Annotated in this window: 36 protein-coding genes and 4 pseudogenes; 15 read left to right on the top strand and 25 right to left on the bottom strand. The window is 52.4% G+C overall.

Annotated features, from left to right (window positions below; translation table 11 throughout):
• Positions 1-26: 26 nt before the first annotated feature.
• From UC14_RS27105 to UC14_RS13290, 9 genes are all read right to left on the bottom strand, one after another.
• A complete protein-coding gene (locus UC14_RS27105; protein WP_232829685.1) occupies positions 27-344 on the bottom strand; it encodes an alpha-L-rhamnosidase C-terminal domain-containing protein in 318 nt (105 codons plus the stop codon).
• On the bottom strand, positions 328-2685 hold the full coding sequence (locus UC14_RS13320; protein ID WP_232829684.1) for a family 78 glycoside hydrolase catalytic domain: 2358 nt from the start codon (positions 2683-2685) through the stop codon (positions 328-330). The genes UC14_RS27105 and UC14_RS13320 overlap by 17 nt, the downstream gene beginning before the upstream one ends.
• Positions 2686-2732: 47 nt before the next feature.
• Positions 2733-4031 (bottom strand): MFS transporter, encoded by a 1299-nt coding sequence (locus UC14_RS13315; protein WP_037033933.1) that lies wholly within the window; start codon positions 4029-4031, stop codon positions 2733-2735.
• A 108-nt stretch (positions 4032-4139) separates the two neighbouring features.
• Complete coding sequence (locus UC14_RS13310) at positions 4140-5006, bottom strand: helix-turn-helix domain-containing protein (RefSeq protein WP_112197868.1); 867 nt, start codon at positions 5004-5006, stop codon at positions 4140-4142.
• A gap of 252 nt (positions 5007-5258) precedes the next feature.
• A complete protein-coding gene (locus UC14_RS13305; protein ID WP_013575388.1) occupies positions 5259-5969 on the bottom strand; it encodes a FadR/GntR family transcriptional regulator in 711 nt (236 codons plus the stop codon).
• 94 nt (positions 5970-6063) lie between these two features.
• Complete coding sequence (locus tag UC14_RS13300; RefSeq protein WP_013575387.1) at positions 6064-6840, bottom strand: SDR family NAD(P)-dependent oxidoreductase; 777 nt, start codon at positions 6838-6840, stop codon at positions 6064-6066.
• A 10-nt stretch (positions 6841-6850) separates the two neighbouring features.
• Complete coding sequence (locus UC14_RS27100) at positions 6851-7480, bottom strand: hypothetical protein (protein ID WP_232829683.1); 630 nt, start codon at positions 7478-7480, stop codon at positions 6851-6853.
• Positions 7416-8990: a heparinase II/III family protein gene (locus UC14_RS13295; RefSeq protein ID WP_232829682.1), complete on the bottom strand. Its 1575-nt coding sequence runs from the start codon at positions 8988-8990 to the stop codon at positions 7416-7418. Before UC14_RS13295 ends, UC14_RS27100 begins: the two co-directional genes overlap by 65 nt.
• Positions 8987-10330, bottom strand: a complete 1344-nt coding sequence (locus tag UC14_RS13290) for an alginate lyase family protein (protein WP_112197867.1) — start codon at positions 10328-10330, stop codon at positions 8987-8989. Before UC14_RS13290 ends, UC14_RS13295 begins: the two co-directional genes overlap by 4 nt.
• 257 nt (positions 10331-10587) lie before the next feature.
• Here UC14_RS13290 and UC14_RS13285 point away from each other — a divergent pair, with 257 nt between their 5' ends.
• Positions 10588-12387: a transporter gene (locus UC14_RS13285; RefSeq protein ID WP_013575384.1), complete on the top strand. Its 1800-nt coding sequence runs from the start codon at positions 10588-10590 to the stop codon at positions 12385-12387.
• Positions 12388-12503: 116 nt separating this feature from the next.
• Here the strand turns inward: UC14_RS13285 and UC14_RS13280 are convergent, their stop codons facing one another.
• Together UC14_RS13280 and UC14_RS13275 are read right to left on the bottom strand one after the other, a co-directional pair.
• Complete coding sequence (locus UC14_RS13280) at positions 12504-12746, bottom strand: YgdI/YgdR family lipoprotein (RefSeq protein WP_013575383.1); 243 nt, start codon at positions 12744-12746, stop codon at positions 12504-12506.
• Positions 12747-12778: 32 nt separating this feature from the next.
• Positions 12779-13012, bottom strand: a complete 234-nt coding sequence (locus UC14_RS13275; RefSeq protein WP_015689902.1) for a YgdI/YgdR family lipoprotein — start codon at positions 13010-13012, stop codon at positions 12779-12781.
• A gap of 307 nt (positions 13013-13319) precedes the next feature.
• On the opposite strand from UC14_RS13275, the pseudogene UC14_RS27095 reads away from it, so the two are divergent.
• Positions 13320-13451: pseudogene (locus UC14_RS27095) on the top strand (site-specific integrase); the annotation flags it as partial.
• 105 nt (positions 13452-13556) lie between these two features.
• Positions 13557-14492: a tRNA 2-thiocytidine(32) synthetase TtcA gene (ttcA, locus tag UC14_RS13270; RefSeq protein ID WP_013575381.1), complete on the top strand. Its 936-nt coding sequence runs from the start codon at positions 13557-13559 to the stop codon at positions 14490-14492.
• A 59-nt stretch (positions 14493-14551) separates the two neighbouring features.
• Here the strand turns inward: ttcA and UC14_RS13265 are convergent, their stop codons facing one another.
• From UC14_RS13265 to UC14_RS13255, 3 genes are all read right to left on the bottom strand, one after another.
• Positions 14552-15229: a hypothetical protein gene (locus UC14_RS13265; protein ID WP_041673129.1), complete on the bottom strand. Its 678-nt coding sequence runs from the start codon at positions 15227-15229 to the stop codon at positions 14552-14554.
• A 283-nt stretch (positions 15230-15512) separates the two neighbouring features.
• The gene (gene zntB / locus UC14_RS13260; RefSeq protein WP_013575379.1) at positions 15513-16496 is read right to left on the bottom strand and encodes a zinc transporter ZntB; all 984 of its coding nucleotides are present in this window, start codon (positions 16494-16496) and stop codon (positions 15513-15515) included.
• 79 nt (positions 16497-16575) lie between these two features.
• The gene (locus tag UC14_RS13255; RefSeq protein WP_013575378.1) at positions 16576-17511 is read right to left on the bottom strand and encodes a LysR family transcriptional regulator; all 936 of its coding nucleotides are present in this window, start codon (positions 17509-17511) and stop codon (positions 16576-16578) included.
• Between the two features lie 113 nt (positions 17512-17624).
• On the opposite strand from UC14_RS13255, the gene UC14_RS13250 reads away from it, so the two are divergent.
• Positions 17625-18827 carry an MFS transporter gene (locus UC14_RS13250; RefSeq protein ID WP_112197866.1) on the top strand — a complete coding sequence of 401 codons (1203 nt, stop codon included), beginning with the start codon at positions 17625-17627 and terminating at the stop codon, positions 18825-18827.
• Positions 18828-18891: 64 nt separating this feature from the next.
• Here the strand turns inward: UC14_RS13250 and UC14_RS13245 are convergent, their stop codons facing one another.
• Positions 18892-20526 carry an ABC transporter substrate-binding protein gene (locus UC14_RS13245; RefSeq protein WP_112197865.1) on the bottom strand — a complete coding sequence of 545 codons (1635 nt, stop codon included), beginning with the start codon at positions 20524-20526 and terminating at the stop codon, positions 18892-18894.
• Positions 20527-20671: 145 nt separating this feature from the next.
• Complete coding sequence (gene ycjG, locus UC14_RS13240) at positions 20672-21649, bottom strand: L-Ala-D/L-Glu epimerase (RefSeq protein WP_015689899.1); 978 nt, start codon at positions 21647-21649, stop codon at positions 20672-20674.
• A 136-nt stretch (positions 21650-21785) separates the two neighbouring features.
• Between ycjG and tpx the strand changes: the two genes are divergently transcribed.
• Complete coding sequence (tpx, locus tag UC14_RS13235) at positions 21786-22289, top strand: thiol peroxidase (RefSeq protein WP_015689898.1); 504 nt, start codon at positions 21786-21788, stop codon at positions 22287-22289.
• A 76-nt stretch (positions 22290-22365) separates the two neighbouring features.
• Here the strand turns inward: tpx and tyrR are convergent, their stop codons facing one another.
• Positions 22366-23940: a transcriptional regulator TyrR gene (tyrR, locus tag UC14_RS13230; RefSeq protein ID WP_015689897.1), complete on the bottom strand. Its 1575-nt coding sequence runs from the start codon at positions 23938-23940 to the stop codon at positions 22366-22368.
• Between the two features lie 255 nt (positions 23941-24195).
• Here tyrR and xthA point away from each other — a divergent pair, with 255 nt between their 5' ends.
• Together xthA and UC14_RS13220 are read left to right on the top strand one after the other, a co-directional pair.
• Positions 24196-25005, top strand: a complete 810-nt coding sequence (gene xthA, locus UC14_RS13225; protein ID WP_013575372.1) for an exodeoxyribonuclease III — start codon at positions 24196-24198, stop codon at positions 25003-25005.
• Positions 25005-25405, top strand: a pseudogene (locus tag UC14_RS13220) (pyrimidine (deoxy)nucleoside triphosphate diphosphatase). The gene xthA and the pseudogene UC14_RS13220 overlap by 1 nt, the downstream one beginning before the upstream one ends.
• 74 nt (positions 25406-25479) lie before the next feature.
• Here UC14_RS13220 and UC14_RS13215 read toward each other — a convergent pair.
• From UC14_RS13215 to UC14_RS13205, 3 genes are all read right to left on the bottom strand, one after another.
• Positions 25480-25794 carry a DUF1496 domain-containing protein gene (locus tag UC14_RS13215; protein WP_013575370.1) on the bottom strand — a complete coding sequence of 105 codons (315 nt, stop codon included), beginning with the start codon at positions 25792-25794 and terminating at the stop codon, positions 25480-25482.
• Positions 25787-27736 (bottom strand): DNA topoisomerase III, encoded by a 1950-nt coding sequence (locus UC14_RS13210; protein ID WP_183065299.1) that lies wholly within the window; start codon positions 27734-27736, stop codon positions 25787-25789. Before UC14_RS13210 ends, UC14_RS13215 begins: the two co-directional genes overlap by 8 nt.
• A 223-nt stretch (positions 27737-27959) precedes the next feature.
• Positions 27960-28511 carry an NAD(P)H nitroreductase gene (locus tag UC14_RS13205; protein WP_013575368.1) on the bottom strand — a complete coding sequence of 184 codons (552 nt, stop codon included), beginning with the start codon at positions 28509-28511 and terminating at the stop codon, positions 27960-27962.
• A 179-nt stretch (positions 28512-28690) separates the two neighbouring features.
• On the opposite strand from UC14_RS13205, the gene sppA reads away from it, so the two are divergent.
• The 3 genes from sppA (at position 28691) to pncA (ending at position 32358) form a co-directional block, all read left to right on the top strand.
• Positions 28691-30544 carry a signal peptide peptidase SppA gene (gene sppA / locus UC14_RS13200; protein ID WP_013575367.1) on the top strand — a complete coding sequence of 618 codons (1854 nt, stop codon included), beginning with the start codon at positions 28691-28693 and terminating at the stop codon, positions 30542-30544.
• Between the two features lie 157 nt (positions 30545-30701).
• Positions 30702-31715 carry an asparaginase gene (ansA, locus tag UC14_RS13195; RefSeq protein ID WP_112197863.1) on the top strand — a complete coding sequence of 338 codons (1014 nt, stop codon included), beginning with the start codon at positions 30702-30704 and terminating at the stop codon, positions 31713-31715.
• 13 nt (positions 31716-31728) lie between these two features.
• Positions 31729-32358: a bifunctional nicotinamidase/pyrazinamidase gene (gene pncA, locus UC14_RS13190; protein WP_112197862.1), complete on the top strand. Its 630-nt coding sequence runs from the start codon at positions 31729-31731 to the stop codon at positions 32356-32358.
• 76 nt (positions 32359-32434) lie between these two features.
• Here pncA and UC14_RS13185 read toward each other — a convergent pair whose 3' ends face one another.
• Together UC14_RS13185 and msrB are read right to left on the bottom strand one after the other, a co-directional pair.
• Positions 32435-32707: a YeaC family protein gene (locus UC14_RS13185; RefSeq protein WP_015689892.1), complete on the bottom strand. Its 273-nt coding sequence runs from the start codon at positions 32705-32707 to the stop codon at positions 32435-32437.
• A 95-nt stretch (positions 32708-32802) separates the two neighbouring features.
• Positions 32803-33216 (bottom strand): peptide-methionine (R)-S-oxide reductase MsrB, encoded by a 414-nt coding sequence (gene msrB, locus UC14_RS13180; RefSeq protein ID WP_013575363.1) that lies wholly within the window; start codon positions 33214-33216, stop codon positions 32803-32805.
• A 349-nt stretch (positions 33217-33565) separates the two neighbouring features.
• Here msrB and gapA point away from each other — a divergent pair, with 349 nt between their 5' ends.
• Positions 33566-34564, top strand: a complete 999-nt coding sequence (gene gapA, locus UC14_RS13175) for a glyceraldehyde-3-phosphate dehydrogenase (protein WP_013575362.1) — start codon at positions 33566-33568, stop codon at positions 34562-34564.
• Between the two features lie 166 nt (positions 34565-34730).
• On the top strand, positions 34731-35600 hold the full coding sequence (locus UC14_RS13170; protein ID WP_112197861.1) for a D-hexose-6-phosphate mutarotase: 870 nt from the start codon (positions 34731-34733) through the stop codon (positions 35598-35600).
• 82 nt (positions 35601-35682) lie between these two features.
• Here UC14_RS13170 and UC14_RS13165 read toward each other — a convergent pair whose 3' ends face one another.
• Both UC14_RS13165 and UC14_RS13160 read right to left on the bottom strand, forming a co-directional pair.
• Complete coding sequence (locus UC14_RS13165) at positions 35683-36537, bottom strand: aldo/keto reductase (RefSeq protein ID WP_112197860.1); 855 nt, start codon at positions 36535-36537, stop codon at positions 35683-35685.
• Between the two features lie 130 nt (positions 36538-36667).
• On the bottom strand, positions 36668-37417 hold the full coding sequence (locus tag UC14_RS13160) for a MipA/OmpV family protein (protein ID WP_013575359.1): 750 nt from the start codon (positions 37415-37417) through the stop codon (positions 36668-36670).
• A gap of 605 nt (positions 37418-38022) precedes the next feature.
• Here UC14_RS13160 and yeaG point away from each other — a divergent pair.
• From yeaG to UC14_RS27090, 3 genes and pseudogenes are all read left to right on the top strand, one after another.
• Entirely contained in the window at positions 38023-39957 is a 1935-nt protein-coding gene (yeaG, locus tag UC14_RS13150) for a protein kinase YeaG (protein WP_013575358.1), read from the top strand.
• 34 nt (positions 39958-39991) lie between these two features.
• The gene (locus UC14_RS13145; RefSeq protein ID WP_013575357.1) at positions 39992-41266 is read left to right on the top strand and encodes a YeaH/YhbH family protein; all 1275 of its coding nucleotides are present in this window, start codon (positions 39992-39994) and stop codon (positions 41264-41266) included.
• Positions 41267-41551: 285 nt separating this feature from the next.
• A pseudogene (locus UC14_RS27090) lies at positions 41552-41762 on the top strand (transposase); the annotation flags it as partial.
• A gap of 210 nt (positions 41763-41972) precedes the next feature.
• On the opposite strand, the pseudogene UC14_RS13135 reads toward UC14_RS27090, so the two are convergent.
• A pseudogene (locus UC14_RS13135) lies at positions 41973-43139 on the bottom strand (IS3 family transposase).
• Positions 43140-43223 lie beyond the last annotated feature (84 nt).

Raw genomic sequence — 43223 nt, 5'->3', positions numbered from 1 at the left:
GGGGGAGGAGCAAACAAGCGACCTCACTAAACTAACCGGTATTCCACCCGATATTCCCCCGATCCCACCTCAGCGGTGTATCCCTGTGCGCAGCGCACAAAATCAATCCCGTCCGCTTCCTGCACAGATTGACCGTCCGTCAGGACCACGGTGGCGGAGGTATTTGCCGGAACCGTGACGTTAAGGAAGACGGTCTGACCGCTGACTTCCCAGCGTACGCCAATCGCACCATAGATTGACTGATAGCGGGTATCGAGCCAGCTCAGGCCGCCGCCGGTCTGCGGTTTGATGATGACGTGTTTGAATCCGGGCTGTTCCTCATCAGCTTCAATCCCTGCCGCCACGCGGTAGAGCCATTCCCCCCACCGCGCCGTAAGCGTAGTGATTGAAGGAATTCATGTCCGCGCTCCACATGCTGCCGTCCGGTTTGATGCCGTCCCAGTGTTCCCAGACAGTGGTGGCACCGGCTTTCACCTGATACAGCCACGAAGGGAAATCCTCTTTCAGCAGTAAATTCCAGGCTTCTTTAGTACGGCCATTCTGGCTGAGTGCGTGACAGAAATACGGCGTGCCGACGAAGCCGGTCACCAGATGCCCGTCGTGCTCGTTGAGCAATTCAACCAGCGTATCGGTGGTGCGCTGGCGGAATTCGTCAGGGACCAGATTGAAGTACAGTGCCAGAATATGCGCGGTTTGCGTTCTGGCCGCCAGACGACCCGATGGCGTAAAGAACTCCTCCTGAAAACGACGGACAATCGCCTGATGCAAGGCAGTGTAATGTTGATAGTCTTCAGTACGATTCAGCGCTTTGGCGGCTTTGGCGAACAATTGCGTGGAATAAGCGTAATACGCCGTGCAGGTCAGGTCGTTTGGGGTAGCACCGAAATAACTGCCCTCTTTGGCATCCAGCGCCACCCAGTCACCAAACTGTAATTTGTAATGCCAGAGGTGATTTTCCGCATGCGCGGTCATGAAATCAATCCAGCCTTTCATGCTGGCATACTGGTTTTCCAGCACGTTGGTATCGCCATACATCAGGTACATTGTCCACGGGTTGATCACCGCGGCATCCGCCCAGGCCGAGGCAGAATGGGTTCCGCCTTCAGACAACAGGCGGTCCTGGCCACAGTAACCGGTCAGAATATCCGGAATAACGTGCGGCACACCGCCCTCAGCCGTCTGGTCATAACGAAGATCGGTCAGCCATTTGGCGAAGAAATTGCGGGTTTGCATCAGATAACTCGCCGTACGGCAAAAAATCTGCGCATCCCCCGTCCAGCCAAGCCGCTCGTCACGTTGCGGGCAGTCCGTCGGCACGTCGACAAAGTTACCTTTCAGCCCCCACAGAATATTGTGGTGTAACTGATTCAGATCCGGGTTTGAACAGGCGAAAGACCCGGTCTGCTCCATATCGGAATGCAAAACAATGGCGGTGAAGTTATTCAGATCCAACTGCGCCGGATATTCCTCAACCTTCACAAAGCGGAAACCTTGCCAGGTGAAGTGCGGATGCCAGGTTTCTGCCCCCTTACCTTTGAGCACATATTCAGTGCGCTGTCGGGCAGAACGCAGATTATCGAGATACACATTGCCCTCTGCGTCCAGCACTTCAAAGTGGCGTAACACGACTTTATCGCCCGCCTTGCCGCTGACCGTAAACTCTACCCAGCCACTGAGATTCTGGCCAAAATCAATGACTGTGTCGCCTTGCGGCGTGGTGAGCAGCGCAACAGGCTTAATTTCTCCCATTTTCCTGACCCTGTTGCTTCCCTGCGCCACCAGTGTGGATTTTTCATGCATCGCCAGACTGACCGGACGCCATCCCTTCTCTGCGAAACCTTTCACGCACCAGCCGGGGATTTCCCTGCGCGCATCGTAAGTTTCGCCGTCATAGATTTCTGAAAACAGAATGGCGGAATCCTGCCCTTTCCAGCTTTCATCGCTGACCACAATTTCATGCGAGCCATCGTTATAATTTATGACCAGTTGGGAAATAAGTGCGCTCCGTTCACCATAATAATTGCGATGACGGCTGAAGCCCATATCGCCTTTGTACCAGCCCGCACCGACAATAGCGCCAATAACGTTTTCGCCTTTTTCCAGATGTCCCGTCACATCATAAGTCTGATAAAGTAAATGATGGTGATAACTCGTCCAGCCGGGCGTCAGGGCATCTTCTCCGACTTTATGACCGTTGAGATGTAATTCATAAAGTCCGAGTGCACTGACATGAATAAAGGCAGACTGAATATCTTCCGCACGGTTCAGAACAAAAGGTTTTCGCAATAATGTTGCGCCGGAATTGTCTTTATCTGCCGACGTTTCGGCGGTAATAAAATCAGCCAGCCATTCATGGCTATACAGCACGCCGGAAATCATCTCCGCAGGTGAACTCCAGGCACTGGTTTCGCCATAATTATCACGTATCTGTACACGGATAAAATAATGCTGCGAGGATGTGAGCATTAATTCCGTCAGGGAAACATTATTTGAACATTCGCTTTCCTGCCATTCGCCGCGAAGCAGGATATTATCAAAATTCTGATCCTGGCTGATCTGGATCCGGTAAGCAGTTTGCCGGACATTTCTGTTATGGCTTTCAATTTCCCAGCCTAATACTGGCAGTTCCTGCACACCGTGCAATGCAGATTCCTGATTTACTGTAAGTCTGATCACTGCGAGCATAATGCCTTACTCCTCGTGTAATGTTGCCTGAGCGGTAAAATAAACAACTAGATTTGCTTTATAGCGGATGCCGGATATTGTGTTGCCGGTTCTTTAATAACCGTACCGGCTTCGCTGTTAAATTCATTCCTTTGCTTGCCGTGGAAACAGATCCAGCCGATCAATAAACCGGAAGCCACCGTAGAGGATAAGATGAAATACAATACCAGCGGACCGGCATCAAGCAGCAGTGGCGTAATGAATGCCAGCACACCGCATAACAACCGGGAAATAGCGACGATAATACCTTGTGCTGTAGACCGGAGCATGGTCGGGAAGGATTCCTGCGACCAGACTTTCATTATCCCTTCGAAGGCCAGACCACTGCCTATCGCGGTAAAGAATAAACAACAGAACCAGGATACGGGTGAAAAGTTAAATACTACCGGCAGGAAGAATCCTCCCGCAAAACAAAATGCCCCCATAATAAACGCGGGGATACGTTTCGGTGTATCGACAAAGCGCATAAACATGATCCCGGCAAATACCCCGACCGGCATGGTCAGCAGGTTCCACAGCGAGTGTTGCCCGACGGAAATACCCACTACGTTAACTGCAATATAAGTCCCAAACTGACCGCCGGTATTCGCTGCAAGATTGGTAAAAGTATAGAACAGACACAACGCAATAAACGGCCACAGATATTTCCCGTGGATAAGATCTTTAAACGACGCTTTCTGCGCACGCACCGTGACAATGCCTGCACGCCGTTCGTTTCGGGCAATCAGCCATAAAGGCGACTCCGGGATCGTACAGCGCAACGCCAGCAGAACGACGGCCACCACGCAGACATGCAGATACATAATCTGCGCACCGGGCCTTCCCCAGTCGCCCACCATGGCAGAAATTGCCATCGTGGTGCCAATCCCCAAAAACCACAGCAGATTCGACAATCCGATAATTTTCCCGCGATTTTTATCCGTCGCCGCTTCAGCAATGGTCGCCAGTGATACCGGTAAGTCTGCACCGGTAGCTAACCCGACCAACAATGTGCCAGTCAGCAGCACCGGAAAGGTATTGCCGAATGCCAGCAGCAGCGTACCGATAATGATCATTGCCATGGTGACAATAAACACTTTGCGTCGGCCATAACAATCCCCCAGTCTGCCGCCCAGAAATGCACCCAGTGCAATACTCAGGGTTAATATGCCAGAAAGTATGCCTATCTGAGCTGATGTTGTCCCTATCGTTTTCTGATAAATAACCAGGGCCGTTCCGTTTGAAACAATCGCGGCTGAATCAATATATGACGCCATGCCGGAAACCACCCCGACGTACCAGGGATTAGGTTGTTTAGTGGTTGACATAATAATGTCCTTCAGAGGTAATGGTGAATAAAAAAGTCCGTGAGTTATCCTTAATTCTTAGTGTTGTTATGGTTTTATATTATTAATTCTTATTATTGAATTTTGTTTTTAATAGCGTGTTTTAATCACACTGTTACTGACTCTCATTCGCTCCTGAGAGGGTGTTCTGTGAAACTCTTTTTTATAGGCTTCCGTCAGACGTGATGGGGTGGAAAAACCGCACACGGTGGCTATTTTCCCGACAGTTAAATCTGAGGTACGCAATAATTCCTGTGTTTTTAACAGACGGTAACGCTGCTGAAATTTTTCAGGTGTAAATCCTGTCATCTCTTTTATAAATCTGAACATCGTTCTTTTTGCCACACCACTTTCTTCACATAAATAATCCCAGTTGATGCTGCATGTGTAATTCTCGCGTAAATAATTCAGCAGATGTCGCTTGCCGGAATCTGTCGGGCTGGCCCGGCATTCCTTGCGGGTCGCACACTGGTACAGGATGACCATCATCGAAAATAAATAAGACTCTGCTGTGGCAAAGTAGGCGTTGTCGTAACAGGCATCACTTTGTCGGGTGATTTTATCGGTCAGCTCAATAACTTTCGTCAGTTCCTCGTCCGTTAATCCTGCACGCCGATTTTTTATCGAGGCAGTATAATCTTTGATCCCCGCAGTCAGTTGCCCAATGTTATTGAGAAAATAAAACGGGCGCTCTTTATGGAGCAAAATATTAGTAATTGACAGCTTATTGGTGGATTCATAACAATGGACATCATGAGCGCTGACGATGAAAAAATCGCCTTTATGAATAAATTCCGCCTGGTCGTTGATTATATGAAACCCGCTGCCGTTGCGGACAATAACCAGCTCATCAAACTCATGCCCGTGTACATCTTCCATCGACTGGCGATTCATATCGAATAAACTGAAAGCATGATGTTCCGAGAGAAAGAAATCACTGACCTTGAGTATTTTCATATATTCACCGGGTTAATAACTAAAATAAATATCGTTAATCACTCTGCGCCATAAAATGTTATGTCCTGATAAAATGATTAGACCGTAATAATTATGACAAGTCTATATAACCCACTGGCACTGGGGCGTAACCGCCCGTGACGTTTGTTTCATTTTTGTATCAGTGAGCTCATTTGAGGATCATCAGACATAAAAAATGCGCAGAGAGATCTGCGCATCGGGAGGAACGGCATGAAACGGTTTTGCTGAACGTTATGTCTGATGCAACCGGTGCTTATGCCCTTTCATCAGACTCAGCGAGGCAGAAAATGCCGCACCTTCGTCACCGGCCATAATCGCTTCGTAAATACGTTTATGTTCACTGAGGCACATGCCCCCTTCTTTTGAGGAATACTCAAAGAACCATTTGAAAATGGTGGTCAGCACGTTGCCGAACGGCACGTAAAAACAGTTTCCGGAGGAAATGAAAATCATCCGGTGGAACTGCGTATCGATATCGACCCAATGTTGTGCATCGAAGTTTTCGGCTACGTGACACATCTGGCGATAAATTCTTGAGAGTTCAATGCGTTGCTCTTTACTGGCGTTCACCGCCGCCAGCGCGGTGGCGTGCGGTTCAATCGCTTTGCGAAATTCCAGAAACTGGTGATAAATATCTTCCGTCGCTTCCATGCCCTGCATCCACTCCAGCAACTGCGGATCCAGCATGTTCCATTGCGGACGCTCTTTCACGCGGGTGCCGATTTTTGGCCGCGACTCCAGTAATCCCTTGGAGGTCAGCAGTTTCAGCGCTTCACGCAACGCAGTACGGCTGACGCCAAACTGTTCGCCCAGCTCGATTTCACTCGGCAGTATCGCGCCTGACGCCAGTTCGCCCGAAAGAATTTTGCGGGCGATGTCGCGGGCGATATGGGTATTCAGGCCACGGGTCATGCCTGCGGCGGTTTCAAACTGCATCGTCATGCTCTTCCCTTTTTCCTGTGCAGATTGCCGACATCATAGTTCAGGTGGCGGCGCGCTGCATGCCCCCGCCACACTGAAACACCCGAACTGTGCGCTACGGCGCCATCTGGCCGCCATTCACATCCAGAATCTGGCCGGTGATGTAACCACTGCAGGCGTGCGAGGCGAAAAACAGGTAAGACGGCGCCAGTTCTTCAGCGGTGCCGAAACGACCCATGGCGATGGAGCCGGCGATTTTTTCGCGCACTTCTGCGCTCTTATCCGCGTGAAAAACGGTGTCGATGGTGCCCGGCGCGATCACGTTAAAGCGGATATTGTCCCGGGTGAATTCTTTCACCCAGTTGCGGTGCACATTGTGCAGCCAGGCCTTTGAAGCGGCGTAGAGACTGGCACCCGGCCCGCCGCCTTCGCGTCCGGCAATCGAACCGGTGCTGATCACCGATGTGGTTTTGCCGCTTTGTTTCGCCGCGTGACGCAGATGCGGAATAGCAAATTTTGTGACCATCAGCGCCGAGCGGGCATTGAGATCCATCACATGGTCATAAAAATCATCGTCAATGCTTTCCAGCCCCTGACGTCCGCCCAGGCCGCCCGCGTTATTAATCAGCACATCAATGCCACCAAAGCGTTCGACAAAACTCGCCACCAGCGCTTCGCACTCGGCCGACTTCGTCACATCCGCACCAAAATAGGCCACTTCGCCGCCGTTCTTAGCGATATCAGCCGCCAGTTTGTCCAGGCTGGCATCATGACGATGGCCGTTAATCCCGACTTTTGCGCCCGCTGCGGCAAATGCCTGCGCCGCCGCCAGCCCGATACCTTTGGTTGAACCGGTGATCAAAACACGCTGACCTTTCAAATCGTTAAACATAGTGACTCCTTTATGATTCAGGGATGTTCAGAGGTGAAACGGATTGCCACGCCACGCTGAACGCATCTTCCGCAGCCGGTGCGGCGCGGTTGCTGATGCGGACGTTCAGTGTCCGGTTGGCGGCAAAGTAAATATTCAGTTCGGTTTGCACGTCGTCATGGCTGACCACGCTGACGCGTTCAACCTTGCCGCGCGCGTCGAGGGACATTTCGCTGGCTTCATCAAAATAGCCGTGGGTTTCAAACACGCTGGCGAAAATGGCGTTTGTCCCCCGGGTTCGCAGCAGTAAAGCGGGTTCATTACGCAGGTTAAAATTCGGATCGCTGGCCCCGGTGCGGGCGACAATCAGTTCGCCACCGTCGGGAAAGGCGCTGACCAGGGTGCGGTAACTGTCGCCGTCAAGCCAGCTGAATAAGGCCGAATCTCCCGCCGCAACATCAGCCCTCGCGCAATCCCATAAATGCTGATAGCCGTGATCTTCACCGAGTGGCGTCAGCTGGCTGGCAGCATCAAGAGCGGTATCAGTGCGGACAAACTGACCGAGATGATGCAGGCAATAATCGTACTGGTGCGGCTCATGGCTGGTAAGCCGGAACACATCGACGATCAGCGGCGAAGACAGTTCCGGCAGGCTCAGCATCAGCACCGTCCGTTGCCTGGTTCACCCCCGGATAATAATCATTAAGCCGCGCACTCATCCCCTGACAGGCCGGATTACCCGTGACGAAGAAATGCGGTTCGCCCCAGCGTGTTTCGGCCTCAAGACTGTTGCCGCCATTCTGGCTTTGCCCGTCAACCACCACGGTGTTATGCGCGACGGTCTGCTTGCAGTAACTATTGTTTTCAGGAATATAGCGGCCACCGAATTTAGGCTCGACGTTGACCCAGCGGCCAAAGCCGTAATCACGCAGGAACTCGCGTCCGCCGCTGAACAGGCTAAGATGCAGGCCGTCAAAGTGGCCGTGATTGAGCGCCGAATGCAGGCGGGGAATGCTGCCGTGCTGGCCGTACCACATCAGCGCCATGTCCTGATTTTCTGCGTCACTGCGTAAAATCCCGATGCCGCCCTGCGTGCCTTGCGGACCATCGCGCAGTTCTGCGCTGCCCCAGTCCACGGGCGTTGCCGGGGCTTTTTTCAGGGCAGCAGAGAGTTTCAGCGCGGCCGCACTCACCCACACCGTTTGCTGTTGTTGTGCGACAGCGATCCACTGCGGATTGTGGCCATAGCGGGAATAGCAGACGCTGGCGGCGATCACCGCGCCGTCATCACGAATATTGATGGTTTTAGAGGAATCATTCAGCGCAGGCCAGACGCCGTCGGGGAATGCGGTCTGCATCAGGGCTTCACAGGTTTTACGGATAATCTGCTCACGGAACTGATAAATCTGTAAATCCGGCTGACGCCGTTCAATGGCCTCCGCCAGCAGTAACAACGGGCGCAACGCAAAGCGGTGGTAATACGGCCCTTCGATATAATAACCGTCCGGCGAAAAAAGCTGGCTGAGCTGGGCAAAGAATCCGCCACTTTCACTGTCGCCTTTCAGGCCATATAAGGCTTTTTCTACCAGCGATGCATCGTCCAGCACATAACCGCTGATCGCCGCCGCGGCCACCGACCAGATACCGTGGTTATGCACGATATCGAAATCACGGGTATGCCGGTTCAGCGCATCATCTGCCATCACCTGAAACAGGTTAGTTTCGATATGTTCCCGCTGAGCCGCGCTAAGCGATGGCATCACACAGTGGTAGCCTTCGACGGCGTACAGCCAGAACATATTTTCATTCAGGGTCTGATGGAACAAACGACCGGGCGCATTGCTGTCTTTGCTGGTCGCGCTGCCCAGCGAGGGATAAATGTCGGCGTAACCGGTCAGCAGCGCCAGCGCGTAATCGCCATAACGTGGCTCACCGGTGATCAGCGCTAAACGCCCCGCCAGATTGATTCCCAGATAGTTTTGCTTGTGCTGCGTATGCTCAGGGCCACCTGCCTCGCCGTGACCGGGAATCGTCGGCGGCTGCACGAGCATGTTTTCCAGCGTGGTGATTTGCGCACGCAGCGCCGCACCCAAAGGAGAATCTGCATTAATCTGCCCGCGCAGTTCATCCGCTTCGCCCGCGCTTATCTGCAACGGCTGCCAGTGATTCATTTATGCATCTCCTGAGGCTGTGGCGCGACATATCCCGCCGCAAACGATGGCAATGACAGCAGCCAGGTTTCGCGTTCGGCCTCCATCACCGCGCCACGGGTCACGTCTTCGTGGTATCCGCCGGAAGCCGGTTTCACCGCTGGCGGCAAGGTGAATTTCGCGCTGCGGATGTATTGTTCGTAACGGTTTTCACCCGTAGCGTTATCCGCCCAGGACAGCAACGGCACCGGACGCACACGGATCTGATCCAGTGACTTGTATGGCCAGGGCACTGACGGATCAGTAAAGCGCGCCATGAAATCCAGCGAGGTCAGCACGCTGCCGCCTTGTGACGTTTTGTAATGCCAGAGGTCAATGCCGTTTTTCTGCGCCAGCACCGCCATCATGCTGATTGCCTGCAAATTGAAGTAGCTGTAATGAAACGAACGCGTGCGCGCCAGCTCGGCAGGCTGCGTGCCATCGGGTTTGAGTTGCACATCCAGCTTGCTTTTCATCAGCTTCGCCATGTCGCCAGTCAGCGCTTTATCGCCCAGATACCAGGCAATACCGGAGACTTGTGTCACATACCAGTTACCGTGATTGTTCTCCGTTCGTCCTTCTTTTTTCGCGATTTTACTGCCCTGCAACCACTGCAGATAATCCTGCATCCACGCCCGCATTTGCTGTTCGTCGTTATCTGTCCAGGCCGGATTTCCGCGCAACAGCACTAACGAATCGACAATTCGGGTGGAGAAATAGCGGCCATCCAGCACACCGGCGTTACGTCCCGGCGAAATGCCCGGCACACCCTGCGCATAATTCAGATTCGGGTTCATGCGCGTTTCCGGGTTGATAAACCAGGTGCGCAGCAGGCTGGCGGCTTTATCGGCGTATTTCTGTTCGCCGGAGAAATACCACGCCAGCGTCAGGTTCTGCACCCGTGCGGTAAAATCGGCCAGCCGCACGCCATCACTCTGGTCGTTTTTACTGGCGGGATTTACATGACCGTCCTTGCGCACCCACGGCAGTCCGTCGGGTGTGCTGTCGTCCGGCCACCAGTACGCACTCAGGCTGAGATAATCATGCTTCGAGCCTCCCGGCGGCGTCATGCCTTTGTCGGTCACGCTCAGCTCAGGCTTGTTCAGGGCGGAATCCGCCGCGGCCAGCAAGTGCTGATACGCCTCCGCCGTTTGCGGTGCCGCACGGTGATCGTGCAGTTGCTGGCGGACAACAGACATTTGCGCCGTATTCAAAAATGCCGGTTCCGCAGCCAGTGCTCCGGCAGAACCCGTCATCAGCGTCAGCAACAGCACCAGGCTGGCCGTCACTCCTTTTCCATTACTGCACAGCATTAACGTCATGTATTCTCCCGGCTCCGCGCCATTTCCCCGTTGAGATTTCACGCTTTAGTCATACTAATAAAGCAATGAACCTTCATTTTCGCCAGCCAGAATTGACTTAAAAGCCGATATTCGGCCAAACAAGTGACCAGAATCACAATTTGATAACAAACTAAGCATTTCTTATTTGTCCGACTTTTAATTTCAATTCCCTCTTCTACGCTTGCTCAATACATAACCAAAAAACATCTCACCCTACAAACAAGAGAGTAACGACAATGGATATCAACGTTCTGGTCATGATCGGTTACTTCGTCTTAATGATTGCCATCAGTTATGCCTTCAAAAAAATGGCGTCCGGCTCCTCGAGCCACTATTTCCGCGGCGGCGGGCGAATGCTCTGGTGGATGGTCGGCGCGACCGCCTTTATGATCCAGTTCAGCGCCTGGACATTTACCGGTGCGGCCGGTCAGGCTTACCGCTACGGTTTCAATGTCGTCAGCGTGTTTGCCGGTAACGTGTTCGGCTATCTGATCGCCTGGTGGTGGTTTGCCGCCCGCTTCCGCCAGTTGCGTGTTGATACCGCAACCGAGGCAATCAACCATCGCTTCGGCAAAGGTAACGAACAGTTTTTCACCTGGATGATCATTCCGCTGAGCATTCTCAGCGCCGGCGTATGGCTGAACAGCCTGGCGGTGTTTGCCAGCGCGGTATTCCGGCACGACATCACTCTGACGCTGTGGGTGACGGGCATCGTGGTGCTGGTGATTTCGCTGCTGAGTGGGGCGTGGGGCGTGGTCGCCAGTGATTTTGTGCAGACGCTGGTGGTGGCGATTATTTCCATTGCCTGCGCAGTGGTGGCGTTATTTAAAGTCGGCGGCCCGGTGAAACTGGTGACGGAGTTTCCTTCCGGCTTCATTACCGGCCCTGACGTTGGCCCGCATTATATTTCCCTGCTGGTGGCCTGTTTCCTGTTCTTCTTTATCAAGAATGTGCAGAGCATCAACAATCTGCAGGATTCCTACCGCTTCCTGAATGCCAAAGACAGTTTCAATGCCAAAAAGGCGGCATTGTTCGCGTTAGTGCTGATGCTGGTCGGTACGATTATCTGGTTCATTCCGCCGTGGGCGGTGGCGATCCTTTATCCTGACGCGGCAACCGCGCATCCGGAACTGGGCAAAAACGCGACCGATGCGGTGTATCTGATTTTTGCAGAACGCGCCATGCCGGTGGGCACCGTCGGCCTGCTGATGGCCGGACTGTTCGCCGCCACCATGTCTTCTATGGATTGCGCACTGAACCGTAATTCCGGGATTTTTGTACGCAGCTTCTGGACGCCGGTCATTAACCGCAACAGTGAACGCAGCGACAAATATCAGTTGCGCGTCGGCCAGATTGCCTGCGTGGTGAATGGCGTACTGGTCATTCTGGTGGCGCAATACATGCACACCATGCAGACAGTCAGCCTGTTCGACCTGATGATGAAAGTCGGCACGCTGATGCAGGCACCGATTGTGGTGCCGCTGTTCCTCGGTGTGTTTATCCGTAAAACGCCGGACTGGGCGGCATGGGTCACCGTATTATTCGGATTATGTGTGTCTTATGTGGTGGCGAACCTGTTCACCGCGCCGGATGTCGCCCGTCTGCTGGGGATCACCCTGACGGCACGTGAACTGCTGGATGTGGCGATCATGTGGAATATCTTTGCGCACCTGGTGTTTACCGGCGGGTTCTTCTGTCTGACCACCCTGTTCTATCGCGAGTCCGATACGGTGCGGGAAACTCAGCGCCAGCAGTTCTTTTCTGACATGGAGACACCCGTCTATGCCGACCATGAACAAGATGAGTTCGACCGCCTGCAGCGCGATAAAATCGGCCGTATTTCGATGTACATGGGCGCGGGGTTGCTGCTGATGGTGCTGGTGCCGAATCCGTTGTGGGGACGGCTCCTGTTCCTGCTGTGCGCCCTGTCAGTTCTGCTGTTCGGCTGGATATTGCACCGCAGCGCAGAAAAAGGCATGAAAGCCGCACTGGCCAAAAAAGCATTAAAACGCAATGTGGTGACGTCGCAAAGATAGGGGCAATGAGAAAACCAATGCAGAGATTTGGGCAACGGTTTGCGGTAATCCGTTCATAAAAAACCCGCTTTAGCAGCGGGTTTTAATATCAGACAAAAAAAGATTACGCACCGGATTTACTTCGGAAGTTCTGTTACCTGTTTCACTTCAGTTTTGCTGATTTGCTGTTTCACACCATTGGCGTCGGTATATTCCAGCAGACCGGAATCTGCTTCTTTCGGTTTACCGTCGCTGATGATGGTTCGCGCATCATTGGTCTGAATCGCATAACTCGTGCGGGTACAGCCAGACAGCGCTGCGACACACAGGATAGCGGCTAAAGGCAAAAGCATTTTTTGAGGCAATAAATTCCTGTTCATCATTCTCTCCTTTGTCAGAATTTCCGGATAAATCAGTTATCCAGTTCACTCATATTTTTAACCTGGTCGCGATTGATCTGCTCGGTTTTACCCGTCTCGGCATTTTTATAAGACACCAGACCGGTATCGTCATCTACCTGAGGTTTACCGTCTGTGACGATGGTTTTCCCGTCCGTAGTTTTAATCGCCTGATTAGACGCGCAACCTGCGACAAAAAGAATGGATACAGCGGCAAGTGACGCGGCAATAAGGTTTTTCCTGTTCATACTTCTCTCCTGAAAGTGATTCTGATTTAACAATGCGTTTAGTAAGCATAGTTAGCATTTCAGCTTGTTCATTGAGAAACATCTGTATTTGCCCCCGTACCTTCATCACAGGTGTGTCATTCAAGGCACAAAATCCCTTAAACAGCCCCGCTTCCCCTCTGCGGACAGGTAAAATAACCTAAACTGTTGCCTGAAAAATTTGCCGATTATTGGCCGGAGATGACCGAAAATACTCATGAACATCTGAAAGTCTATTTGTCGTTATGACACCGAAAATAAGGGTCGCCTCTTATTCCAGACCTGCAACTCCCTTTCCCCAAGCGGAGCATGCCGGAATGCTGCTATAAAACGCGCTGACATTTCACGGCGTAATCCGTATCATACGCGCCACACGAACGCATGCCGGATGCTGACTGCGGGAACAAACCCGCCTTTTATCATCGGCAGTTGGAGCATGAAAGCGACCCGACCGGTATGCTGAACAAGAAACTCGCGTTGCAGGTTTTCCCCCTGCTGCGCCACCAGACGAATCGAACATCAAAAAATGTCAGATAATCAATTAGTTAATAAAAAAGATCAGTACAACCTCAACAAGCTACAAAAGCGCCTGCGCCGTGACGTTGGGAAAGCAATTGCTGACTTCGGTATGATCGAAGAAGGTGATCGCATTATGGTTTGTCTTTCCGGCGGAAAAGACAGCTACACCATGCTCGAAATTTTGCGCAACCTGCAACAAAGCGCGCCGGTGAATTTTTCACTGGTGGCGGTCAATCTTGACCAGAAACAACCGGGGTTTCCGGCACACATCCTGCCTGAGTATTTAGACGCGCTGGGTGTGGAATATAAGATTGTCACCGAAGACACCTATTCCATCGTCAAAGATAAAATCCCGGAAGGCAAAACGACCTGTTCCCTGTGTTCACGTCTGCGCCGCGGGATTTTGTACCGCACCGCGACGGAACTGGGTTGTACCAAGATTGCCCTCGGCCATCACCGCGATGACATTCTGCAAACCTTGTTCCTCAACATGTTCTACGGCGGCAAGCTGAAAGGAATGCCACCAAAACTGATGAGCGACGACGGTAAACACATCGTGATCCGTCCGCTGGCATACTGCCGCGAGAAAGATATCGAACGTTTTGCGATTGCGCGCGAATACCCGATTATCCCTTGTAACCTGTGCGGCTCGCAGCCAAACCTGCAACGTCAGGTTATCGGCGACATGCTGAAAGACTGGGATAAAAAATATCCTGGCCGCATTGAGACCATGTTCAGCGCGATGCAAAATGTGGTGCCTTCGCATCTCAATGACATGAATCTGTTCGATTTTAAAGGGATCCGTCATGGCGATGCCGTAGTCGACGGTGGAGATCTGGCGTTTGACCGTGAAGATATGCCGATGCAGCCTGTTGGCTGGCAGCCGGATGAAGATGAAGCGGCGGTGCCGGTTGAACGTCTGAACGTGCTGGAAATTAAATAATCTCCCACGCAGCGTTCACTGTGAATCTTATAGCCCGCGCAATGCGGGCTTTTTGTTTATCAGGCTAGTGTGAACGTCTCCGTCCAGTTGTAATTAGTCATGACAAGGTTCACCGGCAAACTCAGCGAGCCAAAGTCTTTCTGCCGGTTTTCATGGAACCAGACACGCAGCGATTCAGGCAGATATTGCGCGCTGTAACGCAGCAAGGTGCTGTGCCAGAAGACTTGCGGGATTTCCGTGTTGGGGAATCGCTCTCTGATCCTGGCTGCCCACGGCGTATTCAGCAGATGCTCAACCAGCGCCTGTCTCACCCGCAAACTTTCCGCGTCCGGAAATCCGGCCAGCAGAAGCTGATCCGGTAAAGCCACCAGCCGCAAATCGCTGATCTGCATAACATGGCCACGGCAATACTGTTCAAAAATGCTGATCAGATCCGCGAGGCCTTCCGCGTCTTCAGGGCGGTCATACAGCGCCTGCGTGATAGCGAAAAAGGTGAAATGCATGCCGTTAACCTGCGCCACATCGGCCAGCGGATCCCCCTGCGCAGCGGTGGCTAAGTCTGCCAGTAACCCCGCCATCCGGGGGCCTGCGCGATGACCGCTGGTGATGGCAAGCCGCGTCGGGTGATAAAAAGGCTCAGTGCGGATTTCGCCCGTGTCGCGGTGGTTTTTCCAGATGCCGGATGTTTTAGTGGTCGTATTTTCATACGCCTGATGAATCATTTCCCGGGTATGCACAGCAATCTCCTGTTATGTCGAAAATAAGGCAGGCAAGCAAAAATGCCTGTACAGGCCTTCCGCAGGGGAGAAACCTTAAAAAAGATTGAGCGAAATCAACATTAGAATGGCTGAATCGGTGCAGTATCTATTCCGCAGGTGAATGCAACGTCAAGCGATGGGCGTTGTGCTCCATATTGTCTTATTTCCAAATTTTTAGAATTAATGCATAGCACAATTTAATTCGAACGACGCCGGTCTTATGACCGGCTTTTTTTTGGCTTTTTTTCAGCCAGTTAATGCTCTACAGCCACCGGCTTTTTTTCATCCACAGTGCGACACCACCGCCCAGCGCCAGCAGACAGGCACAGAAAATCCCGAAACCAAACGGCGAGGTATTGCCGGGAATACCGCCCAGATTGACACCAAACAGACCGGTCAGGAACGTCGCAGGCAGGAAGACCATCGCCAGCAGCGACATGGTGTAAGTGCGGCGGTTCAGTGAATCGGCCAACAGTGAGCTGATTTCATCCGAGAGCACGGCAGTACGCGCAATGCTGGCATCCAGATCATCCAGTCCGCGCCCCAGCCGATCGGAAATTTCCTGCATCAGACGTCGGTCATCGTCATTCATCCACGGCAGGCGTTCACTGGCAAGGCGGGAGAACACATCGCGCTGCGGCGCCATATAGCGACGTAAAACGATAAGCTGTTTGCGCAGCAACGCCATCGCACCCCGCTCCGGCACCTGCTGCTCCATCAAATCATCTTCAATATCGATAATTTTATCGTGCAGATCTTCAATGAAATTACTGGTGTGATCGGTCAGCGCATCGCAAATTTCCACCAGCCAGCGCCCGGTATTCCGCGGCCCGCTGCCTTGCTTCATATCCCCGATCATCTCTTCCATGGAAAACACTTTCCGGTGCCGCGTGGAGACAATCATTTTATCGGTGAGGTAGACGCGGATGGTGACCAGCTGATCGGGCCGCGCATCCGCATTAAGATTGATGCTGCGCAAGGTGATCAGCGTGCCCTCGCCTACGCGCATAACTTTCGGGCGGACGCTGTCCCCGGCCAGTGCCTCGCGCACGGTATCCGGCAACACCGGCGTGCTGTTGATCCACTGTTCGCTGGCAGGAAGCGTGTAATCAAGATGCAACCAGCAGGGTTTATCTTCACTGGCGACACATAGCGGACTGATATCGTTCACGCCGCCCTGTCCGTCCATCTGGAAAGCATAAACGGCATCTGAAACCTGTAGTTCTTTTCCCTTGATGACTTCCACGACATTCCTCGCTTTTTCTTCGTTATCTGTTTTAAGTTTAGCGCTAAGTCTCTCAGTTTCGCGACATAACCGAGTGTTTCTACCCGCCGGGTGTCTGCATTTCGGCCAGTTCAGGCATCACGCCGCGCATCATTTCGAGGAATTTGCGCAGGCGCGCCGGATAATAACTGGAATACGGATAGACCAGATAAACCGGCAGCGGCAAGGCGTTCCAGCCGGGTAATACGCGCTGTAAACGTCCTTCGGCGATGTCTTCTTTGACGATCCACGCAGACACAATGCCCGCCCCTAATCCCGACAACGCGGCCTTACGCATGGCGTATAAACTGTCAGTCGCCATACGCGGCGCAATGTTGCAACTTTCCATTCTGCCGTCATTGTCATGTTTTAGCGTAAATTCGTTGCGGTAATACGTGCTGAAAGAAATCCAGGGTAATTTTGCCAGTTCGCTGACCCGGGTAACCGGATGCTGCCGCAGCAGTTCCGGCGTCGCCACCACAATACGTGGCACCTCGGCCAGCAAAATGGCCACCATCGACGGATCGGCAACATTCCCCACCTGAATGGCGCAGTCAATATCTTCAGAAATGAAGTCCGGCGTGCGGTCATTCAGCATCCAGTCGACGGAAAGATTCGGGTATCGCTGTAAATAACGGGTCAGCGGCGCGATCAGCTGGTCCTGTCCGAACGCATGCGGCGCACGCACCCGCAGGGTCCCCACCGGTTCATCACCCGCCCCGCTTAGTTGATCTTCCAGCGAGACCCAGCGTTCGAGTAATAATTTTGCCTGCTCATAACACCGCTGGCCGTCGTCGGTGAGCTTCATCGCGTGGGTGGTGCGCAGGATAAGTTTCGCGCCCAGCAGGCGCTCGAGTGACTGCAAACGGCGACTGACGGTCGGCTGGCTGGTGCTCAGTTGCGCCGCAGCCGCAGACAAACTGCCGCTTTCCACAATACGCACAAAAGTTTGCATCAGGTCGATACGGTCAATACCGCTGGTGACGGGTGTATTCATACGCCTCACGTATAACAGTTTTACCTTTCTGCAGGCTACCACTTATAACCATTCGGGTGAAGAATGCATTCCACGCACTTACGGCTACAAACTTATTATTCAGGGGTCACGTTATGTCAGAACTTACCAGCACATCCCATGTTGAGGGATCCGCCCTGTCGGGCAAAATCATTTTTACACTGGCCGCCGGTGCGGGGTTAAGCGTCGCCTCGATTTACTACAGCCAGCCGATGCTCGGCATTATGGGCGGTAATCTGCAAGCCAGCACCACGTCCGTCGGTCTGATTCCGACGCTCACACAGGCCGGTTACGCATTGGGAATTCTGTTTCTCATTCCGCTGGGTGACCGCCATGACCGCCGCACCATTATTCTGCTGAAAAGCATTTTACTGGCCGCTGCGTTGTTGCTGTGTGGTTTTGTGCCAGGCATTCACGGTTTGCTGGTCGCCAGCCTGATCACCGGTATCGGTGCCACCATGGCGCAGGATATCGTGCCCGCCTCGGCGCATCTGGCGCCAGCCGCACAACGGGGGAAAACGGTCGGCACGGTGATGACCGGTCTTCTGGTCGGGATTTTGCTTTCCCGCGTACTCAGTGGTTTTGTGGCCGAATATTTTGGCTGGCGGGTGATGTATCAGCTGGCGGCGCTGAGCGTCGCGCTGATTGGCGTTGCGCTCTGGCGGGTATTGCCGCGTTTCAAACCGGATACGCGTATCAGTTATGCCGGTCTGCTGCACTCGATGTTTGGCTTGTGGAAAAACTATAAAACACTGCGTCATGCCGCACTGGCTCAGGGTTTGCTGTCCGTCGCGTTCAGTGCCTTCTGGTCAACGCTGGCGATTATGCTTAACGAACAGTTCCATCTGGGCAGCGCAGTGGCCGGGGCATTTGGTCTGGCGGGTGCAGCAGGGGCATTAGCTGCGCCGCTGGCCGGTGCGTTAGCCGATAAGAAAGGCCCGGCGCGGGTCACGCAAATGGGTTCAGCACTGGTGATGATTTCTTTTGCGGCGATGTTCCTGTTACCGCTGTTGTCATCGCACGCTCAGCTGGCGCTGATTGTGCTGAGCGCCATCGGTTTTGACTTAGGTATTCAGGCCACGCTGGTGGCACATCAGACGCTGGTGTATGGCCTTGAACCAGCGGCACGCAGCAGACTGAATGCCCTGCTGTTCACCGTGGTGTTTATCGGCATGTCAGCCGGTGCGGCGCTCGGCAGTAAAGCGCTGGCAACCGGTGGCTGGACGGGTGTGGTGGCGCTGGCAACGATTGCGGCCGGTGCGGCACTCTTGCTACGTCTGTTCAGCCGTAAAAACTGAAAGATGAGGTAAAAGAAAAGCGCCCGCAGCTATTCACTGCGGGCGCTTTTTTACGTCAGAAATATCAATGTCTGAGGATGTACATTTCCTGACTGTAAGCCACATCTTCCGGGTTATTAATCGGATAGCCTTTCACCCAGGGTTTGATCAGTCGGCCATTGGTGTACTGATAAATCGGCGCAATGGGGGCCTGCCCGGTAATAATCTGCTCGGCTTTGTTGTAGTCATTATTGCGGCGCGCTTCGCTGGTTTCACGGCTGGCGTCACTGATGACTTTATCGTATTCCGCATTGCTGAATTTGCTGATGTTGCCGTTATGTGTGGACGTCAGCAGCGACAGAAACGTCGAGGCTTCGTTGTAATCGCCGACCCAGGACGCGCGGATCACATCGAAATTACCGGTGTTGCGGCTGTCGATGTACGTTTTCCATTCCTGATTCACCAGTTTCACATCGGCACCCAGCGTCTTTTTCCACATCGATGCCACTGCGATGGCAATCTTCTGATGGCTTTCCGAGGTGTTGTACAGCAGCGTCAGATGCAGCGGTTTTGACGGGCCGTAACCGGCCGCCGCCAGCAGGCTTTTCGCCTGTGCGTTCAGTTCTTCCTGTGAATATTGCTGCAGCTCACTTTCAACCGGTTTGAAGCCGTTGGTCACATCCGGCGTAAAGCGCCACGCCGGTTTTTCGCCCGTGCCCAGCACTTTTTCAGCAATAATTTTACGGTCAATGCTCAGTGAAAGCGCCTGACGCACCCGGACGTCGTCGGTCGGCGCACGGCGGGTATTGAAGGCGTAATAATAAGTGCCGAGCTGATACGGCGTGTAAACCTGCCCCGGCAAATCGTGCAGCAATTTTTTGTACTGGTCTTTCGGGAAGGACTCGGTGATGTCGATATCATTGGCCAGATAACGTTTCGTGGCGTTGGATTCTTTGTTGATCGGCACGAAGGTGACTTTCGTCAGCACCGTGCGGGCATGATCCCAGTAATACGGGTTCGGTTCCAGCACCAGCTTTTCATTGACCACGCGGTCTTTCAGCACATACGCGCCGTTACCCACCAGATTGCCCGGTTTAGTCCATTCATCACCGTATTTTTCAACAGTGGCTTTATGCACCGGGAACAGGCTGAAATTCGCCAGCAGACTGACGAAATAAGGCACCGGTTTATCCAGAGTAACGCGTAAAAGCGTCGGGCTGACGGCGGTCACACCCAGTTTATCCACCGGCATTTTCCCGGCGATAATCGCATCCGCATTAGCAATGCCGGCCAGCCCGGCAAACCACGCGCCGGATGATGACCCTTTCGGATCCACCAGACGCTGCCAGCTATAGACAAAATCCTGTGCGGTCACCGGATCGCCGTTCGACCATTTGGCGTCTTTGCGTAAAGTGAACAGGAATACCTGATTGTTCTGGTTTTGCCAGCTTTCCGCCACGCCCGGAATATTTTTCCCGGTGGCGTCCTGATTCACCAGCCCTTCGAATAAATCACGCGCCACCTGCGCTTCCGGCAGACCGACAACTTTTGCCGGATCCAGTGAGGCGGGTTCGTCTTTAATGTGACGGACAATTTCCTGTTTTGTCGCGAGCGGGGAACCGGCAGGAACCTGAGCGGCGATAGCCTGACTGGCAGTCAGCGCCGCCAGCACAGCGCATGCGGAATACGATAAAAGCGGAAATGGATTTCCCTGCAGCATAAATTCTCCTGAACTGACAAAGGGCTACGCCCTGAAACATTCACGAGTTTTATCATTACCGGTAATAATTCCCTATAAGAAATCATTACAGATTTGCCTTCGCGCACAAAACCGCCGGGTTTGGTGAATAAAAAGCCGGGCGAAGTCAGTCCGAACCGGCAACGTCAATGCCACCGCAGTGAAATTTCATGGCCGGTTCGACGTCCTGAGCCAGCCAGGTCGGGCCATCAAGGTCAATAAACTTAGCCCCCGCCGTCAGCGGTAATGCTGCGCGAACCGCCCGTGACGTGCACAACATGCAGCCGAGCATAATCTCAAAACCCTGTTCACGCGCGGCTTCTGCCAGCACCAGTGCACCGGTGAGTCCACCGGTTTTATCCAGTTTAATGTTCACCATGTCATAGCGGTTTTTCAGCGCCGGTAAGCCTTCAACCGTATGACAGCTTTCGTCAGCGCAAATCGGCAGCGGGTGGATAAAGTTTTCCAGTACCGAATCCTCACCGGCAGGCAGCGGCTGTTCAAGCATCAGAATGCCGAGGTCAGCCAGCAACTGACAGCGAGCCGCCAGCCCGTCGCTTTGCCAGGCTTCATTGGCATCGATAATCAGCGAGGCGTTCGGCACGGCGGCACGCACCGCCACCAGCCGTTCGGCAATCAGGCGGTCATCAAGTTTGATTTTCAGCAGAGTCGCCCCCTTTTGCTGCAAGGCCAGCGCCGCTTCCGCCATCGCTTCCGGCGAACCGATACTTACTGTCTGCGCCATGCTGATGGAAGGCAGCGGTTCAGTGCCGGTCAGTTGCCATAAATTCAGGCCACTGGTCTGGGATTCAAGGTTCCACAGCGCACAGTCCAGCGCATTGCGGGCGGCGCCTGCCGGAAGTATCTGTTGCAATTTTTCGCGGCTGGCACCCTGTTCTATAGCGGTAACGACGCTGGCGATTTGTGCCATTACCGAGGTTTCGCTCTCGTCATAACGCGGATACGGCGTGCATTCCCCGACGCCGCGAATGCCGTTTTCTTCTATTTCGACCACCACCACCCGCGCTTCAGTGCGGCTGCCACGGGAGATCACAAACGGCGTATGTAACGGCCAGGCTTCAGGATAAAAGCGAACACTTCTCATAGCGTCTCCAATAGTGAAATGCGCCCTGCGGGATACAATCAATACATACAACTTATTAACAAATAATCTATATCCAACATAGCATTGTTCCCCTAAACTGAAAGCCGTTTGACTCAAATGGAAATAGGAAATAATCATGACCCAGACAGTACACTTTCAAAGCAACCCGGTTAGCGTTGCAGGCAAAATCCCTCAGAAAGGCGATGTTGCTAAGCCTTTCACCCTGGTCGCTAAAGATCTTGCTGATGTCAGCCTGAGCAGCTTCGCGGGCAAACGTAAAGTCCTGAACATTTTCCCAAGCATCGATACCGGCGTTTGCGCCACGTCCGTCCGCAAATTCAACCAACTGGCGGCTGACATCGACAACACTGTGGTGCTGTGCATTTCTGCTGATCTGCCCTTCGCACAGTCCCGTTTCTGCGGCGCGGAAGGCCTGTCCAACGTGATTACCCTGTCCACCCTGCGTGGCGGTGATTTCAAATCCGAATACGGCGTGGGCATTACCGATGGCGCATTGTCCGGTCTGACTGCCCGTGCGGTTGTGGTGCTGGATGGTCAGGATAACGTGTTGTACAGCGAGCTGGTGAATGAAATCACCACTGAGCCTGACTATGAATCTGCGCTGGCTGTGCTGAAATAATCACTTCTTAGCAGATAAAAAAAAGCAACGGCGTAATCCGTTGCTTTTTTATTGTGCATAATTTCTGAACCGGGAATTACTCGTCGCTGTCGCCCGTTTCGCCACGACGACTGCTGAGGCCGTATTCGCGCAGTTTGTTAGCAATAGCCGTGTGTGAGACGCCCAGACGTTTCGCCAGTTTACGCGTGCTCGGATAAGTGCGGTAAAGCCGGGTCAGCACGGAGCGTTCGAAACGTTTGCTGATGTCGTCAAGCGAACCGTTCAGTGCTTCCTCACCTATCGTCACTTCAGCGTCAAAGTCCGGCAGAACGATGTCCTGCGGGCGTAGCTCTCCGCCTTCCAGTTGCGTCAGCGCACGATAAATGGCATTTTTCAACTGGCGGACGTTGCCCGGCCAGCCGTAGTGCGTCAGGTAATTCGCCAGCTGTGAAGACAGTTTCGGACGCGGCATCCCCTGTTCATCCGAGAAACGCGCCACGAACAGTTCAGTCAGCGGCATCACATCCGCAGGACGGTCGCGCAGTGGTGGCAGTGTCAGGCTCAGCACGTTCAGGCGGTAATACAGATCCTCACGGAACTCGCCGCGCTGCACCAGTTCCACCAGGTTTTTCTGAGTGGCGCACATCACGCGGACATCCACTTTCACTTCGTGCTCTTCACCCACGCGACGGAACGTACCGTCATTGAGGAAGCGCAGCAGTTTGATCTGCATTCTCGGCGACATTTCACCGATCTCATCGAGCAGCACGGAGCCGCCGTTAGCCTGTTCAAAGAAGCCTTTTTTGCCTTCCAGCGCATTCGGATAAGCGCCTGCCGCGTAGCCAAACAGCTCACTTTCTACGACGTCATCCGGCAGCGACGCACAGTTCAGACCGAGGAAAGGTTTTTTGCCGCGTGCACTGCGCAGATGGCAGGCATGCGCCAGTAAATCTTTACCGGTGCCGGTATCACCGACAATCAGCAGCGGCGCATCCAGCATGGCAAGTTTACGCGCCTGATCCAAAACGTGACGCATTTTGGTGCTGACTGCGACGATGTGGTCAAACTCACTGTCATCGTTAACAGTCAGATCCTGCAACTGACGTCCCATGCGGGCAGCCGATTTGAGCATGACGACAGCGCCGGCAATTCCGCCTTTTTCGTCTTCGTCATCCACATGTATTGGCGTGAGATCCATCAGGAAATCCTGGCTGCGGATCACAATACGTTCGGTGTGTGGCTGGGCATTTTCGCTTTCCAGCCAGCGCGTGACGTTGTAACCGGTGATCAGATTCGCTGCTGTCACATTGCGGATTTTGTCTTCATCAAGTTCAAACAATGCCATCGCCGACGGATTGGCCTGCTCGACCTTGCCTTTCATATCAATGGAAAAAACCGGTTCCGGCATGGAAACCAGTAAAGCGCGTAACGCACGATGCTCCCGTTCGGAAGGCATGAACGACACGGTACGGACGTCCGTCACGCCGTCGATGCGGCGGATTTCAGCCATCAGGGCGCGAAAAGTATCAAAATCCAGTTGGGAAAAATTCAGGTAAATACGGCCAATCGAGGCAATCTCGATACCGCGTAAATCAATACTGCGTAAAACCAGTAAATCGAGGAGTTCACGGGTGAGACCCAGGCGGTCTTCGCAAAAAACTTCCAGACGCATCAGTGTTGACCTTTTTCTGCCGGTGCGGAAATCGCTGCAGGCATAATACTCTTTCATGTACACCGGAAGAAGAGACTGTCACGAAAAGTTGACAAAATAATTCGCTGAATGACATCTGACTGCCATGATGATCGGGTAAGGATTTTGCTTTCATAGTGATTTCTGCTGACAGCATCCGGCACATGTTGGTTTCGCCATCCCGCCTTTTTCTGCTACTATCGCCCTTCTGATTTCATCGCCAAATGGTTCCCGACTATGAAGTTCGTCTCCTTTAATATCAATGGATTGCGCGCACGTCCACATCAGCTTGCGGCAATAATCGAACAGCACCAGCCTGACGTTATTGGTTTACAAGAAACCAAGGTGCATGACGATATGTTCCCGCTGGAAGAAGTCAGCCAGCACGGGTATCACGTGTTTTATCACGGGCAAAAAGGCCATTACGGCGTTGCCATGCTGACCAAGCAAGAACCCGTCGCTGTACGCCGTGGTTTCCCCGGTGATGATGAAGAATCTCAGCGCCGCATCATCATGACCGATATCGAAACGCCACAAGGCATTCTGACGGTCATCAACGGTTACTTCCCGCAGGGTGAAAGCCGCGACCATCCGACTAAATTCCCGGCAAAAGAGAAGTTTTACCGTGATTTGCAGGATTACCTGACCACCAGTTTGTCGGTGAACAATCCGGTCGTGGTGATGGGCGATGTGAATATCAGCCCGACCGATCTGGACATTGGTATCGGCGAAGACAGTCGCAAACGCTGGCTGCGCACCGGTAAATGTTCGTTTCTGCCGGAAGAACGTGAGTGGATGGATCGCCTGAAAGGTTGGGGTCTGATCGACACCTTCCGTGCCGCCAACCCCGACACCGCTGATAAATTCTCGTGGTTTGATTACCGCTCACGCGGCTTTGATGAAAACCGTGGTCTGCGTATTGATCTGATCATGGCGAGCACGCCGCTGGCCGCGCGTTGTATCGCCACCGGGATTGATTACGATATCCGCGGGATGGAAAGGCCGTCTGACCATGCGCCAATCTGGGCGACGTTCGACCTGAAGTAATGACCATGAAAACGATTGATGTGGTCGCGCCCTGATTGAGCGCGAGGGCAAATTGCTGCTTGCCCGTCGGGATGCGTCCGGCGATCAGGCCGGTTTGTGGGAATTTCCCGGCGGCAAAGTCGAAGCCGGGGAAAGCCAGCCTGCTGCATTAGTGCGCGAGTTGCAGGAAGAAATGGGCATCACTGCCACGGTGGAAAATTTCATCGCTACCAGCGTTGTGCAACAGTCTGAACGGTTAATTCGTTTGCATGGCTGGCGGGTCAGCGGGTTTACCGGCGAGATTAGGTTACAGTGTCACTCTGAAATCTGTTGGGTAACGCCGGATGAGGTGCTGTCGTTTGAACTGGCACCGGCGGATATCCCGCTGGCACAAGCTTATCTGGCAAAATTTGCCGGTTAGCGATCATGGCAAATAAAAAGGCGCGGACTGTTGCCAGTTTCGCGCCTTTTTTGTCTGAACATTTTAAGAAAGCGTTATTTCTTCAACACTTGCCATTTGAGTTCGTTGGTGCCCACCACATTCGGATCACGGGAACACTGCAGGACCACGCTGTCTGCCGTGACAACGGCCCCCTCGCTGTAACTCTGGTTGTTGTAGATACAGCAATTGTGGCAGGTTGGCGCGCTGTTATTGTTGTTGCCGCTGTTCTGCCAGATTTGCGGCGGCAATGGCACAACGACATCCGTACCGTTGCCGATATTGCTGCGGTTCGCCATCGCCGGTGCAGCCAGCAACGCGGAACTGATCAGCGCTGCCATCAGAACTTTACGGATAAAAACATTATTCATCACTGTTTGCTTCCTTCCCTTTGGTACTCGCTTTGCGGCGTTTAGGGGCGCTTTTGCCTTTCGCCACAGCGCCCGCCGGTTTGGAAGGCAGACTGCGGAATGCCGAAGACACCCGGTTCGTTTTGGCCTGCATGATGAGATTCTGCAACGTCGCGACCAGCGGTTGCATGAAATCCTGATAACGGCAGCTCTTTTCACTGATACGCGTCAGCGTGGATTCCCAGTCAGCGGTCATATCCGGACGGGCGGCGATGTCCGGCAGCGAGTGGATCAGCGCGCGGCCGGTATCGCTGGAATGAATATAGCGCCCTTTCTTATACAAAAATTCGCGGCGGAACAGCAGCTCGATAATCCCGGCACGCGTTGCTTCCGTACCTAATCCATCTGTCGCACGCAGGATTTTTTTCAGTTCTTTATCCTGCACAAAACGCGCAATCCCGGTCATGGCGGAAAGCAATGTAGCATCGGTAAAAGGCCGCGGCGGCTGGGTCTGGCGTTCAACCACTTCTCCGCGCTCGCACAACAGTTCGTCACCTTTGGCCACCACCGGCAGTGGCGTGCCTTCGTTTTCCTCGTCGCGTTCTTTACTGCCCAGCAACGTGCGCCAGCCCGCCTCGGCCAGAAAACGCGCTTTGGCGATAAATTTACCGCCCGCGATATCCAGGTCGATAACACATTTGCGGTAAACCGCATCCGGGCAGAACTGCATCAGATACTGGCGCGCCACCAGGCCGTAAATTTTGCGTTCGTCATCCGTCAGATTGACGTTACTGCTGCGCGCCGTCGGGATAATCGCATGGTGCGCATCAACCTTTTTGTCATCCCAGCAACGGTTACGTAAATCGGTATCCACTGCCGGTTGTGGCATCAGGTCAGGCCGGTGAACGCCAATGGCATTCAGCACGGCATGACGCCCGGCAAAATGCTCCTCTGGCAGGTATCGGCTATCCGAACGCGGATACGTAATCAATTTGTGCGTTTCGTACAATTTCTGGCAGATATCAAGAATTTGCTGAGCACTCAGCCCAAAGGCTTTCGAGCCTTCAATCTGCAATGTGGAGAGTGAAAACGGCAGCGGCGCAATATCATTCTCACGCTTGTCATTATAGCCGGTGACCATCGCCGGTTGTCCGGCAATACGCGCCACGACATGATCGGCCAGCGGACGGTGCAGCAATCGCCCTTCTTCATCCTGATACGGCTCGCAGGAATCACTGGGCTGCCACAGCGCGACAAAGCGCTCTTCGGCAGGCGTGACGATATGCGCTTTTACTTCAAAGAAATCTTTCGGCACGAAGTTTTCGATATCTTCATCGCGACGGACCACCAGTCCGAGAACCGGGGTCTGTACGCGTCCGACGGAGAGCACGCCGTTGTAACCGGCGTTGCGCCCCAGAATGGTGTAGGCGCGGGTCATATTGATGCCGTAAAGCCAGTCGGCACGGGCGCGGGCCAGCGCGGAAACACACAGCGGAATAAAGTCACGGTTGTCGCGCAGCCGCTCAATAGCGCGTTCGACGGCCTGCGGGTTGAGATCGTTAATCAGGCAGCGCTGGGTCGCGTGACGTTTTTCCGGCGTCAGTTCGAGATAATCCAGCACTTCATCCACCAGCAACTGCCCTTCGCGATCCGGGTCACCGGCGTGGACAACCTGCGAGGCCTCGAGCAATAAGCGTTTAATCACGTTGAGTTGTTTGGCGACGGAAGAACGCGGCTGAAGCTGCCACTTTTCAGGAATGATCGGCAAATCGGCGAGCGACCAGCGCGCAAAGCGGCTGTCGTAGGCATCGGGCTGCGCCTGTTCGAGTAAGTGGCCGACGCACCAGGTCACCACCTGATCGTTGCCACAGGCAATATAACCATCGCCCCGGCGATGAGGTTTCGGCAGGACATCCGCAATCGCGCGGGCAAGGCTGGGTTTTTCGGCAATGAACAGACGCATCAACAGGCACCTGTTTGCGGTGTAATCGCGACAAAGATTTCCATTATCCCACCCTTCATTTCACTACGTCCTCATCATGCAGAGTGGCTATGTTAGCCGCTGACGGCGTAATTAGTAAGATGGTTACAAGGATCCGCGACGGCGGTCGCTCATTTAGGCAGCAAAAAACCGGTTTAATCGGAAAAGGCCGATCAAAACCGGTTAATAAGCGAGCGGTCTGATTTTACAAATGCGTGACGAATGGCGTGCTGTCGGCCGGGATCACCTGCAAACTGGCTTTCAGTTGCGGTGTACCGAGATACAGGAAACCGACGATTTTATCGTTTTCACCACATTTGAATGCCTTGCGTACGTCCGGATGATCAGTCCACGCGCCGGTACGCCAGATGCCGTTAAAACCCTGCGCCAGTGCAGCCATCTGCATGGCATGAACCGCACAACCGGCGGAAAGCAACTGTTCCCATTGCGGTACTTTAGGACTTTCTTTGCACACGGCAATCACGGTAATAATTTGCGGTGCGCGCAATGGCGCCTGCGTGGCTTTCTCAATGGCTTTTTCATCCGCGCCGTCTTTTATGGCGGCCGCGCGCAGCACCTCACTGAAACGGGTCAGGCCGTCGTTTTCAGCAATGACAAAACGCCAGGGTTGCAGGGCACCGTGATCCGGGGCGCGCATACCCGCATGGATGATGTTTTGCAGCGCTTCACCGGCCGGTGCCGGTGCAGCCAGGCGGGAAGCAGAACGGCGGTTAAGTAATAAGTCCAAAGCGTCCATGATATTCTCCTGAGAATAATTGCTATTTGAATTACGTTAACATAATCGTAACGCCTTTTTCCAACGGTCAACTGGCTTTCAGATAATGCATCACTGCCAAACTCTGACATGATTTAAAGCTGACATTTTTCTGGCGGGTCATTAGGATAGCGGGACTTATCTGTCTTGTTGGAGAGACCATGCGCACATTGTGGCGAATTATCGCCGGTTTTTTTAAGTGGACCTGGCGTCTTCTTAATTTCGTCAGAGAATTCATTCTCAACGTATTCCTTATTCTCATTATTCTGGCTGGTGTTGGCATCTGGTATGCCGTGCAGGACAAGCCTGTCGAAACGACCCAAGGTGCACTGCTGGTTGATCTCAGCGGCTCAGTGGTCGACAAGCCTTCCGTCAATAATAAAGTCCGTCAGTGGGGCCGCGAATTGCTGGGCACGTCGAGCAGCCGCTTGCAGGAGAACTCGCTGTTTGATCTCGTCGAGACCATCCGCTCCGCTAAAGACGACAAAAACGTTACCGGGATTGTGTTACAGCTGACCGATTTCACCGGCACCGACCAGTCTTCACTGCAGTACATCGGTAAAGCGCTGCGTGAATTCCGCGATGCAGGCAAACCGGTTTACGCCATCGGCGACAGCTATAACCAGTCACAATATTATCTGGCCAGTTACGCCAACAAAATCTATCTGTCGCCGCAGGGCGCGGTCGATCTTCACGGTTTTGCCACTAACAATCTGTATTACAAATCCCTGCTGGATAAGCTGAAAGTCACCACCAATATCTTCCGCGTCGGAACCTATAAATCTGCCGTTGAGCCATTGATCCGTGATGATATGTCTCCTGACGCCCGTGAGGCAGACAGCCGCTGGATTGGCGGATTGTGGACCAACTATCTCAATACCGTGTCAGCCAACCGTCAGATCACGCCCGAACAACTGTTCCCGGGTGCGGCGGGCGTGCTGGCGGGTATGCAGGCAACCGGCGGTGATATGGCGCAATATGCGCTGAAAGCCAAGCTGGTTGATGCACTGGCGTCACGCACCGAAGCCGACAACGAGATGGTGAAAGCCTTTGGCTGGAACAAAGACACCAAAGACTTTAATTACACCAGCATTTACGATTATTCGCCGAAGCCAAAACCGGACAACAACGATCCGCAAATCGCGGTGATCTTTGCCACCGGTGCAATTAACGACGGTGAAGAACAACCGGGCGCAGTCGGTGGCGACACCACGGCACAGCAAATTCGTGATGCCCGTCTGGATCCGAAAGTGAAAGCGATTGTCTTGCGCGTTAACAGCCCGGGCGGCAGCGTCAGCGCTTCTGAAGTGATCCGTTCCGAACTCGCGGCTGCGAAAGCCGCAGGTAAACCGGTTGTGGTTTCAATGGGCGGTATGGCGGCATCCGGCGGTTACTGGATTTCAACACCAGCCAACTACATCATCGCCAGCCCGAGCACTCTCACCGGCTCCATCGGTATCTTTGGTGTAATCAACACGTACCAGAACACGCTCGATTACGCGGGTGTGCATACTGACGGCGTGGCAACGTCACCGCTGGCGGATATCGCTTCCACCAAAGCGCTGCCGCCGGAGTTCTCGCAGATGATGCAACTCAATATCGAGAACGGTTATAAAACCTTCCTCGGTCTGGTTGCCGATTCACGCCACAAAACGCCTGAGCAGATCGACCAGATCGCCCAGGGCCACGTGTGGATCGGTTCAGATGCCAAAGCCAATGGCCTGGTTGATGAGCTGGGTGATTTCGATGACGCCGTGAAGAAAGCCGCTGAACTGGCCAAACTGCCAAAATGGCAACTGAACTGGTATGTCAGTGAGCCAAGCCTGAGCGACCTGGTATTCTCGCAGGTCAGCGCATCGGTTCACGCTATGTTACCGGCGGCAATCCAGGCGTATCTGCCTGCGCCGGTGAGCAAAATGGCCATGGCGCTGAAATCACAGGCTGACCTGTTCAGCAACATGAACGATCCGCAGAACCGTTACGCACTCTGCCTGACCTGTGGTGATGTGAAGTAACGTTCCGTTTTGGGATAATGTGGGATAAAGAATCGCCTTAATGCACAGCCTGGAGCTTCTTGCTGAGAACTCCGGGCTTTTTTAGGGTGGGACGTCAGCCACGAAGCCTTTATACTTAGCGCAGTTGCTTTCACCTTTCTAAAAAAGAACATCTTCGATGACTAAAAAATCTATTTACGTTGCCTATACCGGCGGCACAATCGGTATGCAGCGTTCTGAACAGGGTTACATTCCGGTGTCCGGCCATTTACAACGTCAGCTGGCGCTGATGCCTGAATTCCATCGCCCTGAGATGCCTGAATTTACCATTCAGGAATACGCGCCTCTGATGGATTCCTCCGACATGACGCCGGAAGACTGGCAGCACATCGCCGACGATATTCAGGCGCATTACGACGACTACGACGGCTTTGTTATCCTGCACGGCACCGACACCATGGCATTCACCGCTTCTGCACTGTCGTTCATGCTGGAAAATCTGAGCAAACCGGTGATTGTGACAGGGTCACAGATTCCGCTTGAAGCGTTGCGTTCTGATGGTCAGATCAACCTGCTGAACTCGCTGTATATCGCCGCGAATCATCCGGTCAACGAAGTCACCCTGTTCTTCAACAACCGTCTGTATCGCGGCAACCGCAGCACCAAAGCGCACGCAGATGGTTTCGATGCCTTTGCCTCACCGAACCTTTCGCCGCTGCTGGAAGCCGGGATCCACATTCGCCGACTTTCCACGCCGTCACTGCCTGAAGTGCCTGCGGCGAAGCTGAAAGTGCATCACATCACGCCACAACCTATCGGCGTGATAACGATCTACCCGGGCATTTCCGCCGAAGTGGTACAAAACTTCCTGATGCAACCGGTAAAAGCGCTGATCCTGCGCTCCTACGGTGTCGGTAACGCCCCGCAAAAAGGCGACCTGCTGAAAGTGCTGAAAGACGCGTCTGAGCGCGGCATTGTGGTGGTTAATCTGACGCAATGTATTTCAGGGCGCGTCAACATGGGCGGCTATGCTACCGGCAACGCCCTCGCCCATTCCGGCGTGATCAGCGGGTTTGATATGACCGTGGAAGCGGCACTGACCAAGTTGCATTATCTGCTCAGCCAGTCACACACTCCCGAGGACATCCGCGAACTGATGCAGCAAAACCTGCGCGGCGAACTCACCGAATAAATAAGAGGGCGATATGAAATCTGCTTTGTTGCTGGTCGATCTGCAAAATGATTTTTGTCGCAGCGGCGCGCTGGCCGTGACTGACGGCGACGCCACGATTGCGGTTGCCAATAAGATGATGACATGGTGTAAAAGCCATGACATCGCCGTGGTGGCATCGCAGGACTGGCATCCGGCCGGACATCGCAGCTTTGCGGTGAATTCCCACGCGGAGCCCTGGACGTCGGGCGAACTGAACGGTCTGCCGCAAGTCTGGTGGCCGGTTCACTGCGTTCAGCGTGAACCGGGCGCTGAATTTCACCCGGGGCTGAATCTGCCGCAGGTGGATTTTGTGGTGCAGAAAGGCACCAATCCTGACATCGACAGTTACAGTGCGTTTTTCGATAACGGACATCGCGCTGCTACGATGCTCAATGACTGGCTGAAAGCGGCGCAGATTACACATTTGTATGTGATGGGGCTGGCGACGGATTACTGTGTGAAATTCACGGTGCTGGATGCGCTGGAGCAAGGTTATCAGGTGACACTGCTGACCGACGGTTGCCGTGGCGTCAATCTGCAACCCGAAGACAGTGCTGAAGCGGTTGAAGCGATGCGTAAAGCAGGGGCAAAAATCAGTACCTCTGAGGCAGTAACAGACTGAATTTGTCTTCCCGTCTGACTTGATAAAGGCGCTTCAGCGCCTTTATCAGCAAACAGCACTTTCGCAACCCGCCCACTTACTCCGGCTTCAGTTTAATCAGCGTATCCTGCGTAAATTGCTGTTTCAGTTCCTGCTTGCTTTTGGTGACAATCTGCCCGTCCGTGCCAATGCTCATGTGCTGGGCATCAACATTGTGACGCGACTGATACAGCATCACGGCCTGCAGGCTGTGCTCTTTCTGTTCCGGCGTCAGCGCGACACCGTCCGGCCACTTTCCGAGTTCAACTGCCTGCGCGAGACGTGCGTAAATTTCCGGCGTCATTACATCAATAAGTTGATTAATTTCCATCTGAGCACCTTGTGTTCATCTGTATTATTCAAACGGTTTTGAATAATAGCTGAATCGATTTTGTCGGTAAAATTACATCACCATTTTCTTGCGAACTAACCGCGGGTTTTATTGCCACTTTTGCCATCCGTAAAGCTCATTGAGGCAGAGTTTATGCAGTAACGTTCACCTGTCGGTTTCGGGCCGTCCGGGAAAACATGCCCCAGATGAGCTTCACAGCGGGAGCAGCGGATTTCGACACGCGCCATTTTATGCGAATTATCAGTGAGATATTTGATCGCATCAGGGTTAACTGGCTGATAAAAACTTGGCCAGCCACAGCCGGAATCGTATTTGGTATCGGAGTAGAACAGCGCTGACTCACAGACCACGCAATGATAAATCCCTTCGCGGCGGTTGTGCAGCAACTTTCCGGAGAACGGGGGTTCTGTACCGTGCTCCTGCGTGACATAACGTTGAATTTCAGTGAGTTGGTCAAGTGTAGGGGAAGATTTGGCTTCAATGCTCATGATTCTCGTTCTCTGACGAATATAAAAATCAACTTAAATAACAGTTTATAATAACAAAAAATTAACAACGAGTCTGCCCGTTTTGTCCTAAACTGTATGGCATCAGCGTTAGCCAGCTTGCAACTTGTGATGGCGATCACACTCCTGATCTTCCGGCTCTTTATATTCTGTTTTTCGCCCCCATGTGGTTGTGAGCCGATTTAAAAACGGAACGTGCAATAAGCGAGCAAGAGTAGGTCGTCGCTTTGACTTACAGCAATAATTGACACGATTCCGCTTGACGCTCAGCAAGGTTTTTGTAATTTTACAACCAACCTTTTATTCACTAAAAAAATAGCTGGTGGAATATATGACTATCAAAGTAGGTATCAACGGTTTTGGCCGTATCGGTCGCATTGTTTTCCGTGCTGCTCAAGAACGTTCTGACATTGAGATCGTAGCAATCAACGATCTGTTGGACGCGGACTACATGGCATACATGCTGAAGTACGACTCAACTCATGGTCGTTTCAACGGTACTGTTGAAGTTAAAGACGGTCACCTGGTTGTTAACGGCAAAACCATCCGTGTTACCGCTGAGCGTGACCCAGCTAACCTGAAATGGAATGAAGTTAACGTTGACGTTGTAGCTGAAGCTACTGGTCTGTTCCTGGATGATGCGACTGCTCGTAAGCACATCACTGCAGGCGCTAAGAAAGTTGTTCTGACTGGTCCTTCTAAAGACAACACCCCAATGTTCGTTATGGGTGTTAACCATAAAGAATACGCAGGTCAGGAAATCGTTTCTAACGCATCTTGCACCACTAACTGCCTGGCACCACTGGCTAAAGTTATCAACGACAACTTCGGTATCGTTGAAGCACTGATGACCACTGTTCATGCAACTACCGCAACTCAGAAAACCGTTGATGGCCCGTCTCACAAAGACTGGCGCGGCGGCCGCGGCGCATCCCAGAACATCATCCCTTCTTCTACCGGTGCTGCTAAAGCAGTAGGTAAAGTTATCCCAGCTCTGAACGGTAAACTGACGGGTATGGCGTTCCGCGTTCCTACTCCTAACGTTTCTGTTGTTGACCTGACTGCACGTCTGGAAAAACCAGCGTCTTACAAAGAAATCTGCGCAGTAATCAAAGCAGCTTCTGAAGCAGGCGATCTGAAAGGCGTTCTGGGCTACACCGAAGACGACGTAGTATCTACCGACTTCAACGGCGAAAAACTGACTTCCGTATTCGATGCGAAAGCAGGTATCGCGCTGAACGACAACTTTGTGAAACTGGTTTCCTGGTACGACAACGAAACTGGCTATTCAAACAAAGTATTGGATCTGATCGCTCACGTTTCCAAATAATTGGTTATGTGAATGAACTGATTGAAGGGCGACGCAAGTCGCCCTTTTGCTTTCTGTCGGATGCACTTTTTTATCAGCACATGAGTGCGATCAAACAGACGGGTTTGGTTCATGTGTAGTCTTGGTTCAAAATCGTAATTGTTTAACCCTGACAGGATTTTAGATAATGACAGAACAACTCTTTTCTCTTCCGATCGTAAACCAAATCTCTACCTCCGTTAGCCAGCGTCTTGTCGACGAACTGCCGGTACTCGTGGTGACTCATCCGAGAGTCCGTGCTGCCATTGCCCTGCAAGGTGCACATCTGTTGGCATGGCAACCTGAAGGCGAAGAGCCGGTGCTATGGATGAGCAGTGCCAGCGCGTTCAAAGAAGGCGTTGCGATTCGTGGCGGTATCCCTATATGCTGGCCGTGGTTTGGTCCGGCGGGCAAACCCTCACACGGTTTTGCACGTAACGTTGCGTGGGAACTGACTGACCACAAAGAAACTGACGAAAATGTGGTACTGACCTTAACGCTGAAAAGCTCCCCTGAAACACTGGAATTATGGCCGCATGCATTCACGCTGACGGCACGCTTCACGCTCGGCGCAACCTGCCACATCGAGCTGGAATCAACCGGTGATTTCGAAGCCAACAGCGCCCTGCACACCTATTTCAACATTGGCGACATCGCCGATGTCACTATTAAAGGCCTGGGCAACAGCTTTATTGATAAAGTCGATGGCGCAAAAGCCAAGCAGGAAGACGGTGATCTGACCTTCACGGGCCAGACTGACCGCATCTACACCCAGCCGCAAGCCACCAGCGAAATCGTTGATCCGGTTCTGAAACGTACGCTGGTTGTCGCACATGAAAATAACGCCGATGTGGTGGCCTGGAATCCGGGTTCTGCACTGTCGGTGAGCATGGCTGATATGCCGGATGACGGATATAAAACCATGGTGTGCGTTGAAACGGCGCAAGTTTCCCATACACACACCTCTACGCATGCCGCGCCAGCGCGTCTGGCAGTGACCTTCTCTGTCCGTAAATAACCGGTTTAGGTTTGCAGCAAAGATGACATAGGGGCCAGATGGCCCCTTTTTATCGTCTGATGACCGATGTGAATGATTGACTTCAAACCATATCCAGCGGCGTTTTATGATTCGGTGCCGGGAATACTGTGTCAATTCGTGCTATTTCATCGGCCGTCAGGCTGAGCGTCAGCGCCGCCGCATTATCTTTCACGTGCTGCGGTTGTACCGCTTTAGGAATAGCGATCACGTTACCGGTGCGCGTTACCCAGGCCAGAGCAATCTGCGCGCTGCTGACACCCCGAGCGTTGGCGATTTCCTGCATCACCGGTGCAGTCAGGACGTCGTGACGTAACTTGCCGGCCTGCGCCAGCGGGCAATAGGCCATAACGGGAACGCTGTGCTCCTCACACCACGGCAGCAGGTCAAACTCAATGCCACGGACTGCCGCGTGATACAGCACCTGATTGGTCATGCATGCATTGCCTCCGGGGATGTTCCACAGCGCCTGCATATCGTCAGTATCAAGATTAGAGACACCCCAGCGCCGGATTTTGCCGGATTGCTGCAATTTTTCCATCGCCGCGACAGTGTCATGTAGCGGAATCGAACCACGCCAGTGCAACAAATACAGGTCTAGACAATCTGTTTTTAAACGCTTCAGACTTTGCTCACAGGCGGCGATCGCTTTCGCGCCACCGGCATGATGCGGATACACTTTTGACACCAGAAACACGTCATCACGCCGCCCGGATATCGCTTCACCGACCACCCTTTCCGCACCGCCATCCGCGTACATTTCTGCAGTGTCGATCAGCGTCATACCGGCATCCAGCCCTTGCTGCAAGGCCTTCACTTCGGCACGGAGATCACTGTTCCGTTCCCCCATATACCAGGTACCTTGTCCGATTGCGGGTACTGTCGTGCCATCAGGCAATTGCACGGTCTTCGCTTTCATCTGTTTCCTCCGGTTGGGTCATAGCTGAAAAGTTAATTCGATTCTTTGAAAATTTACTGATCTATAAATGTGCAAATGGGGCGATACGCCCCACTAATGTGCAATATGTTCACCATGATGGTGCATTGCCTCAGAAGGTGTAAGTCACACCCGTCCACAACACGCCAGTCCAGTTATTTTCGATGATCGGGCTGTCGGTCACTTCACTGGACAGACGCAGGTAGCGGCCGGTCACGAACCCTTGCCATGCTGGCGTGAAGTTATATTTTGCGGAGACTTCAACATACGGGCTGAAGCTGTCGTTCGGGGAATAGCTATGGAAGCCACTGCGACGGGATTCGTCTTTGGTCACGCCATAATAATACTGGGTGAGATTCGAGCTAAACCAGGTCACACCAAAGCCCGGTACCACAGCCCAGTTAGAGCCTTTAATGGCATACAGATAAGCCAGATCAGCAGTCATGCCATTGCTGGTATCCAGCGTATCCGCATTGAAGCTGGCGCGGAGGGTACCCCACTCGGCATTATGCGAATAAGCCAGACCGGCCATCAGCGTTGAGTGACGTTTATCGAGGCGCTTCATGCGCTTATCGTCGCTGTCGCTTGGGTCAAAGCTCAACGGGAAATAGCTGGCGGTGACGCTCAGTTTGTTGGCGTCATCATTCCACAGGTAATAGCCCGCCATCAGGGTGTGAAAATAGAAATCATCATTGTCGTAATTGATGATCGGTACCGGGTATACGTGGTCATTATTACCACGGTACGGATCCGGAGCGACCAGCGCAGATGCACCCGCCTGCCAGGTTCCCGCCACGGCAGCATGACTGCAAAGCACTGCCGCGCTAACGATGGACAGTGTTTTTAGATTGATCATTTTCATTGTCTTAATTCCATTAAGTAAAAAAACGTCGCTAGTGTAAATGAACCTTAAACGTCACGCTTAGCAATTCTGGGTCTATAAAAAGACATATCCAGAAAAACCGGGGCGATCGCACAATTTAACTGCAAAATATGAAATAAAAATGACTAAAGAAACAACTTCCGCTCTGCAGGGCACGTCCTGTAAGGCTTTTCAGAGCATTCCGCACAACTGAGTCATTGATATGACTTAAAAAACGCCAAAACCAGAGAGGAAATTTTCTTAATGCCAAACTACGCTTATAAATAGATGAAAGACTTAGCCTGAACGGTTGCCCGTCCCACCGAATAAAGACAGTTCTCAAACCATCGAGATTGTCGCTTTCCAAGGGGTTTTGCAAGTTGGCATAAGGGTTGCTGTATTTCAGGTGGGAGATCTTTCTTCCGGGAGCGCTGAAAAAAGCTCTCATTAACCTGTGCGTTACCCGAATCATTGGAATTGCAGCAAGGCGGCAAGTGAATGATTCCCGATGAGCTTACACAGTTAAGTGACCCGGGTGAACAAGCGAAGCCAACGAAGGTGCGGTTCCAAAGACGAAGGGTAAAATAACGAAGGACGGGCATCGTATGAACATATTTGACCATTATCGCCAGCGCTATGAGGCTGCCAAGGACGAAGAGTTCACACTGCAGGAATTTCTTACCATTGCACGGCAAGATCGCAGTGCTTATGTCAATGCGGCGGAACGTCTGTTGATGGCAATCGGTGAACCAGCGATGGTAGATACCGCGCTTGAACCACGCCTGTCGCGTTTATTCTCGAACCGTGTTGTTGCACGTTACCCTGCATTTGAAGAATTTTACGGCATGGAAGAGGCTATCGAACAGATTGTCTCCTACCTGAAACACGCCGCGCAGGGTCTGGAAGAAAAGAAACAAATCCTTTATTTACTGGGCCCGGTGGGTGGTGGTAAATCATCACTGGCCGAACGGCTGAAATCCCTGATGCAACGTGTACCGATTTACGTGCTGAGCGCCAACGGCGAACGCAGCCCGGTAAACGACCATCCGCTGTGCCTGTTCAATCCGCAGGAAGATGCGCATATTCTGGAAAAAGAATACAACATTCCTCCGCGCTATCTCGGCACCATCATGTCGCCATGGGCGGCAAAACGTCTGCATGAATTCGGGGGGGACATCACGAAGTTTAAAGTCGTGAAAGTCTGGCCGTCGATTCTCGAACAAATCGCCATCGCCAAAACGGAACCGGGCGACGAAAACAACCAGGACATCTCCGCACTGGTCGGGAAAGTGGATATCCGTAAACTGGAAAACCACGCGCAAAATGATCCTGATGCTTACGGTTATTCCGGTGCTTTATGCCGCGCTAACCAGGGTGTGATGGAATTCGTTGAGATGTTTAAGGCACCGATTAAGGTGCTGCACCCGTTACTGACGGCGACACAGGAAGGTAACTATAACGGTACCGAAGGGATCTCCGCCCTGCCGTTCAACGGCATTATTCTGGCGCACTCCAACGAATCTGAATGGGTGACGTTCCGTAACAACAAGAATAATGAAGCTTTCCTTGACCGTGTGTACATCGTGAAAGTGCCTTATTGCCTGCGCGTGTCTGAAGAGATGAAAATCTACGACAAGCTGCTCAGCAACAGTGAACTCTCGCATGCTCCTTGTGCACCGGGAACTCTGGAAACGCTCGCGCGCTTCTCGATTCTCTCGCGCCTGAAAACGCCTGAAAACTCCAGCAGTTATTCCAAAATGCGGGTGTATGACGGTGAAAGCCTGAAAGATACCGACCCGAAAGCCAAGTCCTATCAGGAATACCGCGATTATGCGGGCGTAGATGAAGGCATGAACGGGCTGTCGACGCGCTTTGCGTTTAAAATTCTCTCCCGTGTTTTCAACTTTGACCATGTGGAAGTGGCTGCCAACCCGGTGCATTTGTTCTACGTGCTGGAACAGCAAATCGAGCGCGAACAGTTCCCGCAGGACATCGCTGAAAAATATCTGGAGCACCTGAAAGGCTATCTGATCCCGAAATACGCTGAGTTTATCGGCAAAGAGATCCAGACTGCTTATCTGGAATCCTATTCAGAATACGGACAAAACATTTTCGACCGTTATGTTACCTACGCTGACTTCTGGATCCAGGATCAGGAATACCGCGATCCGGATACCGGTCAACTGTTTGACCGTGAATCGCTGAATGCCGAGCTGGAAAAAATCGAAAAACCGGCCGGGATCAGCAATCCAAAAGATTTCCGTAACGAAATCGTCAACTTCGTGCTGCGTGCCCGCGCCAATAACAGCGGCCGCAATCCAAACTGGACCAGTTACGAAAAACTGCGCACGGTCATTGAGAAAAAAATGTTCTCAAATACCGAGGAATTACTGCCAGTTATCTCGTTTAACGCCAAGACGTCGACAGATGAACAGAAAAAACATGATGATTTTGTCGACAGAATGATGGAGAAAGGATACACACGCAAACAGGTACGCCTGCTGTGTGAATGGTACCTGCGCGTAAGAAAATCCTCGTAACAGAAGATCGTTGGCAACGTCGTTTGGGGGAAATATGACGTATTTTATTGACCGTCGGCTGAATGGCAAGAATAAAAGCGCGGTGAACCGCCAGCGCTTTTTGCGCCGCTATAAGTCGCAAATCAAACAGTCGATTGCCGAGGCCATCAACAAGCGTTCGGTTACCGACGTGGATAGCGGGGAATCCGTTTCGATCCCCAATTCCGATATCAACGAGCCCATGTTTCATCAGGGTCGCGGTGGCTTGCGCCACCGTGTTCATCCCGGCAACGATCACTTTGTGCAGAATGACCGCATCGAACGACCGCAGGGGGGCGGTGGCGGCGGCAGTGGTCAGGGCGATGCCAGCAAGGATGGTGAAGGCGAAGATGAGTTTTCATTCCAGATTTCAAAGGACGAATATCTCGATCTGCTGTTTGAAGATCTGGCGCTGCCAAACCTGAGAAAAAACCAGCATAAACAGCTGAATGAATTTAAAACCCACCGCTCCGGTTACACGTCTAATGGCGTACCGGCCAATATCAGTGTGGTGCGCTCTTTGCAAAACTCGCTGGCCCGCCGCACGGCGATGACAGCGGGTAAAAAACGCGAGCTGCGTGAGCTGGAATCGACGCTGACCGAGGTCGAGCACAGCGAACCAGCACAATTACTGGAAGAAGAACGGCTGCGTAAAGAGATTGCTGAGCTGCGGGCAAAAATCGCCAAAACGCCGTTCATCGATACCTTTGATTTGCGCTACCGTAACTATGAACGTCGCCCCGAGCCTTCGAGCCAGGCGGTGATGTTCTGTCTGATGGATGTCTCCGGTTCGATGGATCAGGCAACCAAAGACATGGCCAAACGTTTCTATATCCTGCTCTATCTGTTCCTGAGCCGGACGTATAAGAACGTCGACGTGGTCTATATCCGTCACCATACACAGGCTAAAGAAGTGGATGAACAGGAGTTCTTCTACTCGCAGGAAACCGGCGGGACCATCGTTTCGAGTGCACTGAAACTGATGGATGAAGTCATTCAGGAACGCTACGACCCGGCGCAGTGGAATATTTACGCCGCGCAGGCCTCCGATGGCGATAACTGGGCTGACGACTCCCCGCTCTGCCATCAGCTTCTGGCACAGAAGATCCTGCCGATGGTGCGTTATTACAGCTATATCGAAATCACCCGCCGCGCCCACCAGACGCTGTGGCGTGAATACGAAGTGCTACAGGAGAAATTCGATAATTTCGCCATGCAGCATATCCGTGAACAGGAAGATATTTATCCGGTATTCAGGGAGCTGTTTCATAAACAGGTTCAGGATCATTAATTTTTAGCCTTTAAAAACAGCCGGTTAAGTTACTTTTACTGGCTGTTTCCCTTCACTTTTGAGTGCATATTCCCTTTCAATTAAATCAACAACTTACTCTTTGTTTTGGTGAAGATTTTCTTTCCATACGTCCAAACTATACCGTTTCATATGACGCAACAGCACAGTGAGTAAAATAATTTATTGATTAAAAAAGTAAATACCACCATTTATGAACGTATTTATTGGCAAATCATTTCAAAAGTGATGAGCATGCGAAAATAAAGTTACTAAGGACTTCTCTCCGGCATGCCTGCAGATAACCCATTGATCGAATCGTTCAATGGGTTATCTGCAGGAATGCCTGAATATCCACTCGTTCCTGTCGATCGAAAATGCGCAAGAAAAGCTCAATCGCTGGCGGAAGGAACATAACCATGATGGGCCACATTCCTCGTTAAATAACCAGACTCCGGCAGAATTTATCCGAAGCCTGCAAACAGGCCCGGATCTTTGATTTATCCTGGCACAGATATTGGGAAGGGATCAGAAACCGGAAATCTCAAAAAGTGCGTGGAACTAAAACTGGTGTGCTTACAAGGGAGGAGAAAAAAGGACTACAAAAATGATATAGCTTGAGTGCAAGAAGGTTACAGAATGGGTGCAAAAACACCGGCGCAAGGCCGGTGTCGATAGTGCCTGACCAATGTAGGTATTTTTGAAGTGGTCAACAAAAACTGGCCACAGTTTTAGAGTTTTTCCAGAACAATCGCTCTGACTCATTGGGTGTTAAGCCACCGTTATATTGGTGGGGTCTGAGCTGGCTGTAATAACCAATGATGTAATTTGTTATTGATCTATTTGCTTCGCTAAAATTAGCGTATCCACAGTTCGGTACCCATTCTGATTTCAGGCTGCGAAAAAATCGTTCCATTGGGCTGTTGTCCCAGCAGTTTCCACGGCGACTCATGCTTTGCTTTATACGATAACGCCACAGTAACCGTCTGAATTCCCTGCTGGTATAGTGACTTCCCTGGTCAGAATGATACATAACGTCAGCTGGCTTCCCAGGCCATCGTTAATGCTTTTCCTGTCAGACCTGAGTCCGGAGAAAACGACATCGCCCAGCCTATTGGCTTGCGGGAAAATAAATCCAGAACAACCGCCAGATAAGCCCAGCGTTTGCCCGTCCAGATGTAGGTCACGTCGCCGCACCAGGTCTGATTAGGTTCCGTTACTGCAAACTGGCGATCCAGATGATTAGGGATATCCACATGCTCTTTTGTGGCTTTTTTGTAGCGATGATCCGGTTGCTGGCAACTAACAATATTCAGCTCTTTCATTATCTTACTGGCCCGCCAGCGACTCAACGGAACACCTTTTGCGCTGACCATATCGGCAATGCTCCGGGCCCCCGCAGAGCCATTACTGGCATGATAAACTTCACGAACCAGGCTTAGTATAATGATGTGTTTTGCATCAGGTTTCTGCGGTCGGCTTAGCCAGTACCGATAGCTACTGCGATGGATCCCGAACACATTGCAAATAAAGGCAACAGGAAACCGCGTCCTGAGTTTCTCAACTAACGAGAATTGTTCAGGGAGTCTGACATCAAGAGCGCGGTAGCCTTTTTTAATATATCGTTTTCCATTTCAACACGTTGCAGTCGTTTTTCTAATTCACGAATGCGAAGTTGCTCAGGCGTCATCGGAGAGGCCTTTGGGGATTTCCCTGCGCGTTCTTCTTTAAGCTGGCGAACCCATTTATCCATCGTGGATTTACCGACATTCATTGCCGTTGCAGCGGCGGCAACGGTGTAGTGCTGATCGAGTACAAGCTGGGCAGCTTCGAGGCGAAACTCGGGGCTAAAATTACGTCTGTTACGTCCGGTCATAATGTCACCTGTTTTGACTATGAGGCGATGATATCACCTCTATTCAGGTGGCCAGATTTAGTATTCCATATATGGACGCCCCGG

This window comes from Rahnella sp. NRRL B-41462 (assembly GCF_003263525.1).
Lineage (GTDB): Bacteria > Pseudomonadota > Gammaproteobacteria > Enterobacterales > Enterobacteriaceae > Rahnella > Rahnella aceris.
The sequence above is the reverse complement of the archived record's forward strand: the minus strand, read 5'-3'. Positions and strand labels throughout refer to the sequence as shown.

Bases quoted from the DNA above. Each gene is read 5' to 3' on its own strand.
- gapA (WP_013575362.1), top strand. From the start codon at position 33,566: ATGACTATCAAAGTAGGTATCAACGGTTTTGGCCGTATCGGTCGCATT.
- UC14_RS13250 (WP_112197866.1), top strand. From the start codon at position 17,625: ATGTCAGAACTTACCAGCACATCCCATGTTGAGGGATCCGCCCTGTCG.
- ansA (WP_112197863.1), top strand. From the start codon at position 30,702: ATGACTAAAAAATCTATTTACGTTGCCTATACCGGCGGCACAATCGGT.
- UC14_RS13160 (WP_013575359.1), bottom strand. From the start codon at position 37,417: ATGAAAATGATCAATCTAAAAACACTGTCCATCGTTAGCGCGGCAGTG.
- UC14_RS13295 (WP_232829682.1), bottom strand. From the start codon at position 8,990: ATGAATCACTGGCAGCCGTTGCAGATAAGCGCGGGCGAAGCGGATGAA.
- UC14_RS13170 (WP_112197861.1), top strand. From the start codon at position 34,731: ATGACAGAACAACTCTTTTCTCTTCCGATCGTAAACCAAATCTCTACC.
- UC14_RS13285 (WP_013575384.1), top strand. From the start codon at position 10,588: ATGGATATCAACGTTCTGGTCATGATCGGTTACTTCGTCTTAATGATT.
- UC14_RS13215 (WP_013575370.1), bottom strand. From the start codon at position 25,794: ATGAATAATGTTTTTATCCGTAAAGTTCTGATGGCAGCGCTGATCAGT.
- UC14_RS13185 (WP_015689892.1), bottom strand. From the start codon at position 32,707: ATGGAAATTAATCAACTTATTGATGTAATGACGCCGGAAATTTACGCA.
- msrB (WP_013575363.1), bottom strand. From the start codon at position 33,216: ATGAGCATTGAAGCCAAATCTTCCCCTACACTTGACCAACTCACTGAA.
- UC14_RS13210 (WP_183065299.1), bottom strand. From the start codon at position 27,736: ATGCGTCTGTTCATTGCCGAAAAACCCAGCCTTGCCCGCGCGATTGCG.
- UC14_RS13165 (WP_112197860.1), bottom strand. From the start codon at position 36,537: ATGAAAGCGAAGACCGTGCAATTGCCTGATGGCACGACAGTACCCGCA.
- UC14_RS13280 (WP_013575383.1), bottom strand. From the start codon at position 12,746: ATGAACAGGAATTTATTGCCTCAAAAAATGCTTTTGCCTTTAGCCGCT.
- UC14_RS13145 (WP_013575357.1), top strand. From the start codon at position 39,992: ATGACGTATTTTATTGACCGTCGGCTGAATGGCAAGAATAAAAGCGCG.
- UC14_RS13290 (WP_112197867.1), bottom strand. From the start codon at position 10,330: ATGACGTTAATGCTGTGCAGTAATGGAAAAGGAGTGACGGCCAGCCTG.
- ttcA (WP_013575381.1), top strand. From the start codon at position 13,557: ATGTCAGATAATCAATTAGTTAATAAAAAAGATCAGTACAACCTCAAC.
- UC14_RS13300 (WP_013575387.1), bottom strand. From the start codon at position 6,840: ATGTTTAACGATTTGAAAGGTCAGCGTGTTTTGATCACCGGTTCAACC.
- sppA (WP_013575367.1), top strand. From the start codon at position 28,691: ATGCGCACATTGTGGCGAATTATCGCCGGTTTTTTTAAGTGGACCTGG.
- UC14_RS13255 (WP_013575378.1), bottom strand. From the start codon at position 17,511: ATGAATACACCCGTCACCAGCGGTATTGACCGTATCGACCTGATGCAA.
- UC14_RS13205 (WP_013575368.1), bottom strand. From the start codon at position 28,511: ATGGACGCTTTGGACTTATTACTTAACCGCCGTTCTGCTTCCCGCCTG.
- xthA (WP_013575372.1), top strand. From the start codon at position 24,196: ATGAAGTTCGTCTCCTTTAATATCAATGGATTGCGCGCACGTCCACAT.
- pncA (WP_112197862.1), top strand. From the start codon at position 31,729: ATGAAATCTGCTTTGTTGCTGGTCGATCTGCAAAATGATTTTTGTCGC.
- tyrR (WP_015689897.1), bottom strand. From the start codon at position 23,940: ATGCGTCTGGAAGTTTTTTGCGAAGACCGCCTGGGTCTCACCCGTGAA.
- UC14_RS13275 (WP_015689902.1), bottom strand. From the start codon at position 13,012: ATGAACAGGAAAAACCTTATTGCCGCGTCACTTGCCGCTGTATCCATT.
- UC14_RS13320 (WP_232829684.1), bottom strand. From the start codon at position 2,685: ATGCTCGCAGTGATCAGACTTACAGTAAATCAGGAATCTGCATTGCAC.
- UC14_RS27100 (WP_232829683.1), bottom strand. From the start codon at position 7,480: ATGCTGAGCCTGCCGGAACTGTCTTCGCCGCTGATCGTCGATGTGTTC.
- UC14_RS13305 (WP_013575388.1), bottom strand. From the start codon at position 5,969: ATGACGATGCAGTTTGAAACCGCCGCAGGCATGACCCGTGGCCTGAAT.
- UC14_RS13245 (WP_112197865.1), bottom strand. From the start codon at position 20,526: ATGCTGCAGGGAAATCCATTTCCGCTTTTATCGTATTCCGCATGCGCT.
- ycjG (WP_015689899.1), bottom strand. From the start codon at position 21,649: ATGAGAAGTGTTCGCTTTTATCCTGAAGCCTGGCCGTTACATACGCCG.
- UC14_RS13310 (WP_112197868.1), bottom strand. From the start codon at position 5,006: ATGAAAATACTCAAGGTCAGTGATTTCTTTCTCTCGGAACATCATGCT.
- UC14_RS13315 (WP_037033933.1), bottom strand. From the start codon at position 4,031: ATGTCAACCACTAAACAACCTAATCCCTGGTACGTCGGGGTGGTTTCC.
- tpx (WP_015689898.1), top strand. From the start codon at position 21,786: ATGACCCAGACAGTACACTTTCAAAGCAACCCGGTTAGCGTTGCAGGC.
- yeaG (WP_013575358.1), top strand. From the start codon at position 38,023: ATGAACATATTTGACCATTATCGCCAGCGCTATGAGGCTGCCAAGGAC.